Annotated in this window: 53 protein-coding genes, 1 pseudogene and 1 riboswitch; of the genes and pseudogenes, 29 read left to right on the top strand and 25 right to left on the bottom strand. The window is 62.2% G+C overall.

The genetic code is table 11. The annotated features are described in order from the left end of the window. The first annotated feature begins 311 nt into the window (after positions 1-311). Positions 312-1,571 (top strand): diguanylate cyclase, encoded by a 1,260-nt coding sequence (locus tag E8Q41_RS05175; protein WP_137154451.1) that lies wholly within the window; start codon positions 312-314, stop codon positions 1,569-1,571. A 24-nt stretch (positions 1,572-1,595) separates the two neighbouring features. Here E8Q41_RS05175 and E8Q41_RS05170 read toward each other — a convergent pair whose 3' ends face one another. From E8Q41_RS05170 to E8Q41_RS05160, 3 genes are all read right to left on the bottom strand, one after another. Further along, positions 1,596-2,642 carry a GlxA family transcriptional regulator gene (locus E8Q41_RS05170; protein WP_137154450.1) on the bottom strand — a complete coding sequence of 349 codons (1,047 nt, stop codon included), beginning with the start codon at positions 2,640-2,642 and terminating at the stop codon, positions 1,596-1,598. A gap of 237 nt (positions 2,643-2,879) precedes the next feature. Further along, positions 2,880-3,080, bottom strand: coding sequence for a hypothetical protein (locus tag E8Q41_RS05165; protein WP_137154449.1), 201 nt, complete (start codon positions 3,078-3,080; stop codon positions 2,880-2,882). 124 nt (positions 3,081-3,204) lie between these two features. Then, the gene (locus E8Q41_RS05160; protein WP_170976364.1) at positions 3,205-4,647 is read right to left on the bottom strand and encodes a coniferyl aldehyde dehydrogenase; all 1,443 of its coding nucleotides are present in this window, start codon (positions 4,645-4,647) and stop codon (positions 3,205-3,207) included. Between the two features lie 240 nt (positions 4,648-4,887). Here E8Q41_RS05160 and E8Q41_RS05155 point away from each other — a divergent pair, with 240 nt between their 5' ends. The 4 genes from E8Q41_RS05155 (at position 4,888) to E8Q41_RS05140 (ending at position 10,098) form a co-directional block, all read left to right on the top strand. Next, complete coding sequence (locus E8Q41_RS05155) at positions 4,888-5,802, top strand: LysR family transcriptional regulator (protein WP_137154448.1); 915 nt, start codon at positions 4,888-4,890, stop codon at positions 5,800-5,802. Between the two features lie 147 nt (positions 5,803-5,949). Beyond that, positions 5,950-8,022, top strand: a complete 2,073-nt coding sequence (locus E8Q41_RS05150; RefSeq protein WP_137154447.1) for a calcium-binding protein — start codon at positions 5,950-5,952, stop codon at positions 8,020-8,022. A gap of 467 nt (positions 8,023-8,489) precedes the next feature. Next, positions 8,490-9,650, top strand: coding sequence for a twin-arginine translocation pathway signal protein (locus tag E8Q41_RS05145; RefSeq protein ID WP_170976363.1), 1,161 nt, complete (start codon positions 8,490-8,492; stop codon positions 9,648-9,650). Between the two features lie 7 nt (positions 9,651-9,657). Further along, the gene (locus E8Q41_RS05140; RefSeq protein ID WP_205910370.1) at positions 9,658-10,098 is read left to right on the top strand and encodes a MarR family winged helix-turn-helix transcriptional regulator; all 441 of its coding nucleotides are present in this window, start codon (positions 9,658-9,660) and stop codon (positions 10,096-10,098) included. 32 nt (positions 10,099-10,130) lie between these two features. Here the strand turns inward: E8Q41_RS05140 and E8Q41_RS05135 are convergent, their stop codons facing one another. The 7 genes from E8Q41_RS05135 to E8Q41_RS05105 form a co-directional block, all read right to left on the bottom strand. After that, positions 10,131-12,170 carry an ASKHA domain-containing protein gene (locus E8Q41_RS05135; RefSeq protein ID WP_137154445.1) on the bottom strand — a complete coding sequence of 680 codons (2,040 nt, stop codon included), beginning with the start codon at positions 12,168-12,170 and terminating at the stop codon, positions 10,131-10,133. A 170-nt stretch (positions 12,171-12,340) separates the two neighbouring features. After that, complete coding sequence (locus tag E8Q41_RS05130; protein WP_205910369.1) at positions 12,341-12,673, bottom strand: CopG family antitoxin; 333 nt, start codon at positions 12,671-12,673, stop codon at positions 12,341-12,343. Positions 12,674-12,691: 18 nt separating this feature from the next. Continuing rightward, entirely contained in the window at positions 12,692-13,660 is a 969-nt protein-coding gene (locus tag E8Q41_RS05125; protein ID WP_137154444.1) for a methyltetrahydrofolate cobalamin methyltransferase, read from the bottom strand. 19 nt (positions 13,661-13,679) lie between these two features. Then, on the bottom strand, positions 13,680-14,549 hold the full coding sequence (locus E8Q41_RS05120) for a methylenetetrahydrofolate reductase (protein ID WP_137154443.1): 870 nt from the start codon (positions 14,547-14,549) through the stop codon (positions 13,680-13,682). Positions 14,550-14,578: 29 nt separating this feature from the next. Beyond that, complete coding sequence (locus E8Q41_RS05115) at positions 14,579-14,881, bottom strand: virulence factor (protein ID WP_137154442.1); 303 nt, start codon at positions 14,879-14,881, stop codon at positions 14,579-14,581. A 183-nt stretch (positions 14,882-15,064) separates the two neighbouring features. Continuing rightward, positions 15,065-15,739, bottom strand: coding sequence for an exopolysaccharide biosynthesis protein (locus E8Q41_RS05110; protein ID WP_137154441.1), 675 nt, complete (start codon positions 15,737-15,739; stop codon positions 15,065-15,067). A 93-nt stretch (positions 15,740-15,832) separates the two neighbouring features. Next, on the bottom strand, positions 15,833-16,453 hold the full coding sequence (locus E8Q41_RS05105; RefSeq protein ID WP_170976362.1) for a DUF1638 domain-containing protein: 621 nt from the start codon (positions 16,451-16,453) through the stop codon (positions 15,833-15,835). A gap of 129 nt (positions 16,454-16,582) precedes the next feature. On the opposite strand from E8Q41_RS05105, the gene E8Q41_RS25475 reads away from it, so the two are divergent. Next, positions 16,583-16,729 (top strand): hypothetical protein, encoded by a 147-nt coding sequence (locus E8Q41_RS25475; RefSeq protein ID WP_170976361.1) that lies wholly within the window; start codon positions 16,583-16,585, stop codon positions 16,727-16,729. Positions 16,730-16,806: 77 nt separating this feature from the next. On the opposite strand, the gene E8Q41_RS05100 is transcribed toward E8Q41_RS25475, so the two are convergent. After that, the gene (locus E8Q41_RS05100; protein WP_137154439.1) at positions 16,807-17,508 is read right to left on the bottom strand and encodes a B12-binding domain-containing protein; all 702 of its coding nucleotides are present in this window, start codon (positions 17,506-17,508) and stop codon (positions 16,807-16,809) included. Positions 17,509-17,786: 278 nt separating this feature from the next. On the opposite strand from E8Q41_RS05100, the gene E8Q41_RS05095 reads away from it, so the two are divergent. The 5 genes from E8Q41_RS05095 (at position 17,787) to E8Q41_RS05075 (ending at position 22,947) form a co-directional block, all read left to right on the top strand. After that, the gene (locus tag E8Q41_RS05095) at positions 17,787-18,188 is read left to right on the top strand and encodes a molybdopterin-binding oxidoreductase (RefSeq protein ID WP_137154438.1); all 402 of its coding nucleotides are present in this window, start codon (positions 17,787-17,789) and stop codon (positions 18,186-18,188) included. Continuing rightward, positions 18,185-20,167, top strand: coding sequence for an EAL domain-containing protein (locus tag E8Q41_RS05090; protein WP_137154437.1), 1,983 nt, complete (start codon positions 18,185-18,187; stop codon positions 20,165-20,167). Before E8Q41_RS05095 ends, E8Q41_RS05090 begins: the two co-directional genes overlap by 4 nt. A 150-nt stretch (positions 20,168-20,317) precedes the next feature. After that, on the top strand, positions 20,318-21,886 hold the full coding sequence (locus tag E8Q41_RS05085) for a trimethylamine methyltransferase family protein (protein WP_137154436.1): 1,569 nt from the start codon (positions 20,318-20,320) through the stop codon (positions 21,884-21,886). A gap of 98 nt (positions 21,887-21,984) precedes the next feature. Beyond that, positions 21,985-22,668: a ferredoxin gene (locus tag E8Q41_RS05080; RefSeq protein ID WP_137154435.1), complete on the top strand. Its 684-nt coding sequence runs from the start codon at positions 21,985-21,987 to the stop codon at positions 22,666-22,668. A 54-nt stretch (positions 22,669-22,722) separates the two neighbouring features. Beyond that, a complete protein-coding gene (locus E8Q41_RS05075; RefSeq protein ID WP_137154434.1) occupies positions 22,723-22,947 on the top strand; it encodes a DUF433 domain-containing protein in 225 nt (74 codons plus the stop codon). On the opposite strand, the gene E8Q41_RS05070 is transcribed toward E8Q41_RS05075, so the two are convergent. After that, the gene (locus tag E8Q41_RS05070) at positions 22,948-23,826 is read right to left on the bottom strand and encodes a DMT family transporter (RefSeq protein WP_137154433.1); all 879 of its coding nucleotides are present in this window, start codon (positions 23,824-23,826) and stop codon (positions 22,948-22,950) included. Then, positions 23,823-24,698: a DMT family transporter gene (locus E8Q41_RS05065; RefSeq protein WP_137154432.1), complete on the bottom strand. Its 876-nt coding sequence runs from the start codon at positions 24,696-24,698 to the stop codon at positions 23,823-23,825. The genes E8Q41_RS05070 and E8Q41_RS05065 overlap by 4 nt, the downstream gene beginning before the upstream one ends. 163 nt (positions 24,699-24,861) lie before the next feature. Between E8Q41_RS05065 and E8Q41_RS05060 the strand changes: the two genes are divergently transcribed. Together E8Q41_RS05060 and E8Q41_RS05055 are read left to right on the top strand one after the other, a co-directional pair. Then, the gene (locus E8Q41_RS05060; RefSeq protein ID WP_137154431.1) at positions 24,862-25,377 is read left to right on the top strand and encodes an RNA polymerase sigma factor; all 516 of its coding nucleotides are present in this window, start codon (positions 24,862-24,864) and stop codon (positions 25,375-25,377) included. An 11-nt stretch (positions 25,378-25,388) separates the two neighbouring features. Beyond that, positions 25,389-27,416, top strand: a complete 2,028-nt coding sequence (locus tag E8Q41_RS05055; RefSeq protein WP_246660081.1) for a VWA domain-containing protein — start codon at positions 25,389-25,391, stop codon at positions 27,414-27,416. Positions 27,417-27,443: 27 nt separating this feature from the next. Here the strand turns inward: E8Q41_RS05055 and E8Q41_RS05050 are convergent, their stop codons facing one another. From E8Q41_RS05050 to E8Q41_RS05035, 4 genes are all read right to left on the bottom strand, one after another. Continuing rightward, on the bottom strand, positions 27,444-27,791 hold the full coding sequence (locus E8Q41_RS05050) for a hypothetical protein (protein WP_137154430.1): 348 nt from the start codon (positions 27,789-27,791) through the stop codon (positions 27,444-27,446). Positions 27,792-27,806: 15 nt separating this feature from the next. Next, a complete protein-coding gene (locus E8Q41_RS05045; protein ID WP_137154429.1) occupies positions 27,807-29,474 on the bottom strand; it encodes a hypothetical protein in 1,668 nt (555 codons plus the stop codon). Between the two features lie 164 nt (positions 29,475-29,638). Beyond that, positions 29,639-30,646, bottom strand: a complete 1,008-nt coding sequence (gene bmt / locus E8Q41_RS05040) for a betaine--homocysteine S-methyltransferase (protein WP_137154428.1) — start codon at positions 30,644-30,646, stop codon at positions 29,639-29,641. A 94-nt stretch (positions 30,647-30,740) separates the two neighbouring features. Beyond that, entirely contained in the window at positions 30,741-31,661 is a 921-nt protein-coding gene (locus E8Q41_RS05035) for a LysR family transcriptional regulator (protein WP_246660088.1), read from the bottom strand. Between the two features lie 514 nt (positions 31,662-32,175). Between E8Q41_RS05035 and E8Q41_RS05030 the strand changes: the two genes are divergently transcribed. After that, positions 32,176-32,949, top strand: coding sequence for a DUF3313 domain-containing protein (locus E8Q41_RS05030; protein ID WP_348640009.1), 774 nt, complete (start codon positions 32,176-32,178; stop codon positions 32,947-32,949). 63 nt (positions 32,950-33,012) lie between these two features. Here E8Q41_RS05030 and E8Q41_RS05025 read toward each other — a convergent pair whose 3' ends face one another. The 6 genes from E8Q41_RS05025 to E8Q41_RS05000 form a co-directional block, all read right to left on the bottom strand. Continuing rightward, entirely contained in the window at positions 33,013-33,999 is a 987-nt protein-coding gene (locus E8Q41_RS05025) for an aldo/keto reductase (protein ID WP_137154426.1), read from the bottom strand. A gap of 132 nt (positions 34,000-34,131) precedes the next feature. Then, positions 34,132-35,742 carry an ABC transporter ATP-binding protein gene (locus tag E8Q41_RS05020; RefSeq protein WP_137154425.1) on the bottom strand — a complete coding sequence of 537 codons (1,611 nt, stop codon included), beginning with the start codon at positions 35,740-35,742 and terminating at the stop codon, positions 34,132-34,134. Between the two features lie 3 nt (positions 35,743-35,745). Continuing rightward, on the bottom strand, positions 35,746-36,579 hold the full coding sequence (locus E8Q41_RS05015; RefSeq protein ID WP_137154424.1) for an ABC transporter permease: 834 nt from the start codon (positions 36,577-36,579) through the stop codon (positions 35,746-35,748). A gap of 1 nt (position 36,580) precedes the next feature. Beyond that, on the bottom strand, positions 36,581-37,537 hold the full coding sequence (locus E8Q41_RS05010; RefSeq protein ID WP_137154423.1) for an ABC transporter permease: 957 nt from the start codon (positions 37,535-37,537) through the stop codon (positions 36,581-36,583). A 118-nt stretch (positions 37,538-37,655) separates the two neighbouring features. Then, positions 37,656-39,251, bottom strand: a complete 1,596-nt coding sequence (locus E8Q41_RS05005) for an ABC transporter substrate-binding protein (protein ID WP_137154422.1) — start codon at positions 39,249-39,251, stop codon at positions 37,656-37,658. A 493-nt stretch (positions 39,252-39,744) separates the two neighbouring features. Next, positions 39,745-39,945 carry a hypothetical protein gene (locus tag E8Q41_RS05000; protein WP_137154421.1) on the bottom strand — a complete coding sequence of 67 codons (201 nt, stop codon included), beginning with the start codon at positions 39,943-39,945 and terminating at the stop codon, positions 39,745-39,747. A gap of 238 nt (positions 39,946-40,183) precedes the next feature. Here E8Q41_RS05000 and E8Q41_RS04995 point away from each other — a divergent pair, with 238 nt between their 5' ends. The 10 genes and pseudogenes from E8Q41_RS04995 to cobO all read left to right on the top strand — a co-directional run bounded on the left by E8Q41_RS04995 (position 40,184) and on the right by cobO (position 50,455). Further along, positions 40,184-41,641, top strand: coding sequence for a cobyric acid synthase (locus tag E8Q41_RS04995; RefSeq protein ID WP_137154420.1), 1,458 nt, complete (start codon positions 40,184-40,186; stop codon positions 41,639-41,641). A 76-nt stretch (positions 41,642-41,717) separates the two neighbouring features. Then, positions 41,718-42,091: riboswitch (cobalamin riboswitch) on the top strand. 37 nt (positions 42,092-42,128) lie between these two features. Continuing rightward, positions 42,129-42,305 carry a CbtB domain-containing protein gene (locus E8Q41_RS04990; RefSeq protein ID WP_137154419.1) on the top strand — a complete coding sequence of 59 codons (177 nt, stop codon included), beginning with the start codon at positions 42,129-42,131 and terminating at the stop codon, positions 42,303-42,305. 99 nt (positions 42,306-42,404) lie between these two features. Further along, entirely contained in the window at positions 42,405-43,130 is a 726-nt protein-coding gene (locus E8Q41_RS04985; RefSeq protein ID WP_137154418.1) for a CbtA family protein, read from the top strand. After that, positions 43,127-43,642, top strand: coding sequence for a bifunctional adenosylcobinamide kinase/adenosylcobinamide-phosphate guanylyltransferase (gene cobU / locus E8Q41_RS04980; protein ID WP_137154417.1), 516 nt, complete (start codon positions 43,127-43,129; stop codon positions 43,640-43,642). Before E8Q41_RS04985 ends, cobU begins: the two co-directional genes overlap by 4 nt. 3 nt (positions 43,643-43,645) lie before the next feature. Then, positions 43,646-44,695, top strand: a complete 1,050-nt coding sequence (cobW, locus tag E8Q41_RS04975) for a cobalamin biosynthesis protein CobW (protein ID WP_137154416.1) — start codon at positions 43,646-43,648, stop codon at positions 44,693-44,695. A 53-nt stretch (positions 44,696-44,748) separates the two neighbouring features. Then, positions 44,749-44,970 (top strand): CopG family transcriptional regulator, encoded by a 222-nt coding sequence (locus E8Q41_RS04970; protein ID WP_137154415.1) that lies wholly within the window; start codon positions 44,749-44,751, stop codon positions 44,968-44,970. 6 nt (positions 44,971-44,976) lie between these two features. Next, positions 44,977-45,138: pseudogene (locus E8Q41_RS04965) on the top strand (type II toxin-antitoxin system RelE/ParE family toxin); the annotation flags it as partial. Between the two features lie 81 nt (positions 45,139-45,219). After that, positions 45,220-49,380, top strand: a complete 4,161-nt coding sequence (gene cobN, locus E8Q41_RS04960; protein ID WP_137154414.1) for a cobaltochelatase subunit CobN — start codon at positions 45,220-45,222, stop codon at positions 49,378-49,380. A gap of 32 nt (positions 49,381-49,412) precedes the next feature. Continuing rightward, positions 49,413-49,682: a type II toxin-antitoxin system prevent-host-death family antitoxin gene (locus tag E8Q41_RS04955; RefSeq protein ID WP_137154413.1), complete on the top strand. Its 270-nt coding sequence runs from the start codon at positions 49,413-49,415 to the stop codon at positions 49,680-49,682. 137 nt (positions 49,683-49,819) lie between these two features. After that, positions 49,820-50,455: a cob(I)yrinic acid a,c-diamide adenosyltransferase gene (gene cobO / locus E8Q41_RS04950; protein WP_137154412.1), complete on the top strand. Its 636-nt coding sequence runs from the start codon at positions 49,820-49,822 to the stop codon at positions 50,453-50,455. Positions 50,456-50,475: 20 nt separating this feature from the next. On the opposite strand, the gene E8Q41_RS04945 is transcribed toward cobO, so the two are convergent. Beyond that, on the bottom strand, positions 50,476-51,147 hold the full coding sequence (locus E8Q41_RS04945) for a cation diffusion facilitator family transporter (RefSeq protein WP_137154411.1): 672 nt from the start codon (positions 51,145-51,147) through the stop codon (positions 50,476-50,478). A gap of 69 nt (positions 51,148-51,216) precedes the next feature. Between E8Q41_RS04945 and E8Q41_RS04940 the strand changes: the two genes are divergently transcribed. Next, the gene (locus E8Q41_RS04940) at positions 51,217-51,639 is read left to right on the top strand and encodes a helix-turn-helix domain-containing protein (RefSeq protein ID WP_137154410.1); all 423 of its coding nucleotides are present in this window, start codon (positions 51,217-51,219) and stop codon (positions 51,637-51,639) included. 27 nt (positions 51,640-51,666) lie between these two features. Here the strand turns inward: E8Q41_RS04940 and E8Q41_RS04935 are convergent, their stop codons facing one another. Further along, on the bottom strand, positions 51,667-52,452 hold the full coding sequence (locus E8Q41_RS04935; protein ID WP_137154409.1) for a TSUP family transporter: 786 nt from the start codon (positions 52,450-52,452) through the stop codon (positions 51,667-51,669). Between the two features lie 151 nt (positions 52,453-52,603). Here E8Q41_RS04935 and E8Q41_RS04930 point away from each other — a divergent pair, with 151 nt between their 5' ends. The 4 genes from E8Q41_RS04930 (at position 52,604) to E8Q41_RS04915 (ending at position 56,254) form a co-directional block, all read left to right on the top strand. Continuing rightward, on the top strand, positions 52,604-53,533 hold the full coding sequence (locus tag E8Q41_RS04930; RefSeq protein ID WP_137154408.1) for a hypothetical protein: 930 nt from the start codon (positions 52,604-52,606) through the stop codon (positions 53,531-53,533). A 1-nt stretch (position 53,534) separates the two neighbouring features. Beyond that, positions 53,535-53,924: a cobalamin biosynthesis protein gene (locus E8Q41_RS04925; protein ID WP_137154407.1), complete on the top strand. Its 390-nt coding sequence runs from the start codon at positions 53,535-53,537 to the stop codon at positions 53,922-53,924. A gap of 76 nt (positions 53,925-54,000) precedes the next feature. After that, complete coding sequence (locus E8Q41_RS04920) at positions 54,001-54,951, top strand: nucleoside hydrolase (protein ID WP_137154406.1); 951 nt, start codon at positions 54,001-54,003, stop codon at positions 54,949-54,951. Positions 54,952-55,321: 370 nt separating this feature from the next. Then, on the top strand, positions 55,322-56,254 hold the full coding sequence (locus tag E8Q41_RS04915) for an alpha/beta hydrolase (RefSeq protein WP_205910367.1): 933 nt from the start codon (positions 55,322-55,324) through the stop codon (positions 56,252-56,254). Positions 56,255-56,424 lie beyond the last annotated feature (170 nt).

Genomic DNA, 56,424 nt, shown 5'->3' with positions numbered 1-56,424 from the left:
GGGCCGTTCCAGATCGAAAACTCCCTTTAAAAGTGTATTTTTTCTGATCATTTTTGGTAGCATTTGCTGAAAAGCCTGGTTTTCCCACAGGCTGCCCCACGGACTTAACGTAGCGTTAAGGGGTGACCACCATATTTCAACCATATGATGAAGCAGTTGGCGCAATTTGCGGGTGTATCCCCAGAGGTGCCGGCGCATGCGATTACAGCTGATAACTTTCGTTCTTCAGGGGATGGGCCCAATCATTGCTGTGGGATCCGAAACGAAGCGCAGGAAGCGCCGCAGCGAAGCGGTCAGGCCGCATTCTGCTTGTGGAGGACACGCGGTTCTATTCGATCGCCATTCGTGAACGGCTCGAACGGCGTCTCAACAGCGATGTCTATCACAGCCAGACTCTCGCGGGCGTGGTGCGGCTGATCGAGACGGAGGGAGACGGCTTCGATCTCGCCATACTCGATCTCTGCCAGGCCGACGCCGCCAATGGCGAGGCGCTCGACTTCGTCATGAGCCGTGGCATTCCGGCGATCGTCTTCAGCGGCATCTCCAGTGACAAGAAGCGCGAGGAATTGCTCGCCCGGGATGTGGTCGACTATGTGCCGAAATGCTCGTCCGGATCGATCGATGTGTTGATGCGCGCCGTCGAGCGATTCCTGTCATACGCCTCGGCTTCTGTGCTCGTCTATGACGGCCGCGGCGCCGGCTCGCCGCTGCTGCAAAGCCTCGATGGCGGACCGCATCCCTTTATCGTCGCCATGCGCGAAAGCGAGGCGATGCGGATTCTCGACCATTCCGAAGGCGTGCAACTGGCGCTGATCGACGCCGATGTCGGCATCGCCGAATGCGCCGCCTTCATGGACCGGGTGCAGCAACGCTATCAGCAGGACCGGCTGAGGATCATCGGCTTTTCGACACAAGCGCGCGACGGCGATGTCGCTGAGTTCTTTCGCGCCGGCGGCGATGATTTCGTGCATCTCCCGGTCACGGGGTCGGAGCTGCTCGGCCGCATCGATCACATGCTGGCGCTACAGGCGCATATTCATTCGCTCCGGCGCATGGCCTCGCGCGATTATCTGACCGACCTCTACAACAGGCGCTATTTCTACGATCGCGGTCCCAAGCTCGTGGAATCGGGGCTCCGCCAAGGGCAGGGGCTCGCCATGGCGCTGATGGACATCGATCATTTCAAGCGGCTCAACGACACTTACGGCCACGAAGTCGGCGATGTCGTGCTGAAGGCGGTCGCCAAGCGCCTGGTGCAACTGGTGGCGAGCACGCCACATCTTGCGGCGCGTCTCGGCGGCGAGGAATTCGGCGTGCTGCTGGTCGGGCTCGAAATGGAGCAGGCGCTGGCCTGTTGCGAAAGGCTGCGCGAGGAGATTGGCGAGGTCCGCATCGTCGTCGGCGACGAAGAGATTTCCGTCACCGTCTCGATGGGGCTGGCGGCGATCACCGACGAGGAAAGCTTCGACAACTACCTCAACGCCGCCGATCAATATCTCTATCTGGCCAAGAATTCGGGCCGCAACCGGGTGTTTTCGGACTATCAGGTCGCCCGCATGGCGGTGGCCTGATTGTCTCCCCGGACTGCGAGGCCGTCACATGACGGCGCCGTTGACGCTCGGCATGGTCGCCAGCTGCTTGCGGTCGGCGCGCTCCTGCTGCGGCGAACGGCCGTAGAGTTCCCGATAACATTTGGAGAAATGCGAGGCGGAGACGAAGCCGCAGGCGACCGCCACTTCCACGACCGGCATGGATGACTGCACGAGCAAATGGCGGGCGCGGTCCAGCCGGATTTCCAGATAATAGCGAGCGGGCGAACGGCCCATTTCCTGGCGGAACAGGCGCTCGATCTGGCGGCGCGACAGCCCGGCCTTGTCGGCGATGTCGACCAGCGACAACGGTTCGGCGAGATTGTTTTCCATGATCTCGATGATCGAGAGCACCTTGGAATTCTGCACGCCGAGACGGGCGCGAAGCGGCAGGCGCTGGCGGTCGTTGGCCGAGCGGACGCGATCGGTGAGATGCTGCTCGCAGACGCGGTTGACGAGATTGTCGCCGAAATCCTCACGGATGAAATAGAGCATCATGTCGAGCGAGGCGGTGCCGCCGGCGCAGGTATAGACATTGCCGTCGATTTCGAAGAGATCGGCATGGACGTCGGCCTGCGGGAAGGCCTCTGCGAAGCCCGGCAGGTTTTCCCAGTGAATGGCGCAACGCTTGTTGTTGAGCAGGCCGGCCTGGGCCAGCACATGCGCGCCGGTGCAGAGGCTGCCGACCGCGATGCCGCGATTGAAGACTTCGCGCAGATAGGCGTTGACCGATTTGTTGCGGAAATCCTCGACATAGATGCCGGAACAGATCAGCACCATGTTCGGACGGGCTTCGCCGGTCAGGTTCTTGCGCTCGTCCATCAGCGACGTCTTGGCTTCGAGCCCGATGCCGGAAGAGGAATAGACCTTCTGTCCATCCACCGAACAGAGCCGCCACTGATAGGCCTCATAGCCCAGCATGCGGTTGGCGATGCGCAGCGTCTCCACGGCGGCGGAGAAGGGCAGCATGGTGAAATTGGGCACGAGGAAGAAGACGATCGTCCGCTTCACCTGCTGAGTCTTCTTGGAAACGGAGTAGCTTTCGGGCCGCATGGCAGGGTGAATCCTCGTCTGTCGCTGAGAAACAAAGTGGTCTGAATGCGTCACTTTGCAATGGTCTTATGGCGACAGTTTGTATCTTTTTTGCGGCGAGGAGATTTTGTTCCGTGCTTTGCGCTAATATTCGCCTTTCAAGACGCAGAGTTTCTCACAGAGAATATTGATTTCCTGAAAAGAAAAAGGGACCCGGTTTCGCTTCCGGATCCCCAATATCGATGCTGGCTGGCTGCGTCACTTTTCATTCATTCGCTCCGCGCCCGGAAAGCCCACATCCTTCATGACCTCGAAGGGGACGTGATCGAGCGACTGCAGCTCGCGATAGGCGCGCCAACGACGGGCGAAACCCAGAAACACCGTACCGAAAGATGCGAGGAACGTGCTTCCGATGCCGCGGGTGCCGCTGAACCCGCTGTCTAGACTGGACAAAGCCATGATGATCTCCTTTCCGCTTTGCTGACGTTAGGAGTATCGCGCTGGCGAACCCATAAGACAAACGAATATATGTGAACCCAGGTATCAGAAATCTTGAAGCGTTGCCCGCATCAGGCCCCAAGCCTCATGCGAAGCGTTGCAGGAGGGCCAGCATGCGCCGCGCCAAAGCGCCATAGGGCGGATAAAGCAGGCCGCCCGCCGCGAGTTTCGATTGAACGAAAACCGGCTTCTCCTTGCTCATTGCGCGGAAGCCGTGTTCGCCGTGATAATGGCCGTAACCCGATGCGCCGACGCCGCCGAAAGGCAATCCGTCCTGGGCGAGATGCAGGATGACGTCGTTGACCGTGACGCCGCCGGAAATCGTGCTGGCGAGCACGTGATCGCGCGTGCGGGCATCCTCGCCGAACCAGTAGAGCGCCAGAGGCCGGTCGCTGGCGTTGACCCGCGTGATCGCGTCGTCGACGCCGTCATAGGGGATGATGGGCAGCAGCGGACCGAAGATCTCCTCGCGCATCACCGTCATGTCGGGCGTCGCGCCGACGATCAACGCCGGAGGCAGAATACGTTTGGCGTCGTCCGGTTCGCCGAGCCAGATCACCTCTGCGCCGGCCGCTTGCGCCTCGGCGGCGAGATGCTTCAGCCGTTCATAGTGCCGGGGCGCGATGATGCTGGTGTAATCGGGATTGTCGGAGAAGCCTGGATATTGCGCCAGCATCGCCGATTTCAACGCCTCGACCGTTTCGGTCAATCGCTCGCGCGGGGTCAGGACATAGTCGGGCGCCACGCAGGTCTGGCCGGTGTTCAGGAGCTTGCCCCATGCCAGGCGCTTTGCCGTCAGTTTCATATCCGCAGAGGCGTCGATGATCGCCGGTGATTTGCCGCCGAGTTCGAGGGTGACCGGCGTGAGATTGCGTCCTGCCGCCTCCGCCACCCTGCGGCCGACGCTGGTCGAGCCGGTGAAGATCAGGTGATCGAAGGGTAGGGCGGTGAAGGCGGCGGCGACGTCGGGCCCGCCCGTGACGACAGCCACCTCGTCCTCGCGAAAGACGGAAGCCACGGCGTTGCGCAGCGCCTCGCCGAAAAGCGGGGTGTATTCCGAGGGCTTCAATAGGGCGCGATTGCCGGCGGCCAGCGCGCCGACAAGCGGGCTCAGAAGCAGCTGCAGCGGATAATTCCACGGCGCGATGATGCCGACGACGCCGAGCGGCTGCCGATGGATATAGGCCCGGCCTGGCTGGAACGCCCAGGAAACGCCGACGCGTTCGGGCTTCATCCAAGCCTTGAGGTGACTTCGGGCATGGCGGAGGGCGGCGCGCACCGTCATGGTTTCGGTCAGTCCGGTGACAATGGCGTCGCGCCGGCCGAAATCGGCGTCGATCGCGCGGGCGAAGTCGTCCTGATGCTTGACCAGCATAGCCTCCAGACGGTCCAGACGGTCGCGGCGCGTCGCAAGCGATGGCGACATCTCGCCGCGATGGGCTGTTTGCTGGCGGGCGAGGAGCGCGTTCAAGCTATCGGCATCTGCAACGGCATCCGCAGGCTGCGGCCTGTCCATGTGGATCGTCATGTCGTGTCCTCCCGGGCCTGCAGCCTGCTATTAAATGTGATTATGTATCGGCATTTGCGCGGTAGATTAGCAGTTCGTCAAGGGTAGACGGCGCAAACGCGCTCCTTTGCTCCTGACGGGGTGATTGTCGGCGCGATTGGTTCATCGTCAAGTCGAGGGATTGACGAAAACTCAGATTTGAGGTTCAATGAAACGCAATCAAGCGGCTTCATTTGTGAGATTTTCTGAAGGATTAGACCGATGACCTCGCAGATCGCCTCCAGCCTTCCCACGCTCGAACTCGATATTCTCAAGACATTCGTGGCCATTGCCGATACCGGCAATTTCACAACGGCTGCCGAACGCGTGTTCAGAACGCCATCGGCGGTGTCCATGCAGATCAAGAAGCTGGAAGAGCAACTCGGGGTCAGCCTGTTTCGCCGCGATGCACGCTCGGTGGCGCTCACTCATCATGGCGAGGTCCTGCTCGGCTATGCCCGCCGCATGCTGGCGATGAATTACGAGGTGGTGTCGCGGTTCGTGACGCCGGAAATGGCGGGCGTGGTGCGGCTCGGCTCGCCCGACGACATCGGCACGCTGATGCTGCCGGCGATCCTGCGCCATTTCGGAGAAATGTTTCCCTCGCTCGCCGTCGATGTGACGATCGACAATTCGGTCCCGCTCAAGAAAGCGGTGGCCGAGGGCAAACTTGATCTGACCCTGTTCAATTTCCTCGATCCGAGCATCTCGCCCAATCCCGCCGAACGGGTGATGACCGAACAACTGGTCTGGGTCGGCAAACGGAACGGGCGGGCGCATCTGCGCGATCCCCTGCCGTTGTCGGTCTGGGACGAAGGCTGCGTCTGGCGCAAACGCGCCATTGAGGAATTGACGCGTTCCGGTCGCCCCTTCCGCGTCGCCTATTTCTGCGGCCATCACATGGGCCAGCTCGCAGCCATCGACGCCGACCTCGCCATCGCGCCGTTAGCGCGCTTCATGGTGCAACCTGATATGACGGTGCTCGGCGAGGCCGAGGGGCTTCCAAACATGGGACATTACGATATCGGGCTCGCCGTCTGCGACGAGCCGTCCGCGCCGGTCAAGGCCGTCGCCGACTATATCCGCATGACGCTGGCCGATCGCGGCCTCGAGCGGTTGATGGCTTCGGCGGCCTGAACGGACCGTCTTTCTCGCAATATCCCGGTCTTTATCATGCGTCGGCCCTGCTTCCCGGGGCTGGCGGATAGTCATCATGCTGTCATCCAGGCGACATAAGTCATCATCATTTGCTCGATTAACCTTTCATTAACCCGCAGGTAAACGATGACCGACACCACAGTCGCCGCTTCCACGACCCTTGCCGCTCGCCTCAGCATGTCCGGCGAGGACACTTTGATTGTCGATGCCGGGGGAGTATTCAGCGTCTCCGCCAATTCGCAGACCGTTCGTTTCAATGGCGCGACCGACGGCGCTTCCATCGAAAATAACGGACTGATCGAAAACACCGCAGACGGCGGCCGCGCCATCCGCTTCGAGACATCGGTCGGCGCGACGCTCGCCGCCACAATTGAAAACAATGGCCAGATCGAGAGCGACGACGACGCGATCCAGATCCAGGCTGGAGCAGTGACGGCGGGCGAGGTGACCATCACCAACACCGGCGATATCGAATCGGCCATCGGCCAGGCGATCGATTTCGCCGGTGGGACCGGTGATTTCATTGCCATTGTCACCAATAGCGGCAATATCCTCGGCGCGACCAATGACGGCCTGCGCGTCGGCGGCGTGGGCGACATCGACAATTCCGGCACGATCTATGGCGGCAGCGGCGACGATCTGATTGAAAACGCCGACGGCGTCCAGTTCGAGGAAGGCTCGTCCGGTTCGGTCAACAACCTCGCCGGGATCATCCTCGGCGACCGGCATGGCGTCAATGCCGATGAAGACACCGTGATCACCGTCGACAATGCCGAAGGCGCCGAAATCACCGGCAGCAACGGCTCGGGCGTCGGTTCCGACGGATCGGCCACCGTCACCAATCACGGCACGATCACCGGCAGCTATACCGAAGGCGTCGACGTGAACGGCCCCGAAGGCGAGGTTGCCGACGGCATCTATGACGGCGATGGCGACGGCGTCGACATCGATTTCGAAGCGACGATCCACAATTATGGCGTGATCCAGGGGCTGGGCGCCAATGGCAACGGCTCGGACGGCTATGAGAACACCTCCGAGGGCATCGCGGCCGGCGGCGGCTCCATCTACAACTATGATGGCGCCACCATCAGCGGTCTGGGTCTGGGCATCCTGATCGACGACAGTTCGCGCGGCAACGCCAGTTATCTGACGACGATCGTCAACGAAGGCTCGATCACCGGTGTCGAGGACACCGGCATCAAGATCGTCAGCGATCTCGACGACACGATCAGCAATGGCGGAACGATCACCGGCGGCAATGGAATGGCCGTTGTTTTCGGCACGGGCGACAACACGTTCGCCATGACCGGCGATCAGGCTCTGGTCGATGGAAGCGTCACGGGCGGCGACGGCGTCGACACGCTGGATTACAGCGATTATGGATTGTCCGTGGCCGTCAATCTCGGCACGGGTGCGGCGACAGCCATCGATGCGGTATCCGGCTTTGAGATCGTCTTGGGTGGTTCGCTGGCTGACTCCCTGACCGGTTCCGCCAGCGTCGATACGCTTCAGGGCGGCGGCGGCGCCGACTCTCTCTTCGGCGGCGCTGACAATGACGTCCTGAACGGCGATGACGGCCAGGATACGCTGAATGGCGGTCTCGGCGACGACACGCTGCAAGGCGGCGCCGGCAACGACACCTATCAGCTGACCAATGCCGATGGGGACGTCATCGTGGAAGACAGCAACGCCGGCGTGGATTTGATCGTCACACGGTTCTCGATAGACCTCGGCGATTACGCCAATGTCGAAAATGTCGATCTGAACGGCAAAGCCAGTGTCGACATCGAAGACAACGATCTCGACAACGTCCTGCGCGGCAATAATCGCTCGAACGACATTGAGACCGGCCTCGGCAATGACAAGATCTATGGCGAAGGCGGCAGCGACCTGTTCCATTTCGCCGCCTATGGCGCCGACAATTCCGATCGCGTGATGGACTTTGACGGCAATGACGCAGTGGCGCTGGATCGCTCGGTGTTCTCCGGCCTCGCCCGCACTGCGGGCCATCTCGTCGCGTCCGATTTCGTCGCAGGCTCTGCGGCCAAGATCGCCGATGAGGCCGCCGTCATCTACAACTCCAAGACCGGCATCCTCTCCTATGATGCCGATGGCAAGGGCGGCGACGCCGCCGAGGCGATCGCCTTCATCGGCAAGAAGCTCGAGAATTTCGACTTCAACGATATCCTGCTGCTCTGAAACGCAAGCGTGTGATGGAATTGACGCCACTCCCCGTCCGTCTGGCCGGGGAGTTTTTCGTTCGGTCATAACCGGCTTGAGCGCGTCGCCGGTAGCGCTTGGCGGCGCGGGATCAGGGCCTCGGGCGTCCGTGCGCGATTGAGGCTGGACGGCGCGTCATGCATCTGTCACAAGGCGCGCGGGATGCGACTGCCGTTATCTTTAGAACGGGGTCGGGCTGCTGATTGACGTCAGGCGGCTGCCGCGAGACCACGCCGGCCGTCCTCTTTTCCTCCATCTATTTCCGCGGCGATCTCACATGCGCCGGCTTCCATTCCGCTTTTTCTCGCTCGAATGCGTGTCTCTGCGGGATCGGTGGCGTCTTCGATGTTCAGTCCGGTTTCGAGGTCCCGATCGCATCGGGTCGCTAAAGCCGGCCGCCTCTTGCATTTGGTTCTGTATAGAACTATATAGTTCATTGTCGAACTATGGAGATGGCGATGAATACGACACGACGTAATATGATCTTCCTCGCGGGTGGAGGGGTTGTCCTGGCAGCGGTCGGCGCCTTCGGCTATGCGGCGACACGCAGCCCGCACACCGCCTATCTTCCCTGGGAACGCGCAGGCAGCTATGCCGATCCGCGCATGCGCGCCTTGTCCTGGGCCCTGCTTGCGCCGAATCCGCATAATCGCCAGCCCTGGTTGGCGGATCTTTCGGAGGCGGGCGTCATCACCTTGTATGCCGACCGCGAGCGGATGCTGCCGCAAACGGACCCGTTGAACCGACAGATCACCATCGGTCTCGGCTGCTTTCTCGAACTTCTTCGCATGGCGGCTGCCGAAGAGGGCTATCGCGCCGAGACGGCGCTCTTCCCGCAAGGCAGCAATGACGCGGGCCTGGACCAACGTCCCGTGGCCCGCATAACGCTGGCGGAGGATCCCGCGGTGGCGAAAGATCCGCTGTTCGCGCAGGCGTCCGTTCGGCGGTCCAACAAGGAGCCATTCGACGTCAGTAAGCCTGTCGCGGTCGAAACACTCGACCAGATCGCAATTGTCGTCCGCAACGGCGCACGGTTCGGCGGCGTCGTGGATCTGGTGGAAGTGCTCAAATGGCGCGCGTTGACCCATGAGGCGTTGCGGATCGAGGTCGAAACGCCCCAAACTTTTCAGGAGAGCGTCAATCTGTTCCGCATCGGCAGGCGCGAAGTGGATGCGAACCCGGACGGCATCGATTTCTCCGGGCCCCTTTTCGAAACGCTCCATATGACCGGGCTGTTCACCCGAGAAATGGCCGGTGATCCCACGAGTCTCGCCTACAAGTCGGGCATGGAGGCGATTTTTGCGAACACCGATACCGCCATGGGCCATGTCTGGCTGGTGACGAACGACAACAGTCGCCAAACGCAGATCGCCACAGGTGCAGATTGGCTGCGGGTGAATCTGGCGGCGACGAGTTTTGGTTTGGGAATTCAGCCTTTGAGCCAAGCCCTGCAGGAGTTTCCGGAAATGGCCGGACCTTTCCGCCAGGCGCATGAACGTCTCGCGCCCAATGGAGGCACGGTTCAAATGTTGGCGCGCATCGGCTATGGTCCGGTGGTGGGGCCAAGCCCGCGATGGCCTTTGGAAAGCAGGATCATGAATGCATGAAAGCGTAATGTCCGACTATTTTCGGCTCTTCAACGAGATAGGAATTATTGAACAGTTGTCGCGCACCATGCTTGAAGCCCGGCTGCCTCCGGGCTTCGTGGCCGCACAGTTCACGGTGTTGAACCATCTGGTGCGGGTCGGAGATGGCCGAACGCCTCTCGCCATCGCTCAGGCCTTCCAGGTTCCCAAGAACTCCATGACGCATTCACTGAGCGTTCTGGAACGCGAGGGCTTGATCGAGGTTCGCAAGAACCCGCAGGATGGGCGGTCGAAACTGGTCTACATTACCGACAGCGGCCGAACACTGCGCCAGCGGATCATCGACTCCTTCGCTCCCGATATCGCGCGGATCGCCGACGGCTTCCCACATGAACATGTTGTCCGCCTGCTTCCTCATCTGGAGGAGTTGCGAAAATTCCTCGATGCCGATCGCGACGCGCGGAACTAAACATTCGGGCGCGCGCGGCGCAATCTTCAGCCTCAGCCGCGCTCGCGCCGACGTCTGCGACCGCCGCCTTCGTCGCCGCCTGCCGTGATCACCTTGCGCTCGGGCAGGGTGACGACCTTGGCGAGTTCCGGGAAGGGATCGACCTTGTTGGGCATGGCCATGGCGTCGATGAACAACTGCTGGAAATGCGGCTCGAGCGCGGTCTCGATCTTCTCGATCTTCTTGACGGTCGCCTCGATCTCGCGGCGATGATCGCGGTTGAGCAGCGCCATCAGCGCGCCGGTGCCGGCGGCGTTGCCGACCGCCTTGACTTCGGCGAGTTCGCAATCCGGGATCAGGCCCAGAACCATGGCGTATTTCGGATCGATGAACGAGCCGAAGGCGCCGGCGAAGCGGATCGTGTCGACCTTGTCGACGGCCTGCTTTTCCATCAACAGCTTGATGCCGGCATAGAGGGCGGCCTTGGCGAGCTGGATGGCGCGGATGTCGTTCTGCGTCACGGTGATTTTCGGCTCGCCGTCGCGCAGCAGATAGGAGAAGGTGCGGCCATTGGCGATGATGCGATGGCTCTTTTCCGCCATGGCGCCGTCGACGACGCCGTCTTCGGAAATGACGCCGGAGAGGTACATTTCCGCCACGACCTCGATAATGGCCGAGCCGCAGATGCCGGTGACGCCGATTTTCGCCGCGTCCTCCTCGAAGCCCTCTTCATCCGACCATTTGTCGACGCCGATGACGCGGTATTTCGGCTCCAGCGTGACGGGATCGATGCGGACGCGCTCGATGGCGCCGGGGGCGGCGCGCTGGCCGCAGGAGATTTCCGCGCCTTCGAAAGCCGGGCCCGTTGGAGACGAGGCGGCGACGACGCGCTGGCTGTTGCCGAGCACGATTTCGGCATTGGTGCCGACATCGACCAGCAACATCATCTTGTCCTGGCGATAGGGGCCTTCCGACAGCGTCGCGCCGGCGGCGTCGGCGCCGACATGGCCGGCGATGCAGGGCAGCATATAGAGCCGCGCGCCGCGATTAACGTCGATCTCCACGTCATAGGCCCAGTATTGCAACGCGCCTGACACCGCCAGCGCAAAGGGCGCCTGTCCGAGTTCGGTCGGATCGATGCCGAGGAACAGGTGATGCATGATCGGATTGGCGACGAAGACGGAATCGAGAATGTCGTGACGGTCGACGCCGCCTTCTTCGCAGACCTTGCCGATCAGCCCGTTGACCGCTTCGCGCACCGCCTTGGTCATGGCTTCGCGGCCATCGGGGTTCATCATCACATAGGAGACGCGACTCATCAGATCCTCGCCGAAGCGGATCTGTGGATTGGAGGCGCCGGAGGAGCCGACGATGCGGCCAGACAGCAGCGACACAAGATGCATGGCGATGGTGGTCGAGCCGATATCGCAGGCGATTCCATAGGCCTCATTCTTGAGGCCCGGCCACAGGCCGACGATGAAGGGGCGCGAGGAATCCATGTCGCGATGGATGGCGGCGGTGACGCCCCATTCACCCTTGCGCAGGATCGACTGGATCTGCGGAATAAGGTGGGGCGCGATCAAGAGATCCTTCCAGCCCCAATCCTTCTCGAGCACGGCCTTCAGGCGGTCGAGATCGCCGAGCGGCTTGTGCATGTCGGGCTGCTCCACCTCGACATAACAGAGCTGGACGGCGGCGTTGCGCTCGATGACGCGGTCGCTCGCCGCCTTGCGCACCACCTGCGCATTGACCACGGTGTCCTGCGGCACGTCGATGACGAGATCGCCCTGGATGGTTGCGGAACAGGAGAGACGGCGTCCTTCCGGCAGGCCGCGGACGCGGTCGTAGCGTTCTTCCTTGGGGCCGACGGGAGAGATGTGATCGTTGGAGGAGGTGATGCCGTGCTTGGCGAAATTGCCTTCCTGCACCTCGACCTGGCAGCGGCCGCAGGTGGCGCGTCCGCCGCAGACGCTTTCGACATAGACACCCAATTGTCGCGCCGCCTCGAGAACCGGCGTGCCGACCGGGAACCGGCCGCGCTTACCCGAGGGCATGAAGAGGACGAGGGGATCTTTTTCGAATGCGTCTGTCATGATCTTCTTTCCGGCGTCTTCAAGGGACGGGGATTGAGGGCTGGGTCACGGCAGCATGCCCGCGACGCGGCAGTGATAGTTGTCTATTCCCGACATGAAAAGATCACCGGGCGGAAAATTGGTGGCGGTTGAGTGAGGTATTGGCGTGGCGTTGCGCGTGTCGGAGCCAATCAGTCCTGAAGGGCTGCAGAAAGCGCTTGCTCGACCAGTCGATCGTAGGACAGACCAGTGCTGTCAGCCTTGGCCTTGAGCGCCGCCAATAGAGGCGCCGGTAGCCGGAGGGTCACCGTCTCCTCTGATGGCGCAAAGCAAAAGCGCATCGTCTTGAAATCGGAAAGATCATAATCCGAGAGATCCGCATAATCGACAAAATCCTCCGCGTCCTCGTCAGATGCGAAGTCTGGCAGCGGCTTTCTTTCAATCCCGTCGTTCATAGGCAAGATTTTAGGCTTTCGCCGAGCGGAAATAAAGGAGCCCGGCGCTTTCGCAACCGGGCTTTCCAAAAGTCGGAGGCCTAACGCTTATTCCGTCGGCGCGCCTGCGCCCACGCGAGCGGCGCGGCCGCCGCGACGACCGCCGCCGGTCGAGGCCGACGCCGGCGACGGAGCAGGCGCTGCGCCGCCTTCGGCAGGCTTGTAGTCGCGATAGGTCTTGATCCAGTTGTAGCAGTTCTCGTCGGTGCCGTTGAGAACGTTGGCGGCGCGCACGGCTTCCATTTCGGCCGGGCGGCAGGGGTTCATGATCGCGGACGTCATGCCGGCGCCGATGACCATCGGGATGAAGCCGGCATTGATGCCATGGCGATGCGGCAGGCCGAAGGAGATGTTGGAGAGGCCGCAGGTCGTGTTGACCTTGAGCTCTTCGCGCAGGCGACGCACGAGCGCGAAGACCTGGAGGCCGGCCGAGCCGACGGCGCCGATCGGCATCACCAGCGGGTCGACGACGATGTCATAGGGCTTGATGCCGTAATCGGCGGCGCGTTCGACGATCTTCTTTGCGACGGCGAAGCGGACGTCCGGATCCTGTGAAATGCCTGTTTCGTCGTTGGAGATCGCGACGACGGGGACGTTGTACTTGGCGCAGAGCGGCAGGATGGCTTCGAGCTTTTCTTCCTCGCCGGTGACGGAATTGACCAGCGGACGGCCCTTGGCGACCTTGAGGCCGGCTTCGATGGCGGCGGTCACCGAGCTGTCGATGGCGAGCGGCACATCGACCAGGCCCTGGACGATTTCGAGCGTCTGGATCAGCAGGCCCGGCTCGGTTTCGTTCGGGTTGACCGAGGTCACGCCGGCATTGATGTCCAGCATGGTGGCGCCGGCGGCGACCTGTTCGAGCGCGTCCTTGATGACGGTTTCGAAATTGCCGGCCTGCATTTCGGCGGCCAGCTTCTTGCGGCCGGTCGGGTTGATGCGCTCGCCGATGACGCAGAAGGGCTGGTCGAAACCGATGATGATTTCCTTGGTGGCGGAAGCAACGATGGTGCGGGTCATGTCCGTCTGATCCTCGAAATTAAGATGCGGCGCGCGCCGAAACGGCAGCGGAAGAGTTCATATCCCAAGAGCCACGCTCGACAAGCCATTCCGCAGACTTCTTGAGGCCGCCGAAGGGGAAAACGTGGATCTGCTTGATGGCAGAGTCGGGGTTGGCGAGGAAGTGCTTTTCGATCGGGCCGACCACATCTTCCGGCGAGTGGCTGGTGGCGAGCGCGGTCAGCGACATCGCGTTCTTCTTGAGGAAGGAGATCGAATTGCCGACGCCGCACATGGCCGCGTATTTGATCAGCGTGGTGATCTTGGCCGGGCCCGCGACGCCGAGATGAACCGGCAGGTCGACGCCAGCGGCCTTCAGGCCGTCAGCCCAGGCGATGAACTTCTTGGCGTCGAAGCCGAACTGGGTGACGATGCGCACGCGCGCGCCGGTGCGCTCTGCGAACGCCTGCTTGAGCTTGAGAGCTTCGAGCGCCACGGCTTCGGAAAAGTCCGGCGAACCTTCGGGGTGACCGGCGACCGCAATGTCGAGAATGCCGTTCTGGTCGAAGAAGCCGGTTTCGAGCACCTGCATGGTGGAGCCGAATTCACCGGCCTGCTTATCGAGGCCGCCGCCGATGATCAGAACGTCCTTGACGCCGGCTTCGCCGACGGTGCGCTTGATGCGTTCTTCGAGCGCGGTCTTGGTGGACAGGCGGCGCGAGGCGAAATGCGGCACGGCGGTGTAGCCGAGGGACGTGACGCGGCGGGCGGCGGCGACCAGCGTGTCGGTGGTGTCGGTGCCGATATCGGTGATGTAGACGCGGCTTCCGGCGGGAAACAGGCCCGGCAGGTCGGCGGATTCGATCGCCTGCTTGGGGGCGACTTCGATGGAAGCGGGTATTCTGGACATGGATGGGGTCCTTGCGTGCGGGGCCTGGATTAGTTCTGTTCGCGACCGCCGGCTTTCACCAGCGCTACGAGACGATCGCGGTCATAAGCGGCTTCGAGCTCGGCGGCGGCCTTGTCGGCCTCGGCTTCGAGATCGTCTGAGACCGAAACGGGGTCGGCCTTGCGCCACTCGGCAAGGTAATCGTCCGTCTCTGCGGCGCCGGTGCGCATGGCGCACATGTCGATCGCCTCCGTGAAGCGCAGCGACAATTCGCGCTTGGCGTTCTGCCGTCCCTTCTTGATGATCACCTGCGCGGGGATGTCGCGCCAGTAGACGATGATGCGGTCCGCCATTCCCGAATTCTCCTGTCAGGATATGCTGTCGCGGTCCGACCAAAACGCGCCGGCCCGCTCTCCTCCGATGCGGAGTACAATGGAGCGGGAAGGGGGGGCGTGGCCCGGCTAGTCACGACGTCGCATTGGTCTTAATGCGACACGCCCACAGGCGGTTTGACAAAGCGCATGCGCGGATGCGGATCAGAAGACGAAAAAGGCCTTCACGCTCGCCCAATAGACGGGGAGTTGCCGGATGACGCCGGGTATCGCGGTGAGGATTTCGTAGCCGACATAGCTGATGACGGCGGTGAAGATCACGCCGATCGCCACGCCTGCCGCCATCACCAATCCGTCGCGTTCGGTGAGGCCGAGGCCCATCAGCGCAAGCGCATAAGCGGGGCCCATATTGCCGAGCGGGATGGGCAGAAAGATGATCAGCGCCAGCAACAGTGCGAACAGGCCGAGAAAGCGTTCATGAAGCCGGGCTTCGCCCGCCCAGAAACGCGGCTTGACGAAGCGTTCCGTCCAGGCGATCCAGGGAAGAAACTTGTCGAGCACCTTGGCGAAGGCCCTGTTGTCGAAGGCGTATTCATGCAGCCGCCGCGGCAGCCAGATCGTGTCGAGGCGCGAAAAGGCCATCTGGAAGGCGACGAACACCAGCGGCAGGCCGAGGATGAACGTGGCGCCCGGCGGCAGGGGAATGAGATTGGGAAGACAGAAGACCACGAGGAACGCGCCGAAGGACCGTTGCTCCATGCCGTCGGCGATTTCACCCAGCGTGATTTTTTCCCCGGCATTGTCCGAGATCTCGCGCAATAAATGCGACAGGCTCTGCCTGTCGTGAGACCTATGGGACGTCGTCGCGCTCATATCCATGCGTTCACACTGTCTCCGGTTGCTGATCCGCTACCCATGTAACGGTCGCGGCAACGCTATCAAACAACAATGTCGCTTTTTTATTCGTTATGATCAGGCGCGTTTGAGTGCGTCTGTCAGGTCGCCATAGCCGGTGAAGCGATATTCATAGTCGAGCTTGAGGTAGTCGGCCGCCCATTTCGCCTTCTTTTGCAACTCTTCGTCCTCGGTCTGGGCGAGATAGACGATCTTGGTGTAGTTGCCGAACACCATGTCGCGCAGTTCCGGATGCTTGTCGAGTTTCAGCGGCTCGATCACGAAGGCCTCGAACTGGCGGGTGATCAGATCGGTCAGATAAAAGGCGGTGAACTCCGTCTCGCAATCGGCGAGGAATTTTTCGTTGCCGGTGAAGAAGCTGTAGCAGTGGGGCCCGGCGATTCGTTCGACGCCTTCCTCGGCGCAGATCTTGTCGAGTTCGCCCTGGGTGCCGCATTCGGCATAGCCGATGAAAATTTTCCGAAAGCCTTCCGCGCGCGCTTCGGCGATCTTTTCGCGCATGGCTGGCGCGATCTTTTCCGGAAACACATGCCAGATGGCGGGAAGACACTGGAGATCGATGTGGTCGAGACCATGCTGATCGCGGATCGCCAGGACTTCGCGGGCGATAGCGCCGCAGGCGATGACGCGCAGGCGATCCGGCGAGGTTTCCGTCCTGTTGGCTTGGCTCATCTGCATTTCCCCTATGGAATAGCGCGTTTCATCGCGTCGCCCGCGAACAATTCCGCTCTTCGCTCGTTAGACCGGCGGACAACCGGTGGATCGGCCGGCTTTTCTCCCGATCCGACGTCATCACGGAGAGCAGACATGACCAAGATCTCGACCCACATCGCCTTCGCCCTCATCGCCGCGCTCGCGCTGTCGTCCTGCGGCAACACCATTCGCGGCATGGGCAAGGATGCATCCAACACCGTCGACGCGACCGAAGACGCAGCCAAGGACGTCGCCAACTGATCGACATCGGTCGAAACTGAAAATGGCCGCGCGGGGTTCCGCTGCGGCCATTTGCGTTTTGTGCCTGAAGGCCGAAATCAGACGCCGGCGGCGAGCTGATTGTGCTTGCGCTTGATGAAGTCCTTCGCCGTTTCGACAGCGATGGCGGCGTCGCGGCAATAGGCGTCGGCGCCGACGGCCTTGCCGAATTCCTCGTTCAGCGGCGCGCCGCCCACGAGCACGACGTAGTCGTCACGGATGCCCTTTTCCTTCATCGTGTCGATGACCACCTTCATGTAAGGCATGGTGGTGGTGAGCAGCGCCGACATGCCGAGAATATCCGGCTTTTCCTTCTCCAGCGCTTCGAGATAGTTTTCGACCGGGTTGTTGATGCCGAGGTCGATCACGTCGAAACCTGCGCCTTCCATCATCATGCCGACAAGGTTCTTGCCGATGTCATGGATGTCGCCTTTGACGGTGCCGATGACCATCTTGCCGAGCTTCGGCGCGCCGGTGGCGGCGAGCAGCGGACGCAGGATGAACATGCCGGCTTTCATAGCGTTGGCGGACAACAGCACTTCGGGAACGAACAGGATGCCGTCGCGGAAGTCGACGCCGACGATGCGCATGCCCTCGACCAGCGCTTCGGTCAGGATGTCGTAAGGCGCCCAGCCGCGCTCCAGAAGGATCTTGGTGGCTTCCTCGATTTCTTCCTTCAGCCCGTCGTAGAGATCGTCGTGCATTTGCTGCACAAGCTCTTCGTCCGAAAGCTCGGAGAGAATGATTTCATCGTCTGCCATGGCGCTCCTCGTCATCAATCTGCGGGCGCCGGATTCGGCGAAACCCTATGTTTCACTATAGTTAGCCTTGGACGTTTGCAAAGCGTTTTCGAAAGCGACGCTCTCGCCCACGAAAGCGACGGCCATTTGCGACAATCGGAGTAAATTTATTTTCGAATAAGCCGTTTTTAACGGGTGCTCACGTAAGGGAAAGTGCATAGAGGGCGGTGATGCGCATGAAATGGTTTTGCAGTTTTCTCGTTTTTCTTGCCTGGGCCGCGACATCGGGCGCCCAAGAGATGATGCTTGTCTTCCGTCACGCTGAAAAGACGGTCGAAATCCCGCTGGCGAAAATCGACGCTTTGCCGCAAACCGACTATGTCGCTTTCCCCCCGGGCATGGACGACAGGGCGCATCGCGTGAAAGGCCCGTTGCTGAAGGATGTCGTCGCGCTGTCCGGTTTCTCGGGCGATTCCTTGTTGGCTGTCGGCTATGACCGCTACCAAGCGGATATTCCGTTCAAGGATATGGACGACTATGCGGTCATCGTCGCCCGCGAGGTCGACGGCAAGGAAGTGACCCTGCGGGAAAAGGGGCCGCTCTGGATTGTCTATCCCTCGGACGCGCATCCGGAGCTTCGCCACAATCCGATCTATGAGGCGCGGAGCGTCTGGCAGTTGAAAGAGATCACCGTCCGATGAAGGATTGGCGCGCGTTTCGGAGCCTGGCCTTGCTGCGCTTTCCGGCGATGCTTTTCGCCATGGGGACTATGTTCGTCGTCACCATCGGCAACATCTCCGCGATCGCCGACGGCTTGGGCATGCATCTGTTCAACTCCGCGCGCTATGAAGAAGCGACGCGCATGGAGATGGAACTCTCCGATCTGCTCGTCAAGGCGCACAGATATTCCTACGGCGACAAGGACATCAAGCGTCGAGTTGTGGATCTCGCCCTCGACATCTTCTGGTCGCGGGTGACTGTGGTCGCCACGCAAAATTATCAGCGCGCGCTCGAAGAGGCGAATATCAAGGACGCCAAGGTCGCAATCGAAATAGAAAGGCGTCTCTCCGATTTCGAGACTGCGATCGATAAACTCGTTCCGGGGGAACGGTCCAGTCTTCGCCCGCTTCTGGTCTTGATTCGCGAGTTTCAGACGCGGGTCAACGACATGAGCAGCGACGCCTATGCCGCGCGGCGCTTCCAGATGCAGAAGATGATCGAACGGGAGATCCAAAGCCTCGGGTCACTGAAGTCGATGCAGTCGCAATTCGCCGGTCTGGCGGCCGTACTGGTCCTTTTCGTGATTTTCGAACTCTTCATTTCGCAGCGCGTCAACCTGCGTCTGAAGAAGGCGATGGCCGAAAAAGAGGCGCTTTTGGTGACCGATGGCCTGACCGGAATCGGCAATCGACGCGGCTTCGAGACGGAGTTATCGTCGCGTCCCCCCTTCAGCGATTTCTCGCTGCTGCTCGTCGATCTCGACGGTTTCAAGGAAATCAACGACACGATGGGACATCCCGCCGGCGACGCCCTTCTGCGCCATGTGGCGAAGGCGCTCGCGGCGAACGCCGAACATTCCGTCGGCGTGGTGGCGCGTCTCGGCGGCGACGAATTCGCCGTCCTGCTGAAAGGATCGCGGCACCGCGCCATGGACTTTGCCGAGGCAGCGCTCGCCGATATCGCCATGCCGCTGATGGTCGACGGCAAGAACATCCAGGTGACGGCCTCCATCGGCGTTGCGCATTCCAGCGACGCCCGCGATGCGACGCCGTTTGTCGAAACGCTGATGAAACACGCCGATCTCGCGCTTTATGCGGCGAAAGCGGATGGTCGCAATTGCGCCCGCTTCACCACCGCCGACATGATCGCCGACAATGCCCGCAAGCGTTTCCTCGCCAAGGACCTTGCCAAGGCTATCGCCGAAGGCGATCTCGACGCCGCTTTCCAGCCGATCGTGTCGATGAAGACGGGGCAGACCGTCAGCGTGGAGACGCTGGTTCGCTGGTCGCATCCGCGCTTCGGGGCGATTCCTGCCCCCGACATCGTGCAGGCGGCGGAGGGCGGCAATCTGATCCTGCCGATGACGCTGGTGATGCTCGACCGCGCCTGCCTGTTGCGCGAGCAGCTCTCCGTGTCCGGCGACGCGCCGCGCATGGCGGTCAACCTGTCGCCGGCGCTATTGTCGATTCCCGATCTCGCTCAGTCGATCGCCAATGTGCTTTCCAAGCGCAATTGTCCCTCGGAAAGCATCATTCTCGAACTGACCGAAGACGCGGCGATGTCGTTGAGCGAGACGGTGGTCGCCAATCTCGAAAGCCTCCGGGCGGCGGGGCTCCGGCTGTCGGTCGATGATTTCGGCTCGGGATATTCCAATCTCAGCCGGCTGGCCGAGCTGGAATTCGCCCAGATCAAGATCGACAAGTCGCTCATCCGCCGCATCGCCATCTGCAACCGCACCTATGACATCGTCCGCCATGTCACCCGTATGGCCGGCGATCTCGGCATGGAGGTGGTGGCGGAAGGCGTCGAGACGGAGGCGGACCGCACGCTTCTGCTCGGGCTCGGCGTTCCGCTCGGCCAGGGATATCATTTCGCCCGTCCGATGTCGGATCTGTCGCTGATGGCCTCGCTCGGCGAACAGCGGATCGGCAAAGCAGGCGGCAGGTTGATGGCCGGGTGAACGGGCTGGCGCCGCAGGCGCTGTTCCATCTCCGCCGCGCTTCGCTTCCAGCGACATGGGTGGCGCTTTTAGGAATGTCCCTTTTGCGGCATGGTTTAGGATCAAACCAAACACTAGGCCGCATGCGCGGCGATCGCAGAGGACGAGACCATGGATGAGACAGTCGAACCAGTAGCCGCTCAGGGAGAAGGCGGCGGACGGCGCGGACGCGGCGCTGCGGCGCGCAGGGCGTCGCGCGCAGGCGGAGGTCCCAACCCGTCTCTCCCCTATATCACCCGCAAGATCCGCGAATATGAAGTGCTGGATGAGGAAGGTCTGGCGCTGATCGAGAAGAACGCCGACACGATTCTCGAAGAGATCGGCATCGAATTCCGTGAAGATCCGGAAGCGCTGGCGCTCTGGAAGGAAGCCGGCGCGGATGTCCGCGGCGAGCGCGTGCATTTCCCCAAGGGCCTGTGCCGCGAACTTCTCAAGACTGCGCCGTCCGAGTTCACCTGGCACGCCCGCAATCCGGCCCGCAACTGCCAGATCGGCGGCAAGGCCACCGTGTTTGCGCCCGTCTACGGCCCTCCCTTCGTGCGCGATCTCGAGGGAAATCGCCGTTACGCCACGATCGAGGACTTCCGAAATTTCGTGAAGCTCGCCTATATGGCGCCGTCCGTGCATTCGTCCGGCGGAACGGTCTGCGAGCCTGTGGACGTTCCGGTGAACAAGCGTCACCTGGACATGATCTACAGCCACATCAAATATTCCGACAAGCCGTTCATGGGCTCGGTCACTGCGCCGGAACGCGCCGAGGACACGATCGCCATGGCGAAGCTGGTGTTCGGCGACGACTTCGTCGAGAACAACTGCGTGACGCTGAACCTCATCAACGCCAATTCGCCGATGGTGTTCGACGAAACCATGGTGGGCGCGCTCAAAGTCTATGCCCGTCATAATCAGGCGACGGTGATTTCGCCCTTCATCCTGTCCGGCGCGATGAGCCCGGTGACGGTGGTCGGCACGCTGACGCAGATCCTCGCCGAAGTGCTGGCCGGCGCTTCCTTCACCCAGCTGATCCGCAAGGGCGCGCCGGTGCTGTTCGGCACCTTCGCCGCTTCGATCTCGATGCAGTCGGGCGCGCCGACCTTCGGCACGCCGGAGCCGTCGCTTGTGTCGTATGGCGCGGCGCAGCTCGCCCGTCGTCTGGGTCTGCCTTTCCGCACCGGCGGCTCGCTCTGCGCCTCCAAGGTGCCGGACGCCCAGGCCGCGCATGAAAGCGCCAACACGATCAACATGACCCTGCTCGCCGGCACGAATTTCGTGCTGCACGCCGCAGGCTGGCTCGAAGGCGGCCTCGTGTCGTCCTACGAGAAGTTCATGATCGACCAGGACCAGCTCGGCATGATGCAGAAGATGGCGGAAGGCGTCGACCTCTCGGTCGAGGCGCAGGCTCTCGACGCGATCCGCGAAGTCGGCCCCGGCAGCCATTATCTCGGCTGCGCCCACACCCAGGCCAACTTCCAGACCGCCTTCTATCGTTCGGCGCTCGCCGACAACAATTCCTTCGAACAGTGGGAAGTGGAAGGCGAAAAGCGGATCGAACAGCGCGCCAACGCCCTGTGCCGTTCCTGGCTGGAACAATATGAAGCGCCCGCGCTCGACCCGGCGATCGATGAAGCCCTGCTCGCCTATATCAAGGAGCGCAAGGACTCCATGCCCGACGCCTTCACTTGAAGGGGTCCCGTTGCCAGGGAGAGCGGCGGGCGGACGCAGGTAGAGGATATGATCCAGCGGGACGTCTGGCGTCCGCACTACAAGCCCGACTGGATGCGATGACACACTCCTCGGACACATTCGAAAACATCCGTGCGGCGCTTGCGCCGCACGGACTTTTTTTGCGCGGCGTTCTGCACTTCGACGGCGACGGGCCGGAGATCGCGACCGGCGAGAGAGCCGGGACCGTCGTGTTGATCGGCAATGTCGGCGGCTCTATGTGGCCGGCGTTTTCGCGCTGGAGACGCCAGGAGGGGGCGGGGCTAGACCATCCGCTCGACGCCTGGTCGGAGGCGGTCGTCCGTGCACTGGCCGCATCCGTCTCCGGCGAAGCCTGGTTTCCCTCGGAAAAGCCCTGGAAGCCGTTCCAGCAATGGGCGATGCAGGCCGAAGGCTTGAAAGCCTCGCCGCTCGGCATACTCATCCATCCAGTGCATGGCCTGTGGCACGGCTATCGCGGCGCAATCGGTTTTGCCGAGAGGATCGGCGAGGCCACGGTTCCGTTTGAACACCATCCCTGTGATCACTGTCCCGACAAGCCTTGCATGGCGGCCTGTCCGGCTGGTGCGATAACCGCAGCGGGCTTCGGCTATGCCGCCTGTCGCGGATACCTCGCCTCGGAGGAGGGGAAAGCAAGTTGCATGGCGGGCGGATGCCTCTCCCGCGCTGCCTGTCCGGTCGGGGCGGAGCACCGATACCCGGTCGAGCAGTTGCGGTTTCATATGCAGGCATTGTCGCTGTGAGGTGACTTTCGGCGGCGTCCTGGTAGACTGCTCCGGATCTCCGGGAACGCCGAGATGAACGACTTAAACCGTATCACGACAGAGCCGGGCAAAAATGGAGGGCGGCTCTCCATTCGGGGGCTGAGAATCCGCGTGGTGGATGTCCTTGATCTTCTCGGGAGCGGCGCTTCGGCGCAGGAGATCCTTGAAGATCATCCGCTTCTTGAGCCAGAGGATATCGCGGCTGTTCTGGCATATGCCGCCGGTCATCGCGATCGCGCGTCGACTGGATCGGACTGATCACGCCACCGCGCGCCTGCTCCACACGATATTGCCGATGACCGCCGCCAGCACGATGGCGCCGCCGATCAGCGTCTGCGGCGTGACGTGTTCCTGAAAGGCGATCCATACCCAGAGCGGAGCGAGCGGCGTGTCGAGCGTCGATATCAGCGCCGTCTGCATGGCGGGCAGTTTGCGGGAGCCGAGCGAGAACAGCGTCAGGCCGGCGGCGGAATTGACGAGCCCGAACAGGACGAGAAAGAGGAGCTGATGGGGCGCCGCGACCGAGAGATCGGCGAAAGGCAGGCAGATCAGGCCGCTGGTCAGCGATCCCACGCAGGAGCAGGCGACGATCGAGATTTCCGGATGGCGCCGGATGACGATGATGCAGAGCGTCATGCAGAGCGTCGACAGCACCGACAGCGCATCGCCCGAGAGCCCGCCATCGGCGCCGAATCCCACCATGATCGCGACGCCGATGAGCGCAAGGCCCGCAGCGGCGACGGAGGCTGGCGTCGGCTTTTCGCGGAGGATCATCCAGCCGAGAAATCCGGCCATCAGCGGCAGCGTGGCGAAGATAACGGCGTTGTGCGCCACCGACGTCAAGCCGAGCGAGCCGACGAAGGCGGTCATGCCGGCCACCACCAGCACGACATAGAGCAGGGACGCGCCGCGCATGGCGGCGAACAGGCGCGGCCAGTTGCGCCCTTCGGTCATGACAATGATCGCAAACAGGCCCAAGCCGCCGAAAATGCCGCGGCCGGCGATCATGGCGGCGTAATCGAGGCCGATCAGCCGGGTGAAGAAGCCGGCCGTGCTCCAGGTGATGGCGGCCAGCATGACGAAGATCACGCCGATCTGGCGGTCGCGATGGATCTGGTCGAGCGTCAACTCTGTCATGCCGGGCTTCCTACGGGTTGGCGGCGCTGGCTCCACAGCACATGCGCGACGACGGCGGCCATGACAATCCCGCCGCCGATCATAGTCTGGGGACCAACGTGTTCGCCGAAGGCGATCCACACCCAGAGCGGCGCAAGCGGCGTGTCGAGCGCGCCGATCAGGCCGGTCTCGATTGCCGGCAGGCGCTTGGAGCCCCAGGCGAAACAGGCGAGGCCCATGGCGGAATTGACCGCGCCGAAGGCCGCAAGCTGCCAGAGTTCGACAGTGGTGACCGACAGCGGATCCCCGAGCGGCCAGCAGATCAGTCCGCTCAGAAGCGCGCCGATCGCTGCGGCTGGCGCCGCCGCCATTTTCGGGTTCCTGCGCATCAGGATGATCGAGAAGCCCATGCAGAGCGTCATGCCCAGAGCGAGCGCATCGCCGAACAGTCCGCCATCAGCGCCGAAGCCGACCATGACCGCTACCCCGACCAGCGCCGCGGCGCTGGCTGCGATGGCGCCGCGATCGGGAACCTCGTCAAGAAAGATCCAGCCGAGCAACGCGGCAATGAAGGGAATGGTCGCGTAGATCACCGCCCCATGCGCCACGGATGTATGGGCGAAGGAGGTGATGAACATGATCATGCCGCAGATGGTGATGCCTATATAGGCGACTTCCGGCTTGCCGATGCGCAGGAATTCGCGCGTCCAGCCGCGACCATGCATCAGGATGACCACCACGAGCAGGCTTAGAGCGCCGAAAATGCCCCGCCAGGCCAGCAGCGTGCAGCTGTCATGCGGGATCAGGCGAGTGAAAAAGCCGGCGGTGCTCCAGGCCACGGCCGAGAGCGTGACGAGAAGAAGCCCAAGTTGATAGTCGCGGCGCGGTGTCATGGGAGCCTTTGCGGAGAGTCCGAACAAAGTTAGAACAAACTTCTCGGCCTATCTAGCGCAAGCGGTTGAAAGTGGCCGCTAAATTTTCTTGATCCGAGCCCCAAGCTTTTTTGAAGATGAAACGTCTCAGTGTTCGAGAGCTTAGACAGAAAGGGAGGGGCGCTTGGACAAGGAATTGGCGCGCCGCGCCGGCGCCGGAGACCGTGAGGCGTTCAGGACGCTGATCGAGCGGCATTACGGCTTCATTCACGCGACCGCGTGGAAGTGGACGGGCAACAAGGCCGATGCGGAAGACGCAGCCCAGGATGTCTGTATCCGGCTTGCAAGCGCGATCTCGCAGTTTCGCGGCGATGCCGCGTTTCGCACCTGGCTCTATGCGCTGGTCCTCAACACCGTCCGCGATCAGGCGCGCAAGCGGGCGCGGGACGCCAAGCGCGACCGGCAGGCGGATTGGCCTGTAGAAGATGACGGGACTGATGACGAGCGGCTCGAGGCGCTGTGGCAGGCGACACTCGGCCTGTCTCCTCGGCAGAGGGATGCGGTGCTGCTCGTCTATTCCGAAGGTCTCGATCATGCCGAGGCCGGCAAGATCCTCGGCTGCGGCGAAAGCACCATCGCCTGGCACCTGCATGCCGCCCGCAAACGGTTGCGGGCGCTTTTCGGCATGAACGCGGCGTAAGGAGACTGACCATGACACGAGATCTCGACCGTCTTTCCCATCTGGCGCCTCCGGAAGCGTCCGAGACGGCGCGCGCAGCGGCGCTCGACGCCGCCATGGCCGCGTTCGACGCGCAGCAAAAATCTGCGACGGCGCCCCAAGCTTTCAGAGATGGCCGCCGTCCAAGCCTCGTCAAAACCATGATGAGGATCTTCGATATGCCCAGACCACTCTTCGCCGGTTCGGCGATCGCCATGCTGATGCTGGTGCCCGCCGGCCTCTATCTCGCCCGGCAGGCTGAACCGCCGGCAGTTACGCCGGCCGCTGAACCAAACGCGAAGAAGGTGGCTGGCGCGCCGACAAAACGGGAAAGCGAATTCAGCGCATCCGAGGTTCAGGGCCTGCTTGACCAGTCGCCTCAGATGCTATCGCCTACAAAACCAAAGGCGTTGGATATAAACTCCGCGCATGAGGCTCCTGCCGCCGCGCCAGGCGTCGCCATTTCAAACCTCGCTGCTCAGGGCCTTTCGCCGGCTGGTAAGGCGAAGGGATCGCCGAGGCCAGAAAACGCTCATGCCAATCGTTTCCGTATTCCGATCGACGCCTTAGCCGACAGTGACGCTGCGCAACCGGCGCCCGTTTCACAAGGCGACCGTTTTTCCGGCAAAGACGCCTCGCCGATCAAGCGTGTGGCGGAGGAGCCGGTCTCCACCTTCTCCATCGATGTCGACACCGCATCTTACGCCTATGCGCGGCGGATGCTGCTCGATGGCGCGCTGCCGCCGCCCGACGCGGTCAGGCCGGAGGAGATGATCAATTATTTCCGCTATGACTGGCCTGCGCCCGCCTCGCCGGAGGAACCGTTCCGCGCCACCGCCACCGTCATGCCCACTCCCTGGAATACCGGGACCGAGCTTCTCCATATCGGGTTGCGCGGCTATCAGTTGAGCGCTGCGCAACGCAAGCCGGCCAATCTGGTCTTCCTGATCGACGTATCGGGGTCGATGGACGAGCCCGACAAATTGCCGTTGCTCAAGACCGCCTTCCGGATGCTGGTCGACACGTTGACGCCCGAAGACAAGGTGTCTGTCGTCACTTATGCAGGAGCCTCGGGCGTGGCGCTGGAGTCGACGTCAGTGCGCGACAAGGCGAAGATACTCGCCGCCATCGACGCGCTCGGGGCCGGCGGCTCGACGGCGGGCGCTCAGGGCATCGAAACCGCCTATGCGCTGGCGGAAAAGAGTTTCGTCAAGGATGGCGTCAACCGCGTGCTTCTCGCCACCGACGGCGACTTCAATGTCGGCGCGTCGAGCGACGACGCGCTGAAATCGCTGATCGCCGCCAAACGGAAAAGCGGCGTCTATTTGTCGGTGCTCGGCTTCGGCTCCGGAAACTACAATGACGGGTTGATGCAGGCGCTGGCGCAGAACGGCAATGGCCAGGCCGCCTATATCGACACGCTCGCCGAGGCGGAAAAAGCCCTGTCCCAGGATGCGATGTCGGCGCTCTTTCCGATCGCAGAGGACGTCAAGATTCAGGTGGAGTTCAACCCGGCCCGCGTCTCGGAATACCGGTTGATCGGCTATGAGACCCGGGCGCTCAACCGCGAGGATTTCAATGACGACAAGGTCGACGCCGGCGAAATCGGCTCGGGGCATGAGGTGACGGCAATCTATGAAATCACGCCCAAGGGCAGCCCGGCCACGCGGATCGACGATCTGCGTTACGGCGCGCCGGACGCCGCCAAGCCGGCTTCGGATGAACTGGCCTTTGTGAAGCTGCGCTACAAGCGCCCGGGCGAAAAGGAGAGCCGGCTGAGTTCGTTCCCGGTCATGGCGGGAGCCGCCTTGAAGAGCGTCGATGCGGCATCCACCGACGCCCGCTTTTCTGTCGCAGTCGCGGCCTTCGCGCGGAAACTGCGCGGCGACCCGGACCTTTCGGATTATGGTTGGGATCAGGTCCGGGCGCTGGCCGAGGCGGCGCGTGGCGCCGATCCCTTCGGCTACCGGGCGGAATTCATCCGGCTTGTGTCGATCGCCAAGGCGCTGGCGCCCCGCTGAGGGAGCGCCGCACGCCCGGACATTGCATCAGACAGGGGCCTTGGGAAAGGCCAGTTCAAGGCCCCTGGATTTGCGGAGTCCTTCGCGATAGGCGGCGTAAGCCGGGTGCTGGGAGGATTTCGCCAGTTCCATCAGGCGGAATTGCAGCCGCGCAGGCGCATTGTGCCCCAGCCATTCGCCGGTCTTTTCGAGCTTGAGCGAGTTCAGGAAACGGGCTTCGGCCGCGCGGTTCAGCCAGAGCGTCAGGCCTTCGATCAGATTGTCGTCCTGAACAGGATTTTCCATCAGCAGCTTGAGAAAGCTCTGATCGGCGTCCTGAAAACTCTGGGCTTTTTCGGCGACGGCGTCGCGATCGGGAAAGGGGGCTGCGGTCATGGCGTCTTCATCCGTTCAGTTCGTCTTCGAAGCGGGCGGCGGCGGATCGAGATCCTCAGGCGGAAGACCGGCCCGCACGCGCATTATCATCCGCTCATACGCCGATTCGAGGTTCTGGGCGAAAGTTGCGGGATCGAAGACGGGCGAAGCCCCGACTTTTCCGAGGATTTTTGCCGAAAGCGCTTTCCGTTTTTCGTCGTCGCGGGCAAGAGAAAGCGCAAGATCGACATAGGCGACTTCGTCCGTGACCGTGAATTCGTCGAGACCGAGCGTCGCAAGCAGGCTGTCGGTCATCCGACCCCAGAACGCCTCCGTGCGCAGCGACACGATGGGTAGGCCGAGCTGCAACGCTTCGGCGATCATGGCCGCGCCATTGTGGGGGAAGCTGTCGAGAACCATATCCGCCGCCATCAGCCGCGCCAGGCGCTCGCTGCGTCTCGCTGCGGGCGTCGAGAAACGGATACGCTCGCCGGGGACGCCGGCCTCCACCATGGCGGCAAGCAGATTGTCCCTGCTGAAGCGATTGGCGAATTGCAGCCAGAGCACGATACGGTCGTCTGCCTTGAGGATTGCGGCGAGGCTCATGAAACAAGCGGGAGAGAGCCGTCTCTTTTCATGAAAGAAAGCGATGACGATCGCGTCCTCCGGCAAATCCAGCGACGCGCGGCTGCGGGGCTCGATGTCGGCGGGGCGCGGCGGGAGCGGCGTGAAGACGCCCGGAAGGCGGCAGAGCCTTTCCTGGCGGCGCGTCACAGCATCCGCAGGCGCGACCGATGAGTCGGCGACGATATAGTCGTAGTTCAGCCCCGCGCTCGGACCGGTGACTCCGAGAAAACCGACCCTGAGCGGCGCCAACCCTTCCGCCAGCAGGTTCTGTCGGCCCGAGGGCGCATGCCCTGCAAGATCGACGAGAATATCGAGGTTCAGGGCGCGGATGCTGTCGGCCGCGCTCTCGTCATTGATGCCGCCGATGGCCAGGGAGCGAAAGGGAAGGCCTTCGGGCGGATCGGTTTCGAGCGTAATCAGGTCGATGTCCACGCGATTGACGTCATGGCGGGCCAGAACGGGCGCCATCAGCCGCATCGGCGAGGTTTCCGGCGCCAGAGAGGGAAGGAAATAGCCTATCCGCAGCCTGTCTCTCGTCTTGCGCAGCGCCGGTCTGGGCTGCTCGACCAGGGGCTGGGGGAAAAGTCTGAGGTCGGCGGCCAGGGCCTCATCGACGGACCAGTCGATATGGGTGTAGGGATCTTCGGCCGAACGCCAGAACGGATCGCCGCCGCGCAGCCGCGCCAGAAGCGCGTCATTCTCCTCGGCGATATCGCGAAACAGGCAGGTGTGTCGAAGCGCGCGATAATAGAAGCGATGCGTGCGCGCATCGGCAGGCGCGAGATCACGGGCGGCAAGCCCTGCCTGATAGGCTTCGTTGATTGCGAAATGCTCGAGAAAGAGGTGACCGGCGATCAGCATGAATGCCGCGTGATCGCGGCCTTCGGTTTCGGCGGCGCGCCGGAAATGCCGAGCGCCCCTCAAGGGCGAGCCTGTCCGCAAATGGCATTGCGCCAGAATGACGAGGAGAGCCTGCGGGCAATCTTGCTCCTGGGCCAATACGCCGTAGTCGGCGATGACGCCGTGATAATCGCCGCCCTGATATCGCCGGAGCGCATCCTCGAGCGCCGACGTCATGGAGCCTCCATATTCGATCGCGGCTGAAATGGAATCATCGGCGCCGTGTTTCTCCTTTTGCTAAAGGATATCACGACTTATGCTTGTCCGACCCTGACTCTGTCGATCCCATGAAAAAGGGCCCGTCGCCGGGCCCTTCTCAATACTCTCGGCCGTTGTCGGCGTCAGCCGCGGCTGCGGCCGCGACGCTCGCGGGGGGCTGCGGCTTCCTCGGCGGTCTTGTTGCGCAGCGGACCGATGCGCTCGACGATGCTGTCGAGCGTCGGGCGCGGGCCGGGCGTGTGGTTGTCCACGGCTTCGCGGATCGCCGCGAGATGCTCGCAGGAGGTGCCGCAGCAACCCCCGATGATCTTCGCCCCGGCGTCCAGCGCAAGACGCGCATAATCGGCCATCAGCGGCGGGGTGCCGGAATAATAGATCTTCTCGCCGCGGAATTCCGGGATGCCGCAATTGCCCTTGACGACGACGGTGGCGTCCGGCTTGGCCTCTGTCATGGCGAGAAGGGTCGCCAGAATGTCGGACGCGCCGACGCCGCAATTGGCGCCGACGGCGACCGGGCCTTCCCCGATATCGGCGGCGACGCCGTGGATATCCTTGGGCGCTAGGCCCATCATGGTCTTGCCGGCGGTGTCGAAGGAGCCGGTATAGACATAGGGCAGGCCGGTCTTCACCGCCGCTTCGCAGGCGGCGCGGATTTCTTCGGCCGAGGACATGGTCTCGATCCAGGCGACATCGGCGCCGCCGGCCTTGAGGCCTTCCATCTGTTCGGCGAAGGAGGAGACGGCGTCTTCATAGGTCAGCGCGCCGAGCGGAACGAGCAGTTCGCCGGTCGGACCGACCGAGCCCGCGACGATCACCTTGCGCGGCGCCTTGTCGGCGACGGCGCGGGCGATTTCCGCCGCTTTCTTGTTGAGTTCGTGCACCCTGTCCTGGGCGTGATGCAGCTTGAGCCGCTGGCGGGTGCCGCCGAAGGAATTGGTGAGAATGATATCGGCGCCGGCGTCGACGAAATCCTGATGCAGCTTGGTGATGTTTTCAGGTTTGGCTTCGTTCCACAGTTCCGGCGCTTCGCCGGCTTCGAGACCCATGGCGAAAAGCGAGGTGCCGGTGGCGCCGTCGGCGAGGAGGACGCCCTTTTGGGCGAGCAGGTCTGAAAGCGGATTGGCGGTCATGGGCGTATCCTCGCGATTGCTGATGGAGAAAGATATAAAGATATCTTTATATGGATGCAAGGACTTTGGCGCCTGGGAGGGCGCAAACGCCATTTCAGCGCAGACGGTTCTCGGCGGCGAGGAAGTCGAGAAAGGTTCTGACTTTGGCGGAAAGGTAGGCGCGATTGGGGTAAATCGCGTAGAGCGGAACAGCCAGATCCACATCGCCGGGCAGGATTTCCACGAGATTTCCTGTTTTGAGATCTTCGTCCAGTTGCCACCGCGGAAGGATCGTAATGCCCATGCCTTCCAGGCATGCTGCATGAATCAAAGTCTCGTTGGCGCTGCGCATCACCGGCTCGAAGCGGATGATACGCTCTTCGCCGCCGGTTTGCAGCTTCAACTGTCCTGTCGGCATGACCGGCGTATAGGAGAGAAACGGCGCGCCATCGAGATCTGCAAGCGATGTCGGCACAGAGATGCGCTCAAGCAGCGCCCTGGTGGCGACCAAAACGAAACGCATATCGATCAGTTTGCGGCCGACCACGTCTTTTTCGAGCGCCCTGGCCACGCGTATGGCCAAATCATACCCTTCCTCGACCAGATCGACCAGGCGCCCGTTGAGTTCAATATCGAGCTTTACCTCGGGATAAAGGTGGCGATAGGCGGAGAGGATGCCTGCAAACCGCGCATTCGCCATCCAGATCGGCGCGCTCAGCCGCAAGGTCCCACGCGGCGTCTGGGTTGTCGCGCCGAGTTCCGTTTCGATTTCTTCGAGGCCTTCGAGCAAGGGACGAACGCGATCGAAGTAACGCTGGCCCGCTTCGGTCAGGCTGACATTGCGGCTGTTTCGGTTGAGCAGACGCGATCCGAGGCGCTTTTCCAGACGCATGATGTGCTTGCTTACCATCGCCGGAGAGATTTCCAATCGCCGCGCCGCAGTAGAGAAGCTGCGCAGTTCAGCGACCGCCAGGAAGGTTTTCAGGCTGAAGAGAGAGTCCAATTCATTTCCTCCGGGGAAATGCACCCCCAACATGATGCGCAATGATCAACATATCGGAAAGGTGTAAATGTGGCCGCGAAAATGAAAACGGCTCTGGATCAGGGCCGTGTTGAAACCAGGGAACCGGTTTGACGGATTTAGCCAATTCTTCGCGATCATCGCGGATCTGCCGGGACGGGATGGAGCGGTTTGCCGGCAGGGAAAATCGCACTGGCTTTGTTGCTGCGAAGACCTGCAGGACGCGCATTCTCCATGAGATGGGGACGCTTGTCGCAACGTGTCTTGCGGGGGGGAGAGGACGCCGCCGGCTCCCTGAACCTCAGCGCCGGATCGTACGGACTGACGGGAGATGCGTCTCCCTTCCGCCTTTGCCCTCAGCGCCGACACCACGAGCCTGAAGCCTGAAAAGGAAGGACAATACATGGACGACACATATGCATCATCGGAGATTCGCGTCTCGACACCCGGTCGCGCGTATGGACGCGCGCCTTTTGCCCCGCTGTTAGTGCTTTCGCTACTGGCGGCGGCTGTCTCGGGATGCAGCTCCGTGGCGCTGACGGACGGCCATACCCTGACGTCCAGTACTGGGCTGGGTCCGCAAACCGGTCGCCTCAGCAAGAGCAGGATCTTTGTCGATCCCGCAGCGGTCGGCGCGGCAAAAACCGCGCGTATCGAACTGGCCCGGTTGTCGCCGGATGCGGAAGCGCGGGTCAAGGATCCCAAGGATCGCGCGCTGGTCGCCAACGCCGTGAGCCGCGCGCTGTGTGTCGGGCTCAGCGACAAATACCGGATCGTCGGGGCGGATGAGCCGGCGGATCTGACCGTCCGCACCACCGTCACCCGGCTGACGCCGACCGGAAAGGTGGCGGCGGGCGTGTCGACGGCGGTCACGCTCGGCAGCAGCTTCATTCTGCCGGTCAGTGCGCCGAGATTGCCGATCGGGCTGGGCGGAATCGCCGTCGAGGCCGAGGCGCTGGACGCCGTCGGCGCACAACGCGCCGCGATGGTGTGGTCGCGCGGGGCGAACGCCATCACCAACAGCCCCAGAGTGTCGGAGATCGGTGACGCCTATGAACTGTCGGGCGCCTTCGGTCAGGAATTTTCGAGGCTTGTGATCGACGGCAAGGCACCAGGCATGATGCCCAAGATCCCATCCGGGCAGAAACTCAAATCCACGTTCGGCGGAAAGCCGAAATACGCCGCCTGCGAAGCCTTCGGTCGTGCGCCTGGCGTTCCCGGCATGGTCGCAGGCATGGTGGGGGCGCCTCCAGGCTGGACCGACAAATCCGCTGCGAAAGCCCCGAGCGCGCCGGGCCAATAAGCGTCTGCCTGACGCCCGGGATCGTATGACGCGGCGGCCGGAGACGGCCGCCGCATTCGCGTCTCACCATTTCTGATGAACGTGCGGGGCGATCATCTCGTCATACACGGCTTTGACCTCGGCCATCACCTCGTTGGAAAGAGCGGGCAGGGCGGAGGCGCGGGCGTTGTCCTCGGCCTGGGTCTTGTTTTTGGCGCCGGGGATGACGACGGTGACGGCGTCGTTCATGAGGATCCAGCGCAGGGCGAATTGCGCCATCGTCGCGCCGCCCGGAACCAGCGGGCGCAGGCGTTCGACCGCGGCGAGACCGACGTCATAGGGCACGCCGGAGAAGGTTTCGCCCATATCGAAGGCTTCGCCATTGCGGTTGAAGGCGCGATGGTCGTCACTGGCGAACTGGCTCTGCGCGCTCATCTTGCCGGTCAGCATGCCGGAGGAGAGGGGAACGCGGATGATGGTCGCGACATTCCGCGCCTTGGCTTCGCGGAAGAACAGGCTCGCCGGGCGCTGGCGGAAGATGTTGTAGATGATCTGCACCGAGACGACGTTGGGGAATTCGATCGCCTTGAGCGCTTCTTCGACCTTTTCGACCGAAACGCCGTAATAGCGGATCTTGCCCTTGGCGACGAGATCGTCGAGCAGGCCGAAAATGTCGGCGCGGTAATAGAGATCCCATGGCGGGCAATGAAGCTGCACAAGATCGAGCGCGTCGACGCCGAGATTGGCGAGCGACCGGTCTATCCAGGCTTCGAGATTGTCGCGGCTATAGCCTTCGACCACCTGTTTGGGCAGGCGACGACCGGCCTTGGTGGCGACCATCGGGCGCTCGCCGCCGCGTTCTTTCAACACGTCGCGGATGATCTTTTCCGAGCGGCCGTCGCCATAGACATCGGCGGTGTCGATGAAGGTCATTCCGGCGTCGAGCGCGGCATGAAGCGCGGTCTTGGCGTCGCTTTCCGCGACGTCGCCCCAGGAGCCGCCGATGGCCCAGGCGCCGAAGCCGATTTCCGACACCGACCAGGGCGTCCGGCTGAACTGACGTGATTGCATAGGGTCTCTCCTCTTTTGAGGCGCATTTTTCAGCCAGAGGGGCGGAAGTCAATCGGACGCAATTGTAATACAAAACTAAAAAGACCGCGCCTTGTGGGCGCGGCCGAGTTTCGAGTCCCCGCTTTATATAACTCAGATGACCTTGCGCTTCTCCAGCACGTCGTCGAGCCAGTCGGTGCGCATTTCCGGCACGGAGGAAATGAGCTTTTCCGTATAAGGGTGGAAGGGCGGCGAGAAGATCTGCGCCGTCGGCCCATCGGCAACCACCTCGCCGCGCAGCATCACCGTGGTGCGGTGGGCGATGCGGCGGACGATGCCGAGGTCGTGGGTGATGAACAGATAGGCGATCCCCAATTCGTCCTGCAGCCGCTTGAGCAGCTTAAGGATTTCCTCGGCCACCAGCTGGTCGAGCGCCGATGTCGGCTCGTCGCAGATGATCAGATCGGGATTGGCGGCCAGCGCGCGAGCGATGCAGATACGCTGCTTCTGACCGCCCGACAGCGCGGTCGACAGGCGGCCGGCGTAATTTTCGGGCAGGCCGACCTGGCGCAGAAGTTCGGCGACACGGGCGTCGACTTCCGCCTTCGACTTGTTGAAGTAGAAGGCGTAGGGGCGGCCGATGATCTCGCCGATCGTCTGGCGGGGATTGAGCGCGACGTCGGGCAGCTGGTAGATCAGCTGGATGCGGCGCAGCTCCTCCTTTGAGCGGCTCTTGTAAGACGGCGACATCTCCTTGCCGCCGAACTTCACCGAGCCCGATGTGCGTGACAGAAGTCCGGTGATCAGGCGGGCGAGCGAGCTCTTGCCGGAGCCGGATTCGCCGACGACGGCCACCGTCTCGGCCTTGGCGACATCGATCGAGACGTTCTTGAGCACGGTGAAATCGCCGTATCTGCCGACGACATTGTCGACCTTCAGCACGATGTCGCCGCGCACGTCCTCGATCGTGTCCTCGTCGAGCTTGTCGGCGGCCTTGCGTTCGGAGACGAGGGCGGCGGTGTATTCCTTTTCCGGCCGCATCAGGATCTGCTCGGTTTCGCCGAGTTCGACCATCTTGCCGCCGCGCAGCACCATGATGCGGTCGGCGACCTGCGCCACGACCGCGAGATCGTGGGTGATGTAGAGGGCGGCTGTGTTGAGCTCCTTGATCAGTTTCTTGATCAGCGCCAGCACCTCGATCTGGGTGGTGACGTCGAGCGCGGTGGTCGGCTCGTCGAACACCAGGATGTCGGGGCGGCAGGAGATTGCCATCGCCGCCATGGCGCGCTGCAGCTGGCCGCCGGACACCTGGTGGGGATAGCGCGAGCCGAAGTTTTCGGGATCGGGTAGGCCGAGCGAGCGGAACAGGTCGATGGCGTTCTTCTTCGCCTCGTCCGGCTTCATCAGGCCGTGCTGGATCGGCATTTCGCAGACCTGATCCATGATCGTATGGGCCGGGTTGAACGACGCCGCCGCCGACTGGGCGATATAGGCGATGCGCTGGCCGCGCATGTCGCGGCGGCCTTCCGGGGAGAGATCGCGGACGGAGACGCCGTCGATCTCGACTTTACCGCCGGTGATGCGGCAGCCGGCGCGGGCATAGACCATCGAGCCCAGGCCGATGGTCGACTTGCCGGCGCCCGATTCGCCGATCAGGCCGAGCACTTCGCCGCGCTGCAGCTCCAGCGAAACGTTGTCGACCAGAACATTGCCCGAGACGGATTCGATGCGCAGGTCGGTGATCTTGAGGATGGGATAGGCCATGGCTCACATCTCCGCCGAGGCGCCCGAGGGACGGGCATTGATGGACAGGATCCAGTCGACGACGAGGTTCACGCCGATGGTCATGATGGCGATCATCAGCGCGGGCCAGAGCGGCGCCGGCAGACCAGAGACGATCGCGCCGCGGTTTTCCCACACCATGCCGCCCCAGTCGGCATGCGGCGGCTGGATGCCGAGGCCGAGGAAGGAGAGGCCTGCGACGAACAGGAAGTTGAAGCAGAAGCGCAGGCCGAATTCGGAAATCATCGGCGGCAGCGCGTTCGGCAGGATTTCCTTGCGCATGATCCACCACAGGCCTTCGCCGCGCAGGCGGGCCGCCTCGACGAATTCCAAGACCGCGATGTTCATCGACACGGCGCGGGCGAGGCGGAAGACGCGGGTGGAATCGAGGATGGCGATGGTGATGACCAGCGTCGGGATCGAGGAGCCGAACATCGAGAGCACGATCAGCGCGAAGACCAGGAGCGGGATCGACAGCATGATGTCGACGAAGCGCGACAGGATCTGGTCGATCACCACGCCGCCGGTCGCGGCGAGCAGGCCGGCGATCGTGCCCATGGTGAAGGACAGGATCGTGGTGGCGAGCGCCACGCCGATGGTCATGCGGGCGCCGTAGATGATGCGCGAGAGCATGTCGCGGCCGTTCTGGTCGGTGCCCAGCCAATGGGCGGCCGACATGGCCTCCCAGCGCGAGCCGACCGATTCCGATTCGGTGTAGGGCGCGATCCAGGGCGCGAATACAGCCATGAAGATGAATGCCAGGACGATGGCGATGCCGAGCCAGGCGGCTCCGTTTGGTTTGTAACCGAAGATCGTCATGTCACTTCCCCAAAGAAGGCTTGCGCAGGCGCGGGTTGACGAGAATGCTGATCACGTCCGCAGTCGTGTTGAGCACGATGAAGGCGGCTGCGAAGACCAGGCCGCAGGCCTGCACCACCGGCAGGTCGCGTTTTGTCACGCCGTCGACCATGAACTGGCCGATGCCCGGATAGTTGAAGACTTTCTCGATGACGACCACGCCGACGATGAGATAGGCGAGATTGAGCGCGATGACCGCGATGATCGGAGCCGCCGCATTCGGCAGCGCGTGCCGAACGATGACGCGGCTGCGCGGCAGGCCCTTCAGGAAGGCCATTTCGATATAGGGCTGGGACATGATCGCCAGCACCGCCGATCGCGTCATGCGCAGCATATGCGCGGCGACCAGCAGGGTGAGGGTGATGGCGGGCAGCATGGTCGTCCAGAGCTTCATGCCGAGCGACATGCCGGGATAGACCATGACCAGCGACGGAAGCCAGCGGAGCTCGACGGCGAACACCAGGATCAGCACATAGGCGATGAAGAATTCGGGAACCGAGATCGTGGCGAGCGAGACGATGTTGGCGAGGCGATCCGGCCATTTGCCTTCGTTGATGGCGGCCAGGATGCCGAGGCCCACCGAGAGCGGCACGGCGATACAGGCGGCGAAGCCGGCGAGGAAGAGCGTGTTTTCAAAACGCGGCGTGATGGACTGCAGAATATCGCGCTTGTTGGTCATGGCTTTGCCGAAATCGCCCTGCAAGGCGTTCGTGAACCATTCGAAGTAGCGGATGTAGGCGGGACGGTCGAGGCCGAGTTCGGCGCGGAACACCGCGAGCGTTTCGGGCGTGGCGCCCTGTCCGAGCACCGCCGAGGCGACGTCGCCCGGCAGGATTTCCGTCGCGGCGAAGATCAGCACGCTGACGGCGAACAAAGTTACGACCGCAAGCGCGAGCCGCGTGGTTAACAAGCGAAGCATGTCATCGCCCCCTTTATAGTCTTATGGGCAAAATCCGCGTCCGTCCCCACATCCCCGCGCGGTTGGACAGCGGATAAAATACGGGCGCGGAAAATCCTTTCCGCGCCCGAAATCGCTATCAGGCGAACCAGGCCTTTTCGGCCACGCGGTTGTCGTCCATGTCGTAGCGGGCATGCGGCTTCACGCCCTGAACCTTCGGCGAGTAGCCGTCGAGGTAGTCGGTGATCGCAAAGCAGATCATGCCGCCGTCTTCGGAAATCATTTCCTGGCACTTGCCATAGATTTCCTTGCGCTTGGCGTCGTCCAGCTCGATGCGGGCTTCGGCCACGAGGGCGTCGAAGTCCGGCTTGCGCCAGTTGGAGTCGTTCCAATCCGAAGCCGAACCATACACCTGGGTGAAGGTCTGGTCGGCGGTCGGGCGGCGGCCCCAGTAAACGGCGCAGAAGGGAACCTTGAGCCAGACGTTGTCCCAGTAGCCATCGGGTGAGACGCGGTTGACGGTGAGGTCGATTCCGGCCTTCTTGATGGATTCCTGGTAGATCGTGGCGCAGTCGACAGCGGTGCCCCAGGCGCCTTCCGACGTCTGCAGTTCGATCTTGGTTCCAGCGGCGAGACCGGCCTTCTTGAAGTGGAAGGCGGCCTTGTCGGGATCATAGGCGCGCTGCGGCATGGAGGCGTTGTAATAGGGGTTCAGCGGGTCGAGCGTATGGTCGTTGCCCGGGATAGCGTAGCCCGAATAGACCTGGTCGATGATCTTCTGGCGATCGATGCCGTATTTCAGAGCAAGGCGCAGGTCCTTGTTGTCGAACGGAGCGTCGGTGACGCGCGAGACGAAGCAGAAGCGGTTGCCCGTGCCCTTGGTGCGGACGACGGCGACGTTCGGATCCTTCATCAGATTGTCGACCGTGCGGGCGTCGATGCGGTTGATCGCGTCCACCTGGCCGGACTGCAGGGCAGCCGAACGAGCGGCCGGGTCCTGGATGTAGATGAGTTCGACGGCGTCGAAATTGCCGCGGTTCGGCTTCCAGTAATCGCCGCGGTTCTTGAAGGCGATGCGGACGCCCGGCTCGAAGCTTTCCAGCGTATAGGCGCCGGTGCCGATCGGGTTGTTCCAATCCGTGAAGTCCTTGGGCACCACCACCAGATGGTAGTCGCCGAGGATGGCCGGGAAGTCGGCGTTGCCGGCCGACAGCGTGATGCTGACCTGGCTCGGCGAGGTGGCCGAAATATCGGCGATCTGCTCGAGGATGCCCTTGGCCGGCGACTTGGTTTCGCCGCGATGCAGGCCGATCGAGTAGATGATGTCGTCGGCGTCGAGCGTCTTGCCGTTGGAGAACTTGATGCCCTGGCGGACGTTGAAGGTCCACTGCTGCGCGCCCGGCTCTACATCCCAGCTTTCGAACAGTTCGCCGGTCGGATTGCCTTCGCTGTCGAATTCGACGAGGCAGTTCATGAGGGCGAGCGAAGCGGCGATCATCACCGAGTCGGCATAGGTGCGCGGGTCGAGCGAGTCGGAGGCGGAGCCGCCTTCCATGCCGAGACGCAGCGTGCCGCCCTTCTTGGGCTCGGCGGCCTGCGCCTTGGAGAACATCGAGGATGCTGCCGGGATCGCGATGCCGGTGGCCAAAGCCAGCTGCATGAAATCACGACGGGAAAGGCTGCCCTTGCGGGCGAGCTGTTCAGCCGCTTTCAGTTTGCTTTCGAAGTCATTCATGTGTGGTCTCCCTTGTTATGCTGCGAATGGCTGATGGCCGGTTGTTCCCCAAAGGGCCCCAGCGATTGTGGTGAAACCGATCTGCGCGGCTCGCGGCGCGGCGCGTCGATCCGTCTGGCGAAAGGCATAGATTGTCGGGAAGGATTCGAAAGCAGACCCTGCGCTTTGGCCGAGATGCCGCTTGCCGCTGTCATCCATACAGAGCATGTCTCCCAGTTGTCCGAAACGATCTCCGCTTCGGTCTCAGTTGAATGATCGCCCGCGTCGCATAGGCGCATGCGCGGCGATATTCCACAAGTCTTCCGTTCCCAGGCGTGAGCATTTTTTATATATCTCTAAACGTCGCCGTAGCGTCGCTTGAGACTGTTTGCACTCACGAAAATGAACTGTACGGCTTCGAATGAATAAATCAACACCCCCTTGGCCGAGCTGAGTTCAGGCTTAAAAAATCCTATTCCAATTGCGACGGATTGTCGCCGCATGCAGTGTCCCTTTATGCGTTTGTTGTGAAATATTGCGCGCCATGGTGGTGATCCGGTCCCTCGCCAAGGCTCTGTACAGCAATGTTATTCGGCTTGAGACCTAATGTGTCGAAAATGCGTCGCGCCGCCGTCGGCAAAATTTTTTTTGGCGGATCTTCAAAAAAAATCGCGGGGAGGGCGCCGACCCTTTTTTTGAAACTTGGGCTGCTCATAAACCATCCGGTAAGAATGTGTCGATAAATCTCTATTCGCGGCGGGCCGAGGCACCGCTTCTCCGGTTCAGGTATTGCGTACCGGAGCACCTCGCGCCGCAATTTTCCTCTTTTCCTCCTGTTTCGATTGATCAAGCGCGCTGATGTTGCGCTAGGCGGCGCGTCTGCGTCGCAGGCCTGTCTTGTCTATGGCGTCGCGGAGTGGCATGCCCGAGCCGGATGCCGAGGGAGTGATAAGATGGCCAAAGCGATCATGCTGCAGGGGACGGGTTCCGATGTCGGGAAGACGGTGCTGGTCGCTGGTCTCTGCCGGATCGCGGCGCGTCGCGGACTGAAAGTGCGTCCGTTCAAACCGCAGAATATGTCCAACAACGCAGCGGTCAGCGACGACGGCGGCGAAATCGGCCGGGCGCAATGGCTGCAGGCGTTGGCCGCGGGCGTTCCCTCCAGCGTTCATATGAACCCGGTACTTTTGAAGCCGCAATCAGAGACCGGCAGCCAGATCATCGTGCAGGGCAAGGTTTATGGACAGGCCAAGGCGCGGGATTATCAGCGGCTGAAGCCGGAACTGCTGGCTCATGTGCTCGACAGCTTTCGCCGCATCTCTGAAGACGCCGATCTGGTGATCGTCGAAGGGGCCGGGTCGCCCGCCGAGATCAATCTGCGCCCGGGCGACATCGCGAATATGGGATTCGCCCGCGCTGCAAATATCCCCGTGGCTTTGGTGGGCGATATCGACCGGGGCGGCGTCATCGCCTCCGTCGCAGGCACGCATCTGATCCTCGACCCGGAGGATCGCGCCATGGTGAGCGGCTATCTGATCAACAAGTTTCGCGGCGATGTCAGCCTGTTCGACGACGGGATCAGGGCGATCGAGCGCTTCACCGGATGGTCCTGTTTCGGCGTCGTCCCCTGGCTGAAAGCCGCCGCGCGGCTGCCGGCCGAGGATTCGGTCACGCTGGAGCGGCTGGTGAAAGGAAAGAGCGGCGCTCTCAAAGTCGTCGTGCCGGTGACGCCGCGAATCGCCAATTTCGACGATTTCGACGCTCTCGCCGCCGAACCCGAAGTCGAGTTGATCTTTGTAAAGCCGGGCGAGGCGATACCGGCGGACGCAGGCCTGGTCGTGCTCGCGGGATCCAAATCGACCATCGGCGACCTCAAGGCCTTGAGAGAGTGTGGATGGGACCGCGATATTGCGCAGCATGTGCGCTGCGGCGGTCGGGTGATGGGAATTTGCGGCGGCTACCAGATGCTGGGTCGCAAGATCCGCGACCCGCTGGGTTTGGAAGGCGACGATCGCGAGATCGACGGTCTGGCGCTGCTGGATGTGGAAACCGTGATGGCGCCGGAGAAGCGGCTGGCCAACAGTTCGGCGCGCTCTGTCGTCTATGGCGCGCCCTTGCAAGGCTACGAGATTCACCTTGGTGATACGATCGGCGGCGATTGTGTCAGGCCCTATGTTGAGATCGACGGGAAACCTGATGGCGCGATGTCGGCCGATGGCCGGGTCGTCGGCACCTATCTGCACCGGATCTTCGACGCCGACGGCTTCAGGCGGGCGCTGCTTGGGAGTTTCGGCGTGGCGGGTGGCGGTTTCGATTATCGCGCCGAGGTGGAGCAGGCTCTCGACGATGTCGCGGTCGAACTCGAAGCAGTGCTCGATTCCGACTGGCTCGACGGATTGATGCGGGTTTGATGCTCGCACTCGCTGTCTTTTGTTGAGAGCAGCGTCGTTCATGTCGCATTTGGATTGACGCGGTTCAATGCCCTCCTTTATGGTCATCTTGTTTGGTTCCCGGAGGGCGCAAAGTCCAAGGGATCAAAAGGGAACGGGAAGGATGGACCCAAGCGGGCATCTTTATCCCGGCCGACCCCGCGACTGTAGAGCGGCAGAGGTATTCCCGGGATGCCGTTCGACGTGTTTTCGGACTGCCGGCATGGGGCTGGCGCGAAAAAGCGGAAGAGCGGCGTTCAAAGCCACTGGAAAGACTGACGCGACAACACGGTCCTGGACGCCTCTATTTCTACGAATCGTCCGTTCTGCGCATCAGACATTATTTCCGGGAAGGCGAGGGAATGCTGATGCATGGGTGCGCCCATGCGAGAGCCGTGAGCCAGGAGACCTGCCAGACACAGCCGCGCAGAGATGCGCATATATTCTTGCCAGCAGCACGGAGGTTGTTATGGCCCGCACGAACACGATTTCTTCTCCCCTTTCCCTGTCCGACCGTATGGTGGCCGGTCTGTTTGCCGCCGCTCTCGGCGCATTCATGATCTTCGGCGCCGGCTTTGCGCATTCGAACGTTCTGCATGACACCGCTCATGACGTTCGTCACGCCAACGGCTTTCCCTGCCACTAAGCCAGCGATCCCGGCCCGACGGCATGCGCCGGAGCTTTCGGGCTCGGGCGCAACTGTCGTTTATGCGCCGGTCTCGCGGGTCCTTCGAAAGGGACTGCCATGATCACACGATATCTCTTGGTCGCTCTGGTGGCCGGGTTGCTTGCTGGCGTTCTGGCGACGGTGGCGCAACATGCGCGCGTCGTGCCGCTCATTCTCGAAGCCGAGAAATACGAAACCGCGCCGGATGCGGCGCATGACCATTCCTCTGCGCTCGATCTCGGCCTCTTCACGCCAGCTCAGGCGCATGAACATGCGGCCGAGGGCGAAGACGAGGGCGGCATGCTGTTTGGCGTCGACCGTCTCACCGGCACGCTGATGGCCAATCTCGTCACCGGCACGGGCTTCGCGCTCATCCTGATGGCGGCTTCGCTTCTCTCCGGCCGGTCGGTCACGCTCGCCAACGGCGCCGTCTGGGGCGTGCTCGGCTGGCTGGTGTTCCAGATGGCTCCGGCGCTCGGACTGCCGCCGGAATTGCCCGGCTTCCCGGCTGGCGACCTGATGGCGCGGCAGATCTGGTGGGTGGGCTGCGCGGCGGCGACTGCAGGCGCGCTCGCTTTGTTCCTGTTGCGTCCGGAAATCTGGGCCAAGGCCTTCGGCGTCGTGCTGATGCTCGCTCCGCATGCGATCGGCGCGCCGCAGCCTGAGGATGTCTCGACCTCGGTTCCGGCCCTTCTGGCTGCCGAATACGCCTCGGCGGCGCTGGCGACTGGCCTGTTCTTCTGGGTGATGATTGGGCTCGGCATCGGCGCGCTCAATCAGCGCTATGTGGATCGGGCGGCGTGAGCGGCTTTGCGACATTGGTGCTCGGCGGGGCGCGATCGGGAAAATCCCGTTTCGCCGAGCAGATCTGCCGCGACAGCGGCCTGACGCTGCATTACATCGCGACAGGCCGCGCCTGGGACGGTGAGATGGAGGCGCGCATCGCGGCTCATCGCGCCGATCGCGGACCGGCCTGGACCACGCATGAGGCGCCGACCGATCTGGTCGGGACGCTGGCGGCAATCGATGATCCTGAGAACGTCGTGCTGGTCGATTGCCTGACGCTCTGGGTCACCAATCTGATGATGGAGGAGCGGGCGCGCGCGGCTGAATTCGAAGCGCTGGCGAATGCAGTTGCTGCGCCGAAAGCGCGGATCGTGCTCGTCAGCAACGAGGTCGGCCTGGGCATCGTGCCGGACAACAAGATGGCGCGGGAGTTCCGCGATCACGCCGGCCGTCTCCATCAAATGATCGCGCAGGTCGCGCGGGACGTTTATTTCGTAGCGGCCGGATTGCCGCTGAAAATGAAGGGTTGAACCATGCAGAAGATACCGGCCACCGTGATCACGGGCTTTCTCGGCGCGGGCAAGACGACAATGATCCGCAATCTGCTGTCGAACGCCGGCGGCAAGAAGATCGCGCTGATCATCAATGAATTCGGCGATCTCGGCGTCGACGGCGACGTGCTGAAGGGCTGCGGCGCCGAGGCCTGCACCGAAGACGACATTATCGAACTCAACAATGGCTGCATCTGCTGCACCGTCGCCGATGATTTCATCCCGACCATGGAAAAGCTGCTCGCCCGTGACGTGAAGCCCGACCATATCGTCATCGAGACCTCTGGCCTTGCGCTGCCGCAGCCGCTGGTCGCCGCTTTCAACTGGCCGGGCATCAAGACGGCCGTGACGGTCGACGGCGTGGTGACGGTGGTCGACAGCGCCGCCGTGGCCGCCGGTCGTTTCGCCGACGATCACGATGCGCTGGACGCGCAGCGCAAGGAAGACGAAGGCCTCGATCACGAAAGCCCGATCGAGGAACTCTTCGAGGACCAGCTGACTGCCGCCGACCTGATCGTGCTCAACAAGACCGATCTGCTCGACGCCGCCGGCATCCAGGCCGTGCGCGACGCGGTGAACGCCGCCACCGCCCGCAAGCCCAAGATGATCGAAGCCAGGAATGGCGAGATCCCGGCCTCCGTCCTGCTCGGCCTGGGCGTCGGCACCGAAAGCGACATCGAAAACCGCAAGTCGCATCACGAACTCGAGCATGAGGGCGCGCCGCACGACCATGACCACGACGAATTCGAGAGCTTCGTCGTGGAGCTTGGCGCGCTGAAGGATGCGGGCGCTTTCGTCGAGGCGCTGAAGCCGGTGATCGACAAGCACGACATTCTCCGCCTCAAGGGATTCGCCGATGTCGCCGGCAAGCCGATGCGGCTGGTGATCCAAGCCGTGGGCTCACGCATCGAGACCTATTTCGACCGCCCCTGGGCGCCCGGCGAGGCTCGCGCCACACGCCTGGTGGTGATCGGCCTGCATGACGAAATGGACGATGCGGCGATCACGGCGGAGATCAAGGCGCTGGGGTGAGTTTGGCCCATCCCGAGATATATGCTAGTTTCAGGCGGTGAAGGAGTTGAGACATGACGATGTCGGTGACCTTGCCGCCCGAATTCGAGGAGCGGCTCTCCGCTTTGGCCCGGAAGACCGGCCATGCCCGCGAGGACCAGTTGAAGTGGATCATTTCACAGGGTCTCGAGGATATGGAAGACTATTACGCCGCCCAGGACGTGCTCGACCGCGTCCGGCGCGGCGAAGAGAAAGTCGTTTCGTCCGAGGATATCTGGCGTGGGCTTGGTTGCTAGCTTTATGATCCTAGCCAGATCGGCAAGCCTTTGACCGGTGATTTGGGCGGACTCTGGCGGTATCGTGTCGGCGATTACAGGATCATCTGCGAATTGCGGGATGCGCAACTCTTCGTTCTTGTGGTCACGGTCGATCACCGAAAAGATGTCTATCGAAGACGTGGTTAGGCTCGCGCAGAAGCGGCGCTTCCGCTCTTGTTGCGGTTAACGCCGGCTCAGCACCATAGAAGAAAACGAGATAGAAATCGAATGCATCTCCTCCTCGCCCAGAAAGGCTCGCTCTCCGATAGCGAAGACGCCGTCGATCTCGGCCAGACGCCGGGGGAGATCGTGTTCCTGTCGGCGGCCGACACCGAGATTGCATCGGTGGCGCGGGCGACCGCTGAGAGCGCGATCGATTGGCGCATCGTCAATCTCGCCAGCCTCAAACATCCGATGTCGATCGATCTCTGGATCGAGAAAACGGCGCGGCATTCTAAGCTCGTCGTGCTGCGCGCGCTCGGCGGCTACGGCTATTTCACCTATCTGATCGAGGCGCTGATGGGGGCGGCCCAGCGGCATGGCTTTCAATTCGCCACGCTGCCGGGCGATGATCGACCTGACGCCGGCGTCGACGCGTGGTCGACTGTTGCGGCGGAGGACGTCAAGACGCTGTGGACCTATCTGGTCGAGGCGGGGGCGGAGAATGTGGCGGGGTTTTCGCGCTATTGCGAGGCTTTGAGCGGGCGCGGGGAAAAGCCTGCGGCGCCGGTGAAGCTCGACAAGGCCGGGATCTGGTGGCCGGGCAGGGGCGTGGTCGATGTGGATGTGTGGGAAGAGGTGTCGGTGGGTGGATCACCCCCCTCTGCCCTGCCGGGCATCTCCCCCTCAAGGGGGGAGATCGAAGGAGGCGAGGCCTCGCTCTCATTGGAGCCGTCGAGATCTGGGCGAAGGTCGCGCGCCCAGCCAATCTCCCCCCTTGAGGGGGAGATGTCCGGCAGGACAGAGGGGGGTATCCCGCAGGCGCTACGCCATCCGGAGGAGAGTGCGCCGAGTGCCCAAACCCCACTTGCCGTCATCACCTTCTACAAAGCGCTGGTCCAATCCGGCCAGACCGCGCCGGTCGAGGCCCTGATCGAGGCCTTGCAGGCGCGCGGCTTGCGGGTGCTGCCGATCTTCGTCACCAGCCTCAAGGAGCCGGTGTCGGCCAAGACGATCCGGGCGCTTTTTCAAACTTACGCGCCCGATGTCGTGCTGAACGCCACGAGTTTCGCCGTCGTCTCGCCGGGGGCGGAAAAGACCGGCACGGTGCTGGATGAGACCGGCGCGCAGGTGCTGCAGGTGATTTTCTCGGCGCTGACCCGCGAGGCCTGGGAAAGCTCCACGATGGGCCTCGCAACGCGCGACCTCGCCATGAATGTGGCGCTGCCGGAAGTGGATGGCCGGGTTCTGACCCGGGCGGTGTCCTTCAAGAAGGCGGCGCGGTTTGACCCGCGGGCGCAGGTCAATATCGTCGGGCCGGAGCCCGAGCCGTCGCGCATCGCTTTCGTGGCGGAGCAGGCGGCGCGTTGGGCGCGGCTGCGGCGTTTGGAAAACAGTCAGAAAAACGTGGCGCTGATCCTCGCCAACTACCCCAATCGCGATGGCCGGCTCGGCAACGGTGTGGGCCTCGATACGCCGGCCGGCGCGCTGGAATCGCTCAAGGCGATGAAGGCGGCGGGCTATGTGACGGAGGATCTTCCCGAAAGCGGCGACGGCCTGATCAACCATCTGATGGCGGGGCCGACCAATGCCGCCGCCGACGGACGCGAGATCCGCGAGACGCTGTCCTTGAGTCATTACAAGGACTTCTTCGCCCGTCTTCCCGTTCAGATTCAGGATGAAGTCACGGCGCGTTGGGGCGGGCCGGAGGACGATCCGTTCTTCCTCGACGGCGCTTTCGCGCTGCCTCTTTGCCGCTTCGGGCAGGTGCTCACCGGCATCCAGCCGGCGCGTGGCTACAATATCGATCCCAAGGAGACCTATCACTCTCCTGACCTCGTGCCGCCGCATGGCTATTTCGCCTTTTACGCCTTCATCCGAGAGGCGTTCGGCGCCGATGTCGCCATCCATATGGGCAAGCATGGCAATATGGAGTGGCTGCCGGGCAAGTCTTTGGCGCTGTCGGAGACCTGCTATCCCGAAGCGGTGTTCGGGCCGCTGCCGCATCTCTATCCCTTCATCGTCAACGACCCGGGCGAGGGCACGCAGGCCAAGCGGCGGTCTTCGGCCGTCATTCTCGACCATCTGACGCCGCCGCTGACGCGGGCGGAGAGCTACGGTTATCTGAAGGATCTCGAAGCGCTGGTGGACGAGTATTTCCTCGCCCAGGGTTCCGATCCGCGCCGCATCGTGCTGCTCAAGAAGCAGATCCTCGATCTCGCCGCCGACACCGGCCTTGGCGAGGATGTCGGCATCGCCGGACTCGACGAGGACGCGGCCTTGCAGAAGCTCGATGCCTGGCTTTGCGATCTCAAGGAATTGCAGATCCGCGACGGGCTGCATGTGTTTGGCGTCGCGCCGCAGGGACGTTTGCTGACGGATCTGACCGTGGCGCTGGTGCGCGTGCCGCGCGGCGATGGCGAGGGCGGCAACGCCAGCCTGCAGCGGGCGATGGCTTTGGATTTGATGGAGGAGGCGCTTCTTACGGAAAGGGTGGCTCACCCCCCTCTGTCCTGCCGGACATCTCCCCCTCAAGGGGGGAGATTGGAGGATGCGCGATCCTCGCGACCCACCAGCCTCGGCGATGAAACGTTAGAGCTTGCCGCTCAAGCGGGCGGTGGCCCCCAGCCGATCTCCCCCCTTGAGGGGGAGATGTCCGGCAGGGCAGAGGGGGGTAATCCTGGCTCGACCTTCGACCCGCTGGACTGCGACATGGCCGCCCCTTGGACCGGCCCGCGCGCCCCAATTCTTACCACGCTCATAGACGCCCCTTGGCGCACCAATGGCGACGCGGTCGAGCGTATCGAATTGCTGGCGTCGAAACTCGTCTCCGGCGAGATCCCTTGCCCCGACACATGGCTGCGCACTCGCACTGTTCTCGATCAGGTCGAGACGCGATTGAAGCCGTCGATCGAAGCCTGCGGCCATGCGGAGATCGAGGCGCTGATGCGCGGTCTCTCCGGCCGTTTCGTCTCCCCCGGACCCTCCGGCGCGCCGACGCGCGGGCGGCCGGATGTGCTGCCGACGGGGAAGAATTTCTACTCGGTCGACACCCGCGCGGTGCCCACGCCGACGGCCTGGGAACTCGGACGAAAATCGGCGGAACTTCTCGTCACGCGCTATGCGCAGGATCACGGCGATTGGCCGAAAAGCCTGGGCATCACCGCCTGGGGCACCTCCAATATGCGCACCGGCGGCGATGATATCGCGCAAGCCCTTGCGCTGATCGGGGCCAAGCCGGTGTGGGATATGGGCTCGGCGCGGGTGACCGGCTATGAGATCATTCCGGTGTCCATGCTTGGGCGCCCGCGCGTGGATGTGACGCTGCGGATTTCCGGCTTTTTCCGGGATGCGTTTCCGGAGCAGATCGCGCTGTTCGACAAGGCGGTGCGCGCCATCGGCGGGCTCGACGAGGACGAGGCCGACAATCCGATTGCCGCGCGCATGAAGGCGGAGGCGCAAGCGATCGCGGCCAAGGGCGAGGCTGACGACAAGAAGGCGGCGCGACAGGCTGGCTACCGCGTGTTCGGCTCCAAACCGGGCGCCTATGGCGCAGGCCTGCAGGCGCTGATGGACGAAGGCGGTTGGGAGAACAAGGCCGACCTCGCCGAAAGTTTCGTCGAATGGGGCGGCTACGCCTATGGCGCCGAAGAGGAGGGCGAGGCCGAGCGCGGCCTGTTCGAGACGCGCCTGTCGCAGATTGAGGCCGTGGTGCAGAACCAGGACAATCGCGAGCACGACCTGCTCGATTCCGACGATTACTATCAGTTCCAGGGCGGCATGGCGGCGGCGGCGGAGCATCTGTCGGGGCAAAAGCCCGCCATCTATCACAACGACCATTCGCGACCGGAAAAGCCGGTGATCCGCTCGCTGGAAGAAGAGATCTCGCGCGTGGTGCGCGGCCGCGTCGTCAATCCGAAATGGATCGCCGGCGCGATGCGCCACGGCTACAAGGGCGCCAGCGAAATGGCGGCCACCGTAGACTTCATGTTCGCCTATGCCGCGACCACTGGCGCAGTGAAAAGCCACCACTTCGAGGCGGCCTATCAGGCCTATCTGATGGACGAGACGGTGCGCGATTTTCTCAGTGAGAAGAACGAGGCGGCGCTGCGCGAAATGGCCCAGAAGCTGATCGAGGCGATGGATCGCAAACTTTGGTCCCCGAAATCCAACTCGGCTCGGTTTGAGTTGGAGGAACTCGCTGGGATAATGATAAATGCAGACCTATAGCAGGAGGTGAACATGTGCAGGAGGACCGTGTCATGCCCCATATCAGCATGAGTGACTTTCGCCAGAATCTTTCGGCTCATCTTGATGCGGTCGAGCTTGATCGCGCGCCCCTGTTCGTCACGCGCAACAGGAAGAAGGCTGTCGTCATCCTTTCGGAAGATGAGTTCGAAAGCATGATGGAGACATGTCATCTTCTATCCAGCCCCGCCAATGCCGAGCGGCTGCGCGCGTCTATCGCCGAAGCAAACGCGGCGCAGGGTGACGTTCGCACATTGATCGATCCTGATGATAGGACTGCATAGTCGGCTGACGATATGCAGAAATCGTTTGTGACGGCGCAACGTTAGAAGCCGGAATTGCTGGCAGCCTACAGCGTGCGCACACGCAAACCAAACCTGACCCGTTTGCACGCGGACCAATTGACAAGGAATTTGACAGAGTGACCGAGCTCCCCTCCGAAACCACCGCCCCCCAAGACGACGCCCGCCATGCCGAGAAGATGGCCAAGAAGAAGGCGGCGCGTGACAAGATCATGGCCGGCAAGAGCGGCGAGAAGGGGTTGATCATCGTCAACACCGGCAAGGGCAAGGGCAAGTCGACGGCCGGTTTCGGGATGATCTTCCGCCATATCGCCCACAAGATGCCCTGCGCGGTGATCCAGTTCATCAAGGGCGCCTGGGCCACCGGCGAGCGCGACCTGATCGAGGCGCATTTTTCCGATATCTGCGAGTTTCACACCATGGGCGAAGGCTTTACCTGGGAAACCCAGGACCGCGCCCGCGACGTGGCGCATGCCCAGAAGGCCTGGGCGAAGGCCAAGGAGCTGATTTCCTCGGGCGAGAAATCCATGGTGCTGCTCGACGAAATCAATATCGCGCTTCGCTACGACTATATCGATATCGCCGAGGTCGTCGAGTTCCTGACCCATGAGAAGCCGCCGATGTGCCATGTCGTGCTGACCGGCCGCAACGCCAAGGACGAATTGATCGAGATCGCCGATCTCGTCACCGAAATGGAGCTGATCAAGCATCCGTTCCGCTCGGGCATCAAAGGGCAACAGGGCGTCGAATTCTGACGCCCCGCCATTGGTTTTGTTCAATGCGCGTGGTCGTGGCCATGCGCATGATCGTGATGATCGTGATCGTGTCCGCCCTGTTCCGCCTCCCTCAGTTCCTCGCGAGCCTGGGTGAGGATCTGGACGGATGACCAAAGGAACAGGCCGGCCATGATCGCGGCGACGATCAGATCGGGCCAGGGCGTGCCGGTGCCCCAGACGCCGAGGCCGGCGATGACAACGATGACATTGCCGATCGCGTCATTGCGCGAGCACAGCCATACCGAGCGGACATTGGCGTCGCCATCCTTGTAGCGGATCAACAGCAGCACGGTGGCGAGATTGGCGGCGAAGGCCAGCGCGCCGATCAGCCCCATCGTCTCAGCGCTGGGTTGGTTGAGATAGAAGATGCGATACACAGTCGAGCCGGCCACCCAGAGGCCGATCAACACCAGCGATACGCCTTTGACCAGGGCGGCGCGGGCGCGGATCTTCAGGCTCATGCCGATTACGGCGAAAGACAACGCATAAGTGAGCGCATCGGCGAGAAAATCGAGCGAGTCCGCTTTCAGCGCCTGCGAGCCGCCCAGTTGCCCCGCGACCATCTCGACGGCGAAGCCCAGGGTATTGATGGCGATGACAATTTTCAGCCGGCGCTGATAGATGGGGTCGAGCCCTTCGAAGGAGTGGTTGTGGTCGTGTCCGGCGCCCATATCGGTCTTCCTCTTGTTTTTGCTGCGGACGCTACCCATAATCCCTCTAGTGACTAGAGGGTCAAGCGCATGCTCAAAGAATTTTCGATTGGCGATCTGGCGAAATTGACGGGCGTCAAGGTCCCCACCATCCGCTATTACGAGGAGATCGGCCTGATGACGGCCCCGCCGCGCAGCGAGGGCGGCCAGCGTCGCTATGGCGACACGGCGCGCGATCGTCTCGGCTTCATCGCGCATGCCCGCGACATGGGCTTTTCGATCGAGGCGATCCGCGGCTTGCTCGACTTGTCGGAACATCCGGAAAAGCCCTGCTCACGCGCCGACGCCATCGCCCGCGACCGTCTCGACGACGTGAGGCGGCGGATCGAAAAACTGAAACGGCTGGAGGCGGAGCTGGAGCGGATGCTGTCAGACCATCGGGGCGGGACGGCGGGAGAGTGCCAGATCATCGAGGTGCTGAGCGATCATAGGCGCTGCCACGGGGAGCATTGAGGCGACGGTCTAGCCTTATCGGCGCCCTCAAACTCCCAGCCAGATCCTGACAGGATTGGCGGGGTCGGACAGAAGCTTTACCGCCAACGCGATGCAGGTGACCACAAGCAGCGGCTTGATGATCTTTGCGCCGCTCCTCATGGCGAGCTTCGAGCCGAGCTGGGCGCCGAGAAATTGACCTGCGCCCATCACCAGGCCGGTTTGCCAGGAGATCATGCCGGAGATCGCGAAGACGAGGAAGGCGCCAATATTGGAGGCGAAGTTCAGCATTTTGGTATGCGCCGTGGCCTTGAGCAGGCCGAAGCCGGCCAGAGTCACGAAGGCCAGCATGAAAAAGGAGCCGGTGCCGGGGCCGAACACGCCGTCATAGAAGCCGATCAGCGGTACGATGGTCAGCCCGAACAGGAAGGGGGTGATGCGGCGATGCTGGTCGTCGTCGCTGATCCTCGGCTTGAAGCCGAAATAGAGCGCGATGGCGATCAACAGAAGCGGCATCAGCGCTTTCAGCACATCGCCCGGAATGAAGGTGGTGAGCACGGCGCCGAGCGCCGCACCGAGCGCCGACATCAGCGCCATCGGCAATTGCGTCTTCAGCTCGACATGGCCGCCGCGCGCATAGGCCAGCGTCGCCGAGCCAGAACCGAACAGTGACTGCAGCTTGTTGGTGCCGAGCGTCTCTATCGGCGCAAAGCCGGCGATCAGCATGGCCGGCACCGTGATCATGCCGCCGCCGCCGGCAATGGCGTCGATGAAGCCGGCGAGGAAGGCGGCGGCGAAGAGAAAGGCGAGAAGGGCAAGAGTAATTTCGGGCAAAACGAGCATCCTTTGGCGGCCCGACCCATGCCATTCGAAGGGCTTCGTTTCAAGCGCGTTCACCCTGACGAAGGAGGAAACCGGCTTTCTCTTGACCCCGGCGCCTGACCGGTGTCAAAAGCGCCACACTGGAATAGGAAAGACACTCTGAATGAAAGCCAGGATCATCCTGCATTGCGGGGCGCCCAAGACGGGCTCCACGAGTTTCCAGCATCTGCTCTACGCGAACCGGCCGCTGCTCCTGGAAAAGGGATTTTACTGTCCTGCGGTGTCGCGCAAGAAGCGGGTCAAGGATGACGTCCGCATCCTGCTCGGCGAAATGTCGAAGCCGGAGAACGACAATCAGGCCTATCGCTTCCACATCGCGGAGGTGATCGAGAAGATCCGCGCCGAGACCGGATGCCATACGCTGATCATTTCCAATGAAAACCTGCTTGGGAAGCCCTTCATGGGGCCGAAGCGGAAATTCTATGAAAGCGCCGAAGAGCGCGCCGAGCGGCTGCATCTGGCGCTGCAGGATTACGATGTCGATGTCCGCTTCGTGATCCGTGACTATGCGGGTTTCCTGCCGTCCTGGTATGTGCAGCAGGTGCGCATGGGCAGCGCCATGCGCTTTTCGGAGTTTCTACGCGGCTATGATTTCAAGGGCATGAGTTGGGAAGCGCCCGTTTCGGCGCTGCGCCGGCATTTCGAACCCGGCCGGGTCGGCATTTTCGACCATGCCGACATGATCGCCGATCCCATCGGCTTTCTCCGGACAATGTTTCCGGATGTGATGGCCGCGCTCGGCGACAAGGGTCGCGAATTGCCCAACAAGAATATCTCCATCGGCTCCGGCATGGTGGAGCGCTATCGGCGCTGGAGCGCGCTGGCGACGCGGATTTCGCCCAATCCACGCTGGCGGGCTCGCATTCATCAGATCGGCCGGCGTTACGCGCTGTTGCCGCTCGAACGTTTTTCGCGGTCGCCGAAACTGGTGATGCCGGAGGACATGGCGGCGACGTTGAAGGCGCGTTATCAGACGGATCGCGACGCCATTGCGCCGCGACGGGTGCAGCCGGCCCTCAGTTCGGCAGTCTGACATGGCGGCTCGGCTCTGGCTCGGTTTCGGCCTGTCGGAAGCCGCTGCGGCCGGTGACGCCGTCGACGCCATCGCCGAGCTGTTCTCGGAACTCGGTCTGACGCCGGCCGATCTCGCTGGCGTCGGCACGATCGACCGCCGGGCCGACCACCCTGCTGTGGGTCGTGTCGAGACCCTGTTTGGGCGTCCCGTCATGTTGTTCTCCGCCGAGCGGCTGGAGCGCGAGACGCCGCGTCTCAAAAAACCGTCCGAGACCATCTTTCGTCTGATGGGGTGCCATGGCGTCGCCGAAGCCGCAGCGCTTGCGTTGGCGGGAGAGGGGGCCGAACTCCTGGTCGAAAAACGGTTGATGCGGCGCGTGACCCTGGCGCTGGCGCGGTCTTTTGACTGATCGGTAAAAATTGCTGGCGTTTTTGCTCGCCCTTTGCCAATGCTCGCCGGGAAACGACGACAGAAAGAGGTCAGGCATGCATAAGGTGATATTCGACACGGACCCGGGCGTCGACGACGCGATGGCGCTGTTGTTCCTGGAAAAGCATCCCGACATCGACCTGATCGGCGTGACCACCACCTTCGGCAACGCCGCAATCGAGACGACGACGCGCAACGCGCTCTATCTCAAGCGCGAATGGAAGATCGCCGCACCCGTCGCCAAGGGTGCTGGCGTCAAATATCTGCCGGGCGAAGAGGTCCATCCTTACCCCAAGCATATCCATGGGGATGACGGGCTCGGCAATATCGGCGTGCCCGACGTCTCCGACGTGCCGCTTGACCCGCGCGCGGCCGATGATTTCATCATCGAGACGGTGAAGGCAAATCCCGGCGAAGTGACGCTGGTGGCCGTGGGCCGCATGACCAATCTCGCCAATGCGCTGAAAAAAGCCCCGGAGATCGCAGGCCTCGTCAAGCAGGTGGTGATCATGGGCGGCGCGCTCGATGTGCCCGGCAATGTCACGCCCGCCGCCGAAGCCAATATACATGGCGATGCGGCCGCGGCCGACGCGGTGATGATCGCGCCCTGGGATGTCGTGCTCGTGCCGCTCGACGTGACGTTGAAGCTTGTGATGAGCCGCAGCCAGCTCGGCGACCTCGCCAGTCAGGGCGACGACGCCGTCAAGCTGCTCGACCGTCTGAGCCAGTTCTACATCGATTTCTACGACGGCCATTTCAAGGATTCGATGGTGGTGCACGACACCTGCGCCTGCCTCTATGTCGTGGCCCCCGAATTGTTCACCACCCGCTCCGGCGTGATCCGCGTCTTCACCGGAGGTCTCGGCGAAGGCAAGACCATGCAGAAGCCCGATGGCATGGGTTTTGGCCCGAGCGCCTGGGACGGCCAGAAAAGCCAGCTCGGCTGCGTCGGCATCGATGCCGAAGGCGCGATGACGCTGGTGTGCGAGACGCTGGTCCGGACTTGAAATCCGGCTCCCCAAGCGCGCCTGCGCTTTTTGGCGGCGGGGATATTTTCATTGATAGCGTACCCGGCCCCCCATCCGGCTGCCGCCACCTTTCCCCGCGCATGCGGGGCGAAGGTGGCCCAGTCGGCTCGAACCTGGGATTTTGATGGTCGCGAGCGCCTGTGTTTTGCATTGCAAATATCAGGCGCAAAATTGAAATTTTAATTGGGAGATTTGCGACAGCTGAATTTGTAACGACGGATCTGAGCAGATATTCATCTCCGGCATGTGGAACGGCTGCTCTGAACACACCGTTCCTAAATTCAAACATTTTCGGTCTCTATGAATGACGGATTGATTGGCCGGTGGCAGAAGGGAAAGATTTTGAAAAGTGGCTCGGATATTTTTCTTTGTAATTTTATGTCTGGTCAGCTCGATCACTGCGAGTGGGCAAACCGAGGCGAAAGACAATAGGGTCTGGCAGCCCCAAGGCGATGCCCAACAAATTCCGATCTGGCCGCATGGTGCGCCTGATATGGAAGGGCTTTCGCGTCCGCCGGAAAGCTTGAAGCCCGGAACGCAGACTATTCTCAATGTCACCGACCCAACAATGACCGTCTACCCTCCCAAAGGGGATAACACCGGCGTTGCCATGGTGGTGTTTCCGGGCGGTGGATTCCGAGTTCTGGCGATGGACCTGGAGGGGACTGAAATCTGCGATTGGATAACCGCCAATGGCATAACGTGTATCCTTCTCAAATATCGAGTGCCGGGGGGCGACGATTATTGGGACTTGGATTGCAAGTGCCGTATCACCCCAAAGATTCTTCGGGCACTTCAGGATGCTCAGCGGACAGTCCGGCTGGTGAGAGCAAGTGCAGATACGCTGAAGATTGATCCGCACAAGATTGGCGTAATAGGTTTTTCGGCAGGCGGATTTCTGGTGGCGGAGACAAGTAATATTCTGAAAGCAAATTACGAGGCAGTTGACGACGCCGACAAATTGAGTAGCCGACCTGATTTTGCCATCGCGGCTTTCCCTGGGCACATGTGTACTGATTCCGGAGAAGCGCGACGGACAAATTTTGAGGTGACGAAAAATGCACCGCCAACCTTCTTAGTCCACGCGCGCGACGACGACACAAACAACGTCTGCAATAGTTTGGTTTACGCGAAAAGGCTCAAGAAGGCAGATGTGCCTGTAGAACTGCATATATTTGACAAAGGTGGACATGCGTTTGCGCTCCGAAAGCCAGACCTGCCCATCGGACAGTGGCCCGATCTGGTGATGATCTGGCTGAAGAAAATCGGCATGTTGCCCTGACATTTCCTACAATCGTTTATCCTTCTGCACTGCAGCAAATGCCCATTCCCCGCCGCATGCTCGAAAATCACTTCGCCGCAAAAATCCTGCAGACCGTCTTAAAACTCTTCGGGTGAATGAGGTCCTGCGCTTTTCAGTGCCGGAACTCTGTGGGTGGCGAGATTTCCCTG

It is taken from the genome of Rhizobium sp. FKL33, assembly GCF_005222915.1.
Lineage (GTDB): Bacteria > Pseudomonadota > Alphaproteobacteria > Rhizobiales > Rhizobiaceae > Rhizobium_E.
Note: the sequence above shows the minus strand (reverse complement) of the source record. Positions and strands in the feature narration are given on the sequence as shown.

Bases quoted from the DNA above. Each gene is read 5' to 3' on its own strand.
- E8Q41_RS05075 (WP_137154434.1), top strand. From the start codon at position 22,723: ATGAACGACTTAAACCGTATCACGACAGAGCCGGGCAAAAATGGAGGG.
- E8Q41_RS05010 (WP_137154423.1), bottom strand. From the start codon at position 37,537: ATGCTTCGCTTGTTAACCACGCGGCTCGCGCTTGCGGTCGTAACTTTG.
- E8Q41_RS05170 (WP_137154450.1), bottom strand. From the start codon at position 2,642: ATGCGGCCCGAAAGCTACTCCGTTTCCAAGAAGACTCAGCAGGTGAAG.
- E8Q41_RS05165 (WP_137154449.1), bottom strand. From the start codon at position 3,080: ATGGCTTTGTCCAGTCTAGACAGCGGGTTCAGCGGCACCCGCGGCATC.
- E8Q41_RS05070 (WP_137154433.1), bottom strand. From the start codon at position 23,826: ATGACAGAGTTGACGCTCGACCAGATCCATCGCGACCGCCAGATCGGC.
- E8Q41_RS05015 (WP_137154424.1), bottom strand. From the start codon at position 36,579: ATGACGATCTTCGGTTACAAACCAAACGGAGCCGCCTGGCTCGGCATC.
- E8Q41_RS04945 (WP_137154411.1), bottom strand. From the start codon at position 51,147: ATGGGCGCCGGACACGACCACAACCACTCCTTCGAAGGGCTCGACCCC.
- E8Q41_RS05020 (WP_137154425.1), bottom strand. From the start codon at position 35,742: ATGGCCTATCCCATCCTCAAGATCACCGACCTGCGCATCGAATCCGTC.
- E8Q41_RS05125 (WP_137154444.1), bottom strand. From the start codon at position 13,660: ATGACCCGCACCATCGTTGCTTCCGCCACCAAGGAAATCATCATCGGT.
- E8Q41_RS05150 (WP_137154447.1), top strand. From the start codon at position 5,950: ATGACCGACACCACAGTCGCCGCTTCCACGACCCTTGCCGCTCGCCTC.
- E8Q41_RS05050 (WP_137154430.1), bottom strand. From the start codon at position 27,791: ATGACCGCAGCCCCCTTTCCCGATCGCGACGCCGTCGCCGAAAAAGCC.
- E8Q41_RS05090 (WP_137154437.1), top strand. From the start codon at position 18,185: ATGAAGGATTGGCGCGCGTTTCGGAGCCTGGCCTTGCTGCGCTTTCCG.
- bmt (WP_137154428.1), bottom strand. From the start codon at position 30,646: ATGACCGCCAATCCGCTTTCAGACCTGCTCGCCCAAAAGGGCGTCCTC.
- E8Q41_RS05145 (WP_170976363.1), top strand. From the start codon at position 8,490: ATGGAGATGGCGATGAATACGACACGACGTAATATGATCTTCCTCGCG.
- E8Q41_RS04940 (WP_137154410.1), top strand. From the start codon at position 51,217: ATGCTCAAAGAATTTTCGATTGGCGATCTGGCGAAATTGACGGGCGTC.
- E8Q41_RS05100 (WP_137154439.1), bottom strand. From the start codon at position 17,508: ATGGCAGACGATGAAATCATTCTCTCCGAGCTTTCGGACGAAGAGCTT.
- E8Q41_RS04995 (WP_137154420.1), top strand. From the start codon at position 40,184: ATGGCCAAAGCGATCATGCTGCAGGGGACGGGTTCCGATGTCGGGAAG.
- E8Q41_RS05135 (WP_137154445.1), bottom strand. From the start codon at position 12,170: ATGACAGACGCATTCGAAAAAGATCCCCTCGTCCTCTTCATGCCCTCG.
- E8Q41_RS05120 (WP_137154443.1), bottom strand. From the start codon at position 14,549: ATGTCCAGAATACCCGCTTCCATCGAAGTCGCCCCCAAGCAGGCGATC.
- E8Q41_RS05140 (WP_205910370.1), top strand. From the start codon at position 9,658: ATGTCCGACTATTTTCGGCTCTTCAACGAGATAGGAATTATTGAACAG.
- E8Q41_RS05000 (WP_137154421.1), bottom strand. From the start codon at position 39,945: ATGAGCAGCCCAAGTTTCAAAAAAAGGGTCGGCGCCCTCCCCGCGATT.
- cobW (WP_137154416.1), top strand. From the start codon at position 43,646: ATGCAGAAGATACCGGCCACCGTGATCACGGGCTTTCTCGGCGCGGGC.
- E8Q41_RS05080 (WP_137154435.1), top strand. From the start codon at position 21,985: ATGACACACTCCTCGGACACATTCGAAAACATCCGTGCGGCGCTTGCG.
- E8Q41_RS04930 (WP_137154408.1), top strand. From the start codon at position 52,604: ATGAAAGCCAGGATCATCCTGCATTGCGGGGCGCCCAAGACGGGCTCC.
- E8Q41_RS05095 (WP_137154438.1), top strand. From the start codon at position 17,787: ATGATGCTTGTCTTCCGTCACGCTGAAAAGACGGTCGAAATCCCGCTG.
- E8Q41_RS05155 (WP_137154448.1), top strand. From the start codon at position 4,888: ATGACCTCGCAGATCGCCTCCAGCCTTCCCACGCTCGAACTCGATATT.
- E8Q41_RS05085 (WP_137154436.1), top strand. From the start codon at position 20,318: ATGGATGAGACAGTCGAACCAGTAGCCGCTCAGGGAGAAGGCGGCGGA.
- E8Q41_RS05105 (WP_170976362.1), bottom strand. From the start codon at position 16,453: ATGCAGATGAGCCAAGCCAACAGGACGGAAACCTCGCCGGATCGCCTG.
- E8Q41_RS05045 (WP_137154429.1), bottom strand. From the start codon at position 29,474: ATGACGTCGGCGCTCGAGGATGCGCTCCGGCGATATCAGGGCGGCGAT.
- E8Q41_RS05115 (WP_137154442.1), bottom strand. From the start codon at position 14,881: ATGGCGGACCGCATCATCGTCTACTGGCGCGACATCCCCGCGCAGGTG.
- E8Q41_RS05110 (WP_137154441.1), bottom strand. From the start codon at position 15,739: ATGGATATGAGCGCGACGACGTCCCATAGGTCTCACGACAGGCAGAGC.
- E8Q41_RS04955 (WP_137154413.1), top strand. From the start codon at position 49,413: ATGCCCCATATCAGCATGAGTGACTTTCGCCAGAATCTTTCGGCTCAT.
- E8Q41_RS04990 (WP_137154419.1), top strand. From the start codon at position 42,129: ATGGCCCGCACGAACACGATTTCTTCTCCCCTTTCCCTGTCCGACCGT.
- E8Q41_RS05065 (WP_137154432.1), bottom strand. From the start codon at position 24,698: ATGACACCGCGCCGCGACTATCAACTTGGGCTTCTTCTCGTCACGCTC.
- cobN (WP_137154414.1), top strand. From the start codon at position 45,220: ATGCATCTCCTCCTCGCCCAGAAAGGCTCGCTCTCCGATAGCGAAGAC.
- E8Q41_RS05005 (WP_137154422.1), bottom strand. From the start codon at position 39,251: ATGAATGACTTCGAAAGCAAACTGAAAGCGGCTGAACAGCTCGCCCGC.
- E8Q41_RS04985 (WP_137154418.1), top strand. From the start codon at position 42,405: ATGATCACACGATATCTCTTGGTCGCTCTGGTGGCCGGGTTGCTTGCT.
- E8Q41_RS04970 (WP_137154415.1), top strand. From the start codon at position 44,749: ATGACGATGTCGGTGACCTTGCCGCCCGAATTCGAGGAGCGGCTCTCC.
- E8Q41_RS05025 (WP_137154426.1), bottom strand. From the start codon at position 33,999: ATGCAATCACGTCAGTTCAGCCGGACGCCCTGGTCGGTGTCGGAAATC.
- E8Q41_RS05055 (WP_246660081.1), top strand. From the start codon at position 25,389: ATGACACGAGATCTCGACCGTCTTTCCCATCTGGCGCCTCCGGAAGCG.
- E8Q41_RS25475 (WP_170976361.1), top strand. From the start codon at position 16,583: ATGACCAAGATCTCGACCCACATCGCCTTCGCCCTCATCGCCGCGCTC.
- E8Q41_RS04920 (WP_137154406.1), top strand. From the start codon at position 54,001: ATGCATAAGGTGATATTCGACACGGACCCGGGCGTCGACGACGCGATG.
- E8Q41_RS05035 (WP_246660088.1), bottom strand. From the start codon at position 31,661: ATGTTGGGGGTGCATTTCCCCGGAGGAAATGAATTGGACTCTCTCTTC.
- E8Q41_RS04925 (WP_137154407.1), top strand. From the start codon at position 53,535: ATGGCGGCTCGGCTCTGGCTCGGTTTCGGCCTGTCGGAAGCCGCTGCG.
- E8Q41_RS05160 (WP_170976364.1), bottom strand. From the start codon at position 4,647: ATGACGATCCACATGGACAGGCCGCAGCCTGCGGATGCCGTTGCAGAT.